This is a genomic window from Parafrankia sp. BMG5.11 (assembly GCF_004337455.1).
The window spans coordinates 1-55623 of the sequence record NZ_SJXI01000001.1 but is presented as its reverse complement, the minus strand read 5'-3'; the positions used below and the strand labels follow the sequence as shown (position 1 = coordinate 55623).

Annotated in this window: 56 protein-coding genes and 1 pseudogene; 34 read left to right on the top strand and 23 right to left on the bottom strand. The window is 67.7% G+C overall.

Going from position 1 to position 55623, the window contains the following annotated elements; all coding sequences use genetic code 11:
- Positions 1 to 16: 16 nt before the first annotated feature.
- From E0504_RS00280 to E0504_RS00270, 3 genes are all read left to right on the top strand, one after another.
- On the top strand, positions 17 to 460 hold the full coding sequence (locus E0504_RS00280; protein WP_131620800.1) for a CopD family protein: 444 nt from the start codon (positions 17 to 19) through the stop codon (positions 458 to 460).
- Between the two features lie 182 nt (positions 461 to 642).
- The gene (rho, locus tag E0504_RS00275; RefSeq protein WP_131620798.1) at positions 643 to 1908 is read left to right on the top strand and encodes a transcription termination factor Rho; all 1266 of its coding nucleotides are present in this window, start codon (positions 643 to 645) and stop codon (positions 1906 to 1908) included.
- A gap of 99 nt (positions 1909 to 2007) precedes the next feature.
- Positions 2008 to 2397: a BLUF domain-containing protein gene (locus E0504_RS00270; protein WP_131620796.1), complete on the top strand. Its 390-nt coding sequence runs from the start codon at positions 2008 to 2010 to the stop codon at positions 2395 to 2397.
- A gap of 55 nt (positions 2398 to 2452) precedes the next feature.
- On the opposite strand, the gene E0504_RS00265 is transcribed toward E0504_RS00270, so the two are convergent.
- Genes E0504_RS00265 through E0504_RS00255 form a run of 3 tightly spaced genes read right to left on the bottom strand, consistent with a single transcriptional unit; the run spans position 2453 to position 5175 of the window.
- Positions 2453 to 2854 carry a nuclear transport factor 2 family protein gene (locus E0504_RS00265; RefSeq protein ID WP_131620794.1) on the bottom strand — a complete coding sequence of 134 codons (402 nt, stop codon included), beginning with the start codon at positions 2852 to 2854 and terminating at the stop codon, positions 2453 to 2455.
- 12 nt (positions 2855 to 2866) lie between these two features.
- Complete coding sequence (locus tag E0504_RS00260) at positions 2867 to 4477, bottom strand: FMN-binding glutamate synthase family protein (RefSeq protein ID WP_131620792.1); 1611 nt, start codon at positions 4475 to 4477, stop codon at positions 2867 to 2869.
- On the bottom strand, positions 4474 to 5175 hold the full coding sequence (locus E0504_RS00255; RefSeq protein ID WP_131620790.1) for a dienelactone hydrolase family protein: 702 nt from the start codon (positions 5173 to 5175) through the stop codon (positions 4474 to 4476). The genes E0504_RS00260 and E0504_RS00255 overlap by 4 nt, the downstream gene beginning before the upstream one ends.
- 99 nt (positions 5176 to 5274) lie before the next feature.
- Between E0504_RS00255 and E0504_RS00250 the strand changes: the two genes are divergently transcribed.
- The 10 genes from E0504_RS00250 (at position 5275) to E0504_RS00205 (ending at position 15567) form a co-directional block, all read left to right on the top strand.
- Positions 5275 to 5544: a DUF6489 family protein gene (locus E0504_RS00250; protein ID WP_131620788.1), complete on the top strand. Its 270-nt coding sequence runs from the start codon at positions 5275 to 5277 to the stop codon at positions 5542 to 5544.
- A gap of 41 nt (positions 5545 to 5585) precedes the next feature.
- Complete coding sequence (gene mnmE, locus E0504_RS00245) at positions 5586 to 6848, top strand: tRNA uridine-5-carboxymethylaminomethyl(34) synthesis GTPase MnmE (RefSeq protein ID WP_131620786.1); 1263 nt, start codon at positions 5586 to 5588, stop codon at positions 6846 to 6848.
- Positions 6849 to 6905: 57 nt separating this feature from the next.
- Positions 6906 to 8744 carry a tRNA uridine-5-carboxymethylaminomethyl(34) synthesis enzyme MnmG gene (gene mnmG, locus E0504_RS00240; protein ID WP_131620784.1) on the top strand — a complete coding sequence of 613 codons (1839 nt, stop codon included), beginning with the start codon at positions 6906 to 6908 and terminating at the stop codon, positions 8742 to 8744.
- Complete coding sequence (rsmG, locus tag E0504_RS00235) at positions 8741 to 9370, top strand: 16S rRNA (guanine(527)-N(7))-methyltransferase RsmG (protein ID WP_131620782.1); 630 nt, start codon at positions 8741 to 8743, stop codon at positions 9368 to 9370. The genes mnmG and rsmG overlap by 4 nt, the downstream gene beginning before the upstream one ends.
- On the top strand, positions 9367 to 10143 hold the full coding sequence (locus E0504_RS00230; RefSeq protein WP_131620780.1) for a ParA family protein: 777 nt from the start codon (positions 9367 to 9369) through the stop codon (positions 10141 to 10143). The genes rsmG and E0504_RS00230 overlap by 4 nt, the downstream gene beginning before the upstream one ends.
- Positions 10140 to 11114, top strand: a complete 975-nt coding sequence (locus E0504_RS00225) for a ParB/RepB/Spo0J family partition protein (protein WP_243657374.1) — start codon at positions 10140 to 10142, stop codon at positions 11112 to 11114. The genes E0504_RS00230 and E0504_RS00225 overlap by 4 nt, the downstream gene beginning before the upstream one ends.
- Before the next feature lie 101 nt (positions 11115 to 11215).
- Positions 11216 to 11701 (top strand): spore coat U domain-containing protein, encoded by a 486-nt coding sequence (locus tag E0504_RS00220; protein WP_131620778.1) that lies wholly within the window; start codon positions 11216 to 11218, stop codon positions 11699 to 11701.
- A 174-nt stretch (positions 11702 to 11875) separates the two neighbouring features.
- The gene (locus E0504_RS00215; protein ID WP_165938356.1) at positions 11876 to 12352 is read left to right on the top strand and encodes a spore coat U domain-containing protein; all 477 of its coding nucleotides are present in this window, start codon (positions 11876 to 11878) and stop codon (positions 12350 to 12352) included.
- A 25-nt stretch (positions 12353 to 12377) separates the two neighbouring features.
- Complete coding sequence (locus tag E0504_RS00210; RefSeq protein ID WP_131620775.1) at positions 12378 to 13127, top strand: molecular chaperone; 750 nt, start codon at positions 12378 to 12380, stop codon at positions 13125 to 13127.
- Positions 13099 to 15567 (top strand): fimbrial biogenesis outer membrane usher protein, encoded by a 2469-nt coding sequence (locus tag E0504_RS00205; protein WP_131620773.1) that lies wholly within the window; start codon positions 13099 to 13101, stop codon positions 15565 to 15567. Before E0504_RS00210 ends, E0504_RS00205 begins: the two co-directional genes overlap by 29 nt.
- Here E0504_RS00205 and E0504_RS00200 read toward each other — a convergent pair.
- Positions 15554 to 16501: a hypothetical protein gene (locus tag E0504_RS00200; protein ID WP_131620771.1), complete on the bottom strand. Its 948-nt coding sequence runs from the start codon at positions 16499 to 16501 to the stop codon at positions 15554 to 15556. The two genes, E0504_RS00205 and E0504_RS00200, sit on opposite strands and share 14 nt — an antisense overlap.
- 108 nt (positions 16502 to 16609) lie before the next feature.
- Positions 16610 to 17092 (bottom strand): GAF domain-containing protein, encoded by a 483-nt coding sequence (locus E0504_RS00195; RefSeq protein WP_131620769.1) that lies wholly within the window; start codon positions 17090 to 17092, stop codon positions 16610 to 16612.
- Positions 17093 to 17154: 62 nt separating this feature from the next.
- Here E0504_RS00195 and E0504_RS00190 point away from each other — a divergent pair, with 62 nt between their 5' ends.
- Positions 17155 to 18615, top strand: a complete 1461-nt coding sequence (locus E0504_RS00190) for a sorbosone dehydrogenase family protein (protein ID WP_131621563.1) — start codon at positions 17155 to 17157, stop codon at positions 18613 to 18615.
- Between the two features lie 3 nt (positions 18616 to 18618).
- Here the strand turns inward: E0504_RS00190 and E0504_RS00185 are convergent, their stop codons facing one another.
- Together E0504_RS00185 and E0504_RS00180 are read right to left on the bottom strand one after the other, a co-directional pair.
- On the bottom strand, positions 18619 to 19434 hold the full coding sequence (locus E0504_RS00185; RefSeq protein WP_131620767.1) for a DUF815 domain-containing protein: 816 nt from the start codon (positions 19432 to 19434) through the stop codon (positions 18619 to 18621).
- Positions 19431 to 21059, bottom strand: a complete 1629-nt coding sequence (locus E0504_RS00180) for an acyl-CoA dehydrogenase (RefSeq protein ID WP_131620765.1) — start codon at positions 21057 to 21059, stop codon at positions 19431 to 19433. Before E0504_RS00180 ends, E0504_RS00185 begins: the two co-directional genes overlap by 4 nt.
- Before the next feature lie 152 nt (positions 21060 to 21211).
- Between E0504_RS00180 and E0504_RS00175 the strand changes: the two genes are divergently transcribed.
- Entirely contained in the window at positions 21212 to 22150 is a 939-nt protein-coding gene (locus E0504_RS00175) for an L-threonylcarbamoyladenylate synthase (RefSeq protein ID WP_131620763.1), read from the top strand.
- Here the strand turns inward: E0504_RS00175 and E0504_RS00170 are convergent.
- The 7 genes from E0504_RS00170 to E0504_RS00140 all read right to left on the bottom strand — a co-directional run bounded on the left by E0504_RS00170 (position 22147) and on the right by E0504_RS00140 (position 28320).
- Positions 22147 to 22488, bottom strand: coding sequence for a hypothetical protein (locus tag E0504_RS00170; protein ID WP_131620761.1), 342 nt, complete (start codon positions 22486 to 22488; stop codon positions 22147 to 22149). The two genes, E0504_RS00175 and E0504_RS00170, sit on opposite strands and share 4 nt — an antisense overlap.
- A 58-nt stretch (positions 22489 to 22546) precedes the next feature.
- Positions 22547 to 23359, bottom strand: a complete 813-nt coding sequence (locus E0504_RS00165; RefSeq protein ID WP_131620759.1) for a head GIN domain-containing protein — start codon at positions 23357 to 23359, stop codon at positions 22547 to 22549.
- A gap of 135 nt (positions 23360 to 23494) precedes the next feature.
- Positions 23495 to 24229 (bottom strand): head GIN domain-containing protein, encoded by a 735-nt coding sequence (locus E0504_RS00160; protein ID WP_131620758.1) that lies wholly within the window; start codon positions 24227 to 24229, stop codon positions 23495 to 23497.
- 148 nt (positions 24230 to 24377) lie between these two features.
- Complete coding sequence (locus tag E0504_RS00155) at positions 24378 to 24914, bottom strand: CarD family transcriptional regulator (RefSeq protein WP_131620756.1); 537 nt, start codon at positions 24912 to 24914, stop codon at positions 24378 to 24380.
- Between the two features lie 247 nt (positions 24915 to 25161).
- Positions 25162 to 25500, bottom strand: coding sequence for a ferredoxin FdxA (gene fdxA / locus E0504_RS00150; RefSeq protein WP_131620754.1), 339 nt, complete (start codon positions 25498 to 25500; stop codon positions 25162 to 25164).
- Positions 25497 to 25808, bottom strand: a complete 312-nt coding sequence (locus E0504_RS00145; protein WP_131620752.1) for an RNA-binding S4 domain-containing protein — start codon at positions 25806 to 25808, stop codon at positions 25497 to 25499. The genes fdxA and E0504_RS00145 overlap by 4 nt, the downstream gene beginning before the upstream one ends.
- Before the next feature lie 13 nt (positions 25809 to 25821).
- Positions 25822 to 28320, bottom strand: a complete 2499-nt coding sequence (locus tag E0504_RS00140) for a helicase-related protein (RefSeq protein ID WP_373693850.1) — start codon at positions 28318 to 28320, stop codon at positions 25822 to 25824.
- 142 nt (positions 28321 to 28462) lie between these two features.
- Here E0504_RS00140 and E0504_RS00135 point away from each other — a divergent pair, with 142 nt between their 5' ends.
- The 4 genes from E0504_RS00135 to E0504_RS00120 are packed head-to-tail and all read left to right on the top strand — an operon-like array spanning position 28463 to position 32220.
- Positions 28463 to 30076 carry a M23 family metallopeptidase gene (locus tag E0504_RS00135; RefSeq protein ID WP_207912030.1) on the top strand — a complete coding sequence of 538 codons (1614 nt, stop codon included), beginning with the start codon at positions 28463 to 28465 and terminating at the stop codon, positions 30074 to 30076.
- 43 nt (positions 30077 to 30119) lie between these two features.
- A complete protein-coding gene (gene hemB / locus E0504_RS00130) occupies positions 30120 to 31115 on the top strand; it encodes a porphobilinogen synthase (RefSeq protein WP_131620750.1) in 996 nt (331 codons plus the stop codon).
- The gene (locus tag E0504_RS00125) at positions 31112 to 31657 is read left to right on the top strand and encodes a GNAT family N-acetyltransferase (RefSeq protein ID WP_131620748.1); all 546 of its coding nucleotides are present in this window, start codon (positions 31112 to 31114) and stop codon (positions 31655 to 31657) included. The genes hemB and E0504_RS00125 overlap by 4 nt, the downstream gene beginning before the upstream one ends.
- Entirely contained in the window at positions 31657 to 32220 is a 564-nt protein-coding gene (locus E0504_RS00120; RefSeq protein WP_373693855.1) for a gamma carbonic anhydrase family protein, read from the top strand. Before E0504_RS00125 ends, E0504_RS00120 begins: the two co-directional genes overlap by 1 nt.
- 6 nt (positions 32221 to 32226) lie before the next feature.
- Here the strand turns inward: E0504_RS00120 and E0504_RS51855 are convergent.
- Together E0504_RS51855 and E0504_RS00110 are read right to left on the bottom strand one after the other, a co-directional pair.
- Positions 32227 to 32745, bottom strand: a pseudogene (locus E0504_RS51855) (DUF1993 family protein).
- Positions 32746 to 32765: 20 nt separating this feature from the next.
- Complete coding sequence (locus E0504_RS00110) at positions 32766 to 34358, bottom strand: cisplatin damage response ATP-dependent DNA ligase (protein WP_131620744.1); 1593 nt, start codon at positions 34356 to 34358, stop codon at positions 32766 to 32768.
- Between the two features lie 90 nt (positions 34359 to 34448).
- Between E0504_RS00110 and E0504_RS00105 the strand changes: the two genes are divergently transcribed.
- Entirely contained in the window at positions 34449 to 34745 is a 297-nt protein-coding gene (locus E0504_RS00105; protein WP_207912026.1) for a hypothetical protein, read from the top strand.
- A 31-nt stretch (positions 34746 to 34776) separates the two neighbouring features.
- Here the strand turns inward: E0504_RS00105 and E0504_RS00100 are convergent, their stop codons facing one another.
- The 5 genes from E0504_RS00100 to E0504_RS00080 all read right to left on the bottom strand — a co-directional run bounded on the left by E0504_RS00100 (position 34777) and on the right by E0504_RS00080 (position 41121).
- Positions 34777 to 35781, bottom strand: a complete 1005-nt coding sequence (locus E0504_RS00100; protein WP_131620740.1) for a ligase-associated DNA damage response exonuclease — start codon at positions 35779 to 35781, stop codon at positions 34777 to 34779.
- A 54-nt stretch (positions 35782 to 35835) separates the two neighbouring features.
- On the bottom strand, positions 35836 to 37329 hold the full coding sequence (locus tag E0504_RS00095) for an ABC transporter permease (protein WP_131620738.1): 1494 nt from the start codon (positions 37327 to 37329) through the stop codon (positions 35836 to 35838).
- Complete coding sequence (locus E0504_RS00090; RefSeq protein WP_131620736.1) at positions 37326 to 38261, bottom strand: ABC transporter ATP-binding protein; 936 nt, start codon at positions 38259 to 38261, stop codon at positions 37326 to 37328. Before E0504_RS00090 ends, E0504_RS00095 begins: the two co-directional genes overlap by 4 nt.
- Before the next feature lie 104 nt (positions 38262 to 38365).
- Positions 38366 to 40747 (bottom strand): ATP-dependent Clp protease ATP-binding subunit ClpA, encoded by a 2382-nt coding sequence (gene clpA, locus E0504_RS00085; RefSeq protein WP_131620734.1) that lies wholly within the window; start codon positions 40745 to 40747, stop codon positions 38366 to 38368.
- Positions 40748 to 40917: 170 nt separating this feature from the next.
- Positions 40918 to 41121, bottom strand: a complete 204-nt coding sequence (locus E0504_RS00080; RefSeq protein ID WP_131620732.1) for a DUF1192 family protein — start codon at positions 41119 to 41121, stop codon at positions 40918 to 40920.
- Positions 41122 to 41241: 120 nt separating this feature from the next.
- Between E0504_RS00080 and E0504_RS00075 the strand changes: the two genes are divergently transcribed.
- The 4 genes from E0504_RS00075 to E0504_RS00065 all read left to right on the top strand — a co-directional run bounded on the left by E0504_RS00075 (position 41242) and on the right by E0504_RS00065 (position 45031).
- Positions 41242 to 42252, top strand: coding sequence for an NAD(P)H-quinone oxidoreductase (locus tag E0504_RS00075; protein WP_131620730.1), 1011 nt, complete (start codon positions 41242 to 41244; stop codon positions 42250 to 42252).
- Positions 42253 to 42329: 77 nt separating this feature from the next.
- The gene (locus E0504_RS50140) at positions 42330 to 42482 is read left to right on the top strand and encodes a hypothetical protein (RefSeq protein WP_165938355.1); all 153 of its coding nucleotides are present in this window, start codon (positions 42330 to 42332) and stop codon (positions 42480 to 42482) included.
- 86 nt (positions 42483 to 42568) lie between these two features.
- Positions 42569 to 43273 (top strand): DUF1013 domain-containing protein, encoded by a 705-nt coding sequence (locus tag E0504_RS00070; protein WP_131620728.1) that lies wholly within the window; start codon positions 42569 to 42571, stop codon positions 43271 to 43273.
- A gap of 60 nt (positions 43274 to 43333) precedes the next feature.
- Positions 43334 to 45031 carry a long-chain fatty acid--CoA ligase gene (locus E0504_RS00065; protein WP_131620726.1) on the top strand — a complete coding sequence of 566 codons (1698 nt, stop codon included), beginning with the start codon at positions 43334 to 43336 and terminating at the stop codon, positions 45029 to 45031.
- Here the strand turns inward: E0504_RS00065 and E0504_RS00060 are convergent.
- Positions 45028 to 45459, bottom strand: a complete 432-nt coding sequence (locus tag E0504_RS00060) for a polymer-forming cytoskeletal protein (protein WP_131620724.1) — start codon at positions 45457 to 45459, stop codon at positions 45028 to 45030. The two genes, E0504_RS00065 and E0504_RS00060, sit on opposite strands and share 4 nt — an antisense overlap.
- Positions 45407 to 46561 carry a M23 family metallopeptidase gene (locus E0504_RS00055; RefSeq protein WP_131620722.1) on the bottom strand — a complete coding sequence of 385 codons (1155 nt, stop codon included), beginning with the start codon at positions 46559 to 46561 and terminating at the stop codon, positions 45407 to 45409. Before E0504_RS00055 ends, E0504_RS00060 begins: the two co-directional genes overlap by 53 nt.
- 255 nt (positions 46562 to 46816) lie before the next feature.
- Here E0504_RS00055 and E0504_RS00050 point away from each other — a divergent pair, with 255 nt between their 5' ends.
- From E0504_RS00050 to E0504_RS00005, 10 genes are all read left to right on the top strand, one after another.
- On the top strand, positions 46817 to 48088 hold the full coding sequence (locus tag E0504_RS00050) for a glutamate-5-semialdehyde dehydrogenase (protein WP_131620720.1): 1272 nt from the start codon (positions 46817 to 46819) through the stop codon (positions 48086 to 48088).
- Positions 48089 to 48114: 26 nt separating this feature from the next.
- Complete coding sequence (locus E0504_RS00045) at positions 48115 to 49170, top strand: aldo/keto reductase (RefSeq protein ID WP_131620718.1); 1056 nt, start codon at positions 48115 to 48117, stop codon at positions 49168 to 49170.
- A gap of 2 nt (positions 49171 to 49172) precedes the next feature.
- The gene (locus E0504_RS00040) at positions 49173 to 49805 is read left to right on the top strand and encodes a nicotinate-nucleotide adenylyltransferase (protein WP_131620716.1); all 633 of its coding nucleotides are present in this window, start codon (positions 49173 to 49175) and stop codon (positions 49803 to 49805) included.
- A 398-nt stretch (positions 49806 to 50203) separates the two neighbouring features.
- Positions 50204 to 50629 (top strand): ribosome silencing factor, encoded by a 426-nt coding sequence (gene rsfS / locus E0504_RS00035; RefSeq protein ID WP_243657373.1) that lies wholly within the window; start codon positions 50204 to 50206, stop codon positions 50627 to 50629.
- A 55-nt stretch (positions 50630 to 50684) separates the two neighbouring features.
- The gene (locus E0504_RS00030; RefSeq protein ID WP_131620714.1) at positions 50685 to 51116 is read left to right on the top strand and encodes a 23S rRNA (pseudouridine(1915)-N(3))-methyltransferase RlmH; all 432 of its coding nucleotides are present in this window, start codon (positions 50685 to 50687) and stop codon (positions 51114 to 51116) included.
- Between the two features lie 10 nt (positions 51117 to 51126).
- Positions 51127 to 52344, top strand: coding sequence for a murein hydrolase activator EnvC (locus E0504_RS00025; RefSeq protein ID WP_207912024.1), 1218 nt, complete (start codon positions 51127 to 51129; stop codon positions 52342 to 52344).
- 102 nt (positions 52345 to 52446) lie between these two features.
- Positions 52447 to 53811, top strand: coding sequence for a S41 family peptidase (locus E0504_RS00020; protein WP_131620710.1), 1365 nt, complete (start codon positions 52447 to 52449; stop codon positions 53809 to 53811).
- The gene (locus E0504_RS00015) at positions 53811 to 54281 is read left to right on the top strand and encodes a disulfide bond formation protein B (protein ID WP_131620708.1); all 471 of its coding nucleotides are present in this window, start codon (positions 53811 to 53813) and stop codon (positions 54279 to 54281) included. Before E0504_RS00020 ends, E0504_RS00015 begins: the two co-directional genes overlap by 1 nt.
- Positions 54278 to 54799, top strand: a complete 522-nt coding sequence (locus tag E0504_RS00010) for a demethoxyubiquinone hydroxylase family protein (protein WP_131620706.1) — start codon at positions 54278 to 54280, stop codon at positions 54797 to 54799. Before E0504_RS00015 ends, E0504_RS00010 begins: the two co-directional genes overlap by 4 nt.
- Before the next feature lie 86 nt (positions 54800 to 54885).
- Positions 54886 to 55458: a hypothetical protein gene (locus E0504_RS00005; RefSeq protein WP_131620704.1), complete on the top strand. Its 573-nt coding sequence runs from the start codon at positions 54886 to 54888 to the stop codon at positions 55456 to 55458.
- Positions 55459 to 55623: the final 165 nt, after the last annotated feature.

Below are 55623 nucleotides of genomic sequence, written 5' to 3'. Positions count from 1 at the left end.
TTCCTAGAAGCCTCCCATGCAAAGCGCGCTCGCGGTGACGTATCTCTGGCTGAAAGCCGGCCACGTGATCTTTGTCATCTTCTGGATGGCCGGCCTGTTCATGCTCCCGCGCTATCTGGTCTATCACCAAGAGGCTGAACCCGGCTCGGCCGAGGCGGCGGTGTGGGCCGATCGTGAGCGCAAGCTGCTTAAGATCATCCTGTTGCCATCGATCGTCGTGGTGTGGGTGCTCGGCATCCTGCTGGCCACCACGCAGAACCTGTGGGGCGAGGGCTGGCTGCACGCCAAAGTGCTGTTCGTGCTGCTGTTGTCGGGGTACCACGGCTACATGGCCGGCTACTCCCGGAAACTGGCGAAGGGGCATCGCCCGCTCTCTGGAAAGCAGCTGCGACTGCTCAACGAGGTGCCCGGAGTGGCCGCGGCGCTGATCGTCATCCTGGTGATCGTCCGCCCGTTCTGAGCCTGCCGACCTGAAAAGCAGGACGAGCTGAAGTGGCGCTCGATTGACGGCGTGCGGCGCGACGCTTATTTCACCTGCATCAACCGGCGCTTTCCAGCCTGGCGCGCAACGCCCAGGCCCGGTCTGCTTTCCCCAAGCCCATACGACCGGCCGGCCGCTTCCAAGTATCGGATACTACAGTTATGCATCTCAAAGAATTGAAGAAAAAAGCCCCGGCCGAGCTCGTCGAGATGGCCGAGGATCTTGGCGTCGAAGGCGCCAGCACCATGCGCCGGCAAGACCTCATGTTCTGCATCCTACGCGAGCTGGCGGAAGACGAGGAATACGTCGAGCCGATCATGGGCGTCGGCACCATCGAGGTGCTGCAGGACGGATTCGGCTTCCTGCGTAGTCCTGAAGCGAACTATCTGGCCGGCCCGGACGACATCTACGTATCGCCCAACCAGGTCCGCCGCTGGGGCCTGCGCACCGGCGACACCGTGGAAGGCGAAATCCGCGCCCCCAAGGACGGCGAGCGCTATTTCGCGCTGACCAGCCTCAAGAGCGTGAATTTCGAGGATCCCGACCAGGTCCGCCACCGGACCAACTTCGACAACTTGACGCCGCTGTATCCGGAATCGAAGCTGATCCTCGATGCCGTGGATCCCACGGTGAAGGACAAGTCCGCGCGGGTGATCGATATCATCAGCCCCCAGGGCAAGGGCCAGCGCGCCCTGATCGTCGCGCCGCCCCGCACGGGCAAGACCGTGCTGCTGCAGAACATTGCCAAGGCGATCACCGACAATCACCCTGAGGTGTTCCTGATCGTCCTCCTGGTCGACGAGCGGCCCGAGGAAGTCACCGACATGCAGCGTTCGGTGAAGGGTGAGGTCATCTCATCGACCTTCGATGAACCCGCGACCCGCCACGTGCAGGTCGCCGAAATGGTGATCGAAAAGGCCAAGCGTCTGGTCGAGCACAAGAAGGACGTGGTGATCCTGCTCGATTCGATCACCCGCCTCGGCCGCGCCTACAACACCGTGGTGCCCAGTTCGGGCAAGGTGCTGACCGGCGGTGTCGACGCCAACGCCCTGCAGCGGCCCAAGCGGTTCTTCGGCGCGGCGCGCAACATCGAGGAGGGCGGGTCGCTGTCCATCATCGCCACCGCGCTGATCGACACCGGCAGCCGGATGGACGAGGTCATTTTCGAAGAGTTCAAGGGCACCGGCAACTCGGAAATCGTCCTCGACCGCAAGGTTGCCGACAAGCGCATCTTCCCGGCGCTCGACGTGGGCAAGAGCGGCACCCGCAAGGAAGAGCTGCTGGTCGAGAAGGACAAGCTGTCGAAGATGTGGGTCCTGCGCCGCATCCTCATGCAGATGGGCACCATCGACGCGATGGAGTTCCTGCTCGACAAGATGAAGGATTCCAAAACCAACGAGGACTTCTTCGCGACGATGAACCAGTAAGCGGAATACTGCGAGCGGGCGGGGCCGGGCGGCGTCCGGCACCGTTTCGCTGAACGTCCGCAGCTTGCACGATACAGGGTTCAATCAGGCGAGGGTCGCATGCGCCGCATAGTTTATATTAGCACCGCCACGGGGATGCCCGCTGCGGAAGTCGATCGCATTGTCGCTGTCGCCGAGCAGGGCAATTTCGAACGGCAGATCACCGGCTTTCTGATCTACAACGGGCGCAACTTCCTGCAGCTGATCGAAGGCGAGCAGGCCGTTCTGATGAGCCTGATGGCGAAGTTGGCGCGGGACCCGCGACATTCGGGAATTCTCCGGCTGATCGACGAGCCGATCACCGAGCGCAGCTGCGCGGGCTGGTCGATGCACCGCATGCGGCTTGGCTCCGATCTGGCCGGCCGTCGCGCCGCCATCGCGGCGGAGTTGCCCGGAATGATGTCGCCCGGTTCGCGCCAGCTGGTGGAGAACTTTGCCGCGCTGAATTAGCTGTCGAGCCTTGGCCAGCCGCGGGGCAGGCCGGGCGGGCGCAGATGATCCTCGGTTAGCTTCCGGCGGTCGCCGCCAGCTGGGCACCCATCATTTCCCACACCTTGTTGATCGCCTTCAGCGGGCGGACCATCACCTTGAAGTCGGCGATCAGTCCCGCATCGTCAAAGGTGATCAGATCGATGCCGTTGATCTGGATGCCATCGAGCTCGGTCACGAATTCGAGCAGCGCCTGATTGCCGTCGCTGAATTCGCGCACGTACCGGAACGCCTCGGTATTGAGCACCACGCCCGCGGCGGCGAGATACCCGACCACTTTGGCGCGGCCTGATTGCGGAGTGTGCACCACCGGGGAGTGAAACACCGCATCTTCGCGGATGATCTCGGCGAGCGCTGCGGGATCGCTGCCGCCGTCGAGGACACGGTGCCAATTCTTTAGACCTGCTTCCGCGCTCATCGCATCTTCCCCTCAGTTTGCCCGCGCGAAACTGTTCGCCTGGGCCATGCGCCAGTAGCGGGCATACTGCGTGGCGTCCGGATCGTCGAGGAGTGCTCCTTCCTCGAGGAACCCGTAGATCTCGTCGACCGGCGCGGCGCGGGCGCTGTCGAGCCGCTCGTTGATATGGCACGAGGTGATCTGCCACGGATTGTCGAGCCCCATGGCGACCACCATCTCGCGCAGGCCGTGTAGCGTCTGCCGCTGGAACCGGGCGACCCGCTCGGCCTTTTCCGGCACCACCAGTCCGTACTGCCGCGTGGCGTCCTGCGTGGTGATCCCGGTGGGGCAAGTATCCTCATGACAGCGCATCGATTGCACGCACCCCAGCGCGAACATGAACGCGCGCGCCGCGTTGCACCAGTCCGCACCAAGGCCGAAATTCATCGCCATACCGGCGCCTGAGTGGACCTTGCCCGCGGCCGCGAGCTTGATCTCGCGCTTGAGATCGGCCCCTACCAGGGCGTTGCGCATTAGAACCAATCCTTCGCGCAACGGGCTGCCCACGCGATTGGAAAACTCGACCGGAGAGGCGCCGGTGCCGCCCTCCGCCCCATCGACGACGATGTAATCCACCCGGATGCCCGTCTCGTGCATCGCCTTCACCAGCGCGAACACCTCGTGTGGCTGCCCGACGCACAGCTTGAGGCCGACCGGCTTGCCGCCCGACAGTTCGCGCAGCTGTGCCGCCCATTCCAGCAGTTCGACCGGCGTCGAGAAGGTCGAATGCGCGGCCGGGGAGACGCAATCCTTGCCCTGCGGCACCCCGCGCGCCGCAGCGATTTCCGCGCTTACCTTGGATCCTGGCAGAACCCCGCCGTGCCCGGGCTTGGCACCCTGGCTCAGCTTGATTTCGACCATCTTCACCTGATCGATCTGCGCGGTATCGGCGAACTTGGCGGGATCGAAGTTGCCCCATCCGTCGCGGCAGCCGAAATAGCCGCTGCCGATTTCCCACACCAGGTCCCCGCCGTGCTCGCGGTGATAGCGCGACAGTCCGCCTTCGCCCGTGTCATGATAGAACCCGCCGGCTGCGGCCCCCTTGTTGAGCGCCAGAATGGCCTTGGCTGACAGCGAGCCGAAACTCATGGCCGAGATATTGAGCAGCGCGGCGGAATAGGGCCTGGTGCATTGCGGACTGCCGACGTCGACTCGCCATTCCAGAGCGGCTTGTTCGTTCGGTACCATCGAGTGCGCGAGCCACTCGTATTCATCGGAATAGACATCGAGTTCGGTGCCGAACGGATGTGAGTCGAGCTCGCCCTTGGCCCGCGCATAGACGAGCGATCGTTCATCGTGGTTGAACGGCCGCCCTTCCAGGTCGCCTTCGACGACATAGGCCTGCGCGAACGGCCGCAAATCCTCCATGATCCATCTGAATCGCGCCAGCAGCGGGTAGTTGCGCCGCAGGGTATGCTCGCGCTGGAGGAAGTCCCATGCCGCGACCGCCAGGAGCGGCAGGCTCACGACCAGGCCCCACCGCCACCACAAGGCGAATGCGACACTGAGCACCAGCACCCCCAGCGGCAGGCCGTAGCGGGTCGCCGTATGGGCCGACCAGCGCCACCGGGCGCGGTTGATCATGCGGCCAGATGCTCTGTAAAGAACGCCTCGGTGCGGCGGTCGGCGAGCTGGGCGCCCTGTTCGTCGCGGCGCTGGCCCATCTCTGCGGCAAATCCGTGATCGAGGCCGGGGTAATCGTGCAGGGTCACCCGGGGATGGGCATCCAATGCCTGATGGATCGCCTTTTGCGCGTCAGCCGTGACGAAGTGATCCGCGCCCGCGATGTGCAGCATCAGCGGGTTGGCGATCGCCTGCGCTTCGCCCAGATGCTGGTCGATCGACACGCCGTAATAGCCGACAGACGCATCGATGTCGGTGCGGGCGGCGGCGGTGTAGGCGACGAATCCACCGAGGCAGAAACCGATCAGGCCCACCTTCGAGCAGTTACCCTCTCGCTTGAGATGGTGGATCAGCGCCTCGATATCCCGCATACAGGAGTCGAGGTCGAACTGGCCCATATTTTTCAGTGCCTTGTCGAACTGGTCTGGCACATCGGGATCAAGCTCTTCCCCTTCTGCAAAGCGCCAGAAGATGTCGGGCGCGACTGCCAGATAACCCAGCTTTGCCCATGCATCGCACTTCGCGCGGATTCCGGGATTGATCCCGAAGATTTCGGGAATGACGATGATCGCAGCGGTTGCCCCGGCAGCGAGTTCGGCGCGGTAGACTGGAAAGGTCTGGTCGCCCTCAAGAGTCCCGATCCGTCGCAATTCGCCCATTTTTCATCTCCCTTGCAGCCCAGGTGCGCTTAACCTGCGGCGATGGACTTTGCCAAACCTGTGTGACAGGTGTTCGTCCCCAGAACGCAGGAGCCCGCGATGAAGGTCCACATCGAGATCGATTGCACCCCGGAAGAGGCGCGCAGCTTCATGGGCTTGCCCGATGTCGGCAAGGCGAACGAGGTGTACGTCGACCTCATGGCGAAGGCGATGAAGGGCGTCGGGAGCATCGACAAGCTGCAGGAGGTCGCGGGACAGATGGCACCGATGGGGCAAATCGGCATGAAGCTGTTCCAGAACTTCATCGAAGGCGCCGCAGCGGCGGGCAAGGGATCCGGCACCACGCCGAAGGGCAATCCGGACGCGTAACCGCAGGGCGAACCAGCGCACAAGAGGTTCAACCTCGTCCCATGGAGACCATTTTCGCCCTGTCGAGCGGCGCGCCGCCGGCCGGCATCGCGGTCGTGCGGGTCAGCGGCCCCGAAGCGGGCGCAGTCCTGACCGCGCTGGTCGGGCTGCTGCCGCAGCCGCGCCGAGCCACGGCGGCGGTGTTGCGCGATCAGGCAGCGGAGGAACTCGACCGGGCTTTGGTACTATGGCTGCCGGGGCCGGGGACCGCGACCGGCGAGGATGTAGCCGAACTGCACCTCCATGGCGGGCGGGCGGTGGTGGCATCGGTTGAGGTAGCGCTGCAATCGTTTCCCGGGGTGCGCAAGGCGGAGGCGGGGGAGTTCACCCGGCGGGCTTTCATCAACGGGCGGATCGACCTTGCGCAGGCGGAGGGACTGGCGGACCTGCTCGCCGCCGAAACTGAGTTGCAGCGACGCGCGGCGCTGGCCTCGGCCGGAGGTGCCCTCTCGCGCCAGGTCGACCGTTGGCGCGACCGGCTCTTGGGCTTATCGGCACAGGTCGAAGCTGTGCTGGATTTCGGAGACGAGGATGACGTGTCCGAGCTTCCCCCTTCATTCCAGGAAAGCGTCTCCGCCTTTGCCGCGGAGTTGCAGGAATGGTTGGCGCGCCCGCTGGTCGAGCCCCTCCGCGAAGGCTTCAGGGTTGTCCTGGCGGGTCCGCCAAACGCCGGGAAATCCACCCTTTTCAACGCCTTGATTGAAGACGAGGCGGCGATCACCGCCCCGACGCCAGGGACCACCCGCGATTTGCTCGAGCGGCCCGTGGCGATCGACGGCGTACCATTCACATTCGTCGACACTGCCGGATTGCGGGACGCATCGTCGGACCCGATCGAGCTTCAGGGCATCGACCGGGCCAGAAACGCGCTGCTGCGGGCTGACGTGATCTTGTGGCTGGGGCCGGAAGGGGAGGGGCCGCAGGACGCGTGGGAGATCGATGCCAAGGCTGATTTGGGCGTTCACAAGTCCAGTGCTCGTGCCCAAGTATCGGCGGCGACAGGTGACGGGATGCGCGAGCTTAAATGCGCTTTGGTAAGTCACGCGCGAGAACTGCTCCCCGCCGGTGGTTCGATTGCGCTCACGCGCCGGCAACATGCTCTGTTAGAAGACGCTCTCTCCGCCCTGACCTTCAGCGGCTCCGACCCTCTGATCATCGCTGAACTGCTCAGACTGGCGCGGACGGCGTTCGACCGGATCACCGGGCGCGCCTCCACCGAGCATATGCTCGATGCGCTGTTCGGACGCTTTTGCATCGGCAAGTGATGTTCCACGTGGAACAGCCGCTTTGACCCTGTGGATTCGTTGCCATATTGGCAGCGCATGAAAGATTTCGACGTTCTGGTGGTGGGCGGCGGTCACGCCGGGGTGGAGGCTGCGGCGGCTGCGGCCCGGATGGGTGCACGGGTCGGTCTGGTGACCTTTGATCTCGACACCATCGGCGCGATGAGCTGCAACCCGGCGATTGGCGGACTGGGCAAGGGGCACCTCGTGCGGGAGGTGGATGCGCTCGACGGCATCATCGCACGGGCCGCTGATGCGGCGGCGATTCACTATCGGATGCTCAACCGTTCCAAAGGGAGCGCCGTCTGGGGTCCACGGGTCCAGGCGGACCGGCAATTGTTCAAGGCTGCAGTCCAGGCCGCGTTGCGCGAACAGAGTGCGATCACGCAGATCGCTGGTGAAGCGCAGGCGCTTGAGATTAGTAATGGTCGCGTGACTGGGCTCATGCTGGCCGACGGCACCACACTATCTGCGCAGGCGGTGATCCTGTGCACCGGCACATTCCTTGGCGGAACGCTGTTTCGCGGCGAGGAGCGACTTGCAGGTGGCCGGATCGGAGAGCAATCCGCCAGGCGCTTGGCGGAGCAATTGCGGGATGCGGCGTTGCCGATGGCGCGGCTGAAGACCGGAACACCGCCGCGACTGGACGGGCGGACGATAGATTGGGCTCGGCTGGAGGTGCAGCCTTCGGACGCCGACGAGTGGACCATGTCGCCATTGACGGTGGGCCGCCGCAATCCGCACCTGGCCTGCGCCATTACCCGAACCAATAACGCAACCCACGACGTGATCCGGTCGAACCTTGCCCGGTCACCTCTGTTCAGCGGCGCCATCGGTGCGCAGGGGCCGCGCTATTGTCCGTCTATCGAGGACAAGGTCCATCGGTTTGGCGACCGCGACGGGCATCAGGTGTTCCTTGAACCCGAGGGTCTTCGCACCGCGATGGTCTATCCCAACGGCATCAGCACCTCGCTGCCCGCCGATGTTCAGCTTGCAATGTTGCAGACGATGCCGGGTTTGGAATCGGTCGAGATGGCGGTTTCGGGCTACGCTGTGGAATACGACCACGTCGATCCGCGCAGTCTCGATAGCGGTCTGCAGATGCGCGCGCTTCGCGGGTTGTATTGTGCGGGGCAGATCAACGGGACCACCGGGTATGAGGAAGCCGCGGCGCAAGGTCTGGTCGCAGGCGCTCACGCGGCGGCGTCTGTCATGGGGCGGGAGGCACCAGCGCTGGACCGGGCCAACTCCTACATTGCCGTGATGGTCGATGATCTGACCCTGCAGGGCGTGAGCGAACCTTACCGGATGCTGACGGCGCGCGCGGAGTATCGCCTGCGCCTGCGCGCGAGCAACGCGAGTACGCGGCTAACGCCGGTCGGGATCGCCGCGGGGCTTGTTGGCGAACAACGACAGGAGTGGTTTGACCGACGCGACGCCCAGCGCACTCTCTGGGATACCGCGCTCAATCGGCGGCTTACGGCGCGCGAGGTGGCAGGCGCTCGCCCGGATGCGCCGCCCCGTGCGCTGCGCGACTGGCTCACCTACGATGGGGTTGCGCAGGATTCTCTGGTCACGCATTTGCCAGAGGGATTTATAAGCGACGACGTTGGTCTCGAGTTGACTGAGGACGCAGCTTACGCGCCGTATCTGGCACGTCAGGAGGCGGAGTTGCGCGATCTCCGCGCTAGTGAAACATTGGCTATTCCGGAGGGCTTTCCGTTTCGTAATGTTCGCGGCCTATCCAACGAGATGATCGAGCGGTTACACGCCGCGCAACCTGGCACCTTGGCCGCCGCCGCCCGTGTGCCGGGAATCACCCCTGCTGCCTTGGCTGCACTGTTGGTTCACACACGCCGCGCACAGGCGCCAGCGTGATTTCTGGCGAGGACGCCGCGCGGGCGTACGTGGCAGATCGGTGCGATGTCCAAGCAATGGCCCGCCTCGATCGGATGAGCGACATGTTGCGTCTGGAGAACAGCCAACAGAACCTCGTGGCTCACCATACGCTGTCCATAATCTGGAGCCGCCACTTTGCCGACAGCGCCCAGCTCCTGGACCATGTTTCACGTGAAACACCGCTCTGGCTGGATTTGGGCACCGGGGCAGGATTTCCGGGGCTGGTGATATCTGCGATGCGTCCACATTGGCCGGTGACGCTTGTCGAGTCGCGCGCATTACGTGTTTCGTGGTTAGGTCATGTCGTGACGGAACTGAATCTCGCAAATTGTCGGATTATCGGTCGGCGATTAGAGGACGTTCCGGCGGAACCGTTCGACGTAATATCTGCCAGAGCTTTCGCGCCGCTCGCGAAGCTCCTTAAGCTGGCGCGTCGCTTTTCCACAGACGACACCCGTTGGTTATTGCCGAAGGGAAGGTCAGCAGCGCAAGAAGTGGCTAGTCTGCCGCGCGACCTCCAAACGGCGTTCCACGTGGAACAATCAGCGACTGATCCAGATTCGGGGATAGTAGTCGGTCAATTCAGTTCAGGACAAAGCTCGTGATCGTTATCGCCATTGCCAATCAGAAAGGCGGAGTCGGCAAGACTACCACGGCGATCAATATCGCCACGGCGATGGCTGCAACTGGTTGGAAAACTTTGCTAATTGACCTCGATCCGCAGGGCAATGCATCGACCGGCATGGGCATCGGTACGGAAGACCGGGTCAGCTCGACCTATGAGCTACTGGTTGATGGAGCGGACCTTTCGGATTGCATCCAGGGCACGTCGATTCCTGGCCTCGACATCGTACCGGCGACGGTCGACCTGTCGGGTGCGGAAATTGAGCTGGTCTCGGTCGAAAACCGCACGTCGCGTCTATCTCGCGCGTTGAGCGGACACACTGCCCACGACATCGCCTTTATCGACTGTCCCCCGTCGCTGGGTCTGTTGACCCTAAACGCACTGGGCGCGGCCGATACGCTGCTGGTGCCGCTGCAATGCGAGTTCTTCGCGCTCGAAGGATTGTCGCAGTTGTTGCAGACCGTGGAGCGGGTTCAGCAGCGCTTCAACGCCAACCTCGGCATCATCGGGGTGGTGCTAACTATGTTCGACCGCCGCAACCGCCTGACGGACCAGGTGGCCGATGACGTGCGGTCATGCCTGGGGCCGCTGGTGTTCGAATCGGTCATCCCGCGGAACGTACGCCTGTCGGAGGCGCCGAGCCATGGCTTGCCGGCGCTAGTCTATGATCACAACTGCACCGGCAGCCGCGCGTACATCGCCTTGGCGCGCGAACTGATCGGGCGCCTGCCCGCCGAAAGGAAGGCCGCGTGAACAACCCAGCCGATCCGATTCGATTCTCGATCCCCGAGCGGCCGAAGAACGACACCCGCAAGAAACTTGGGCGCGGTCTTGGCGCGTTGATGGGGGAAACCCGGCGGGAAGAACCGCTGGTGGTGCGAAATCCTGACGATCCCTCAGTGAACGAACCGGGCACGCCCCAGGGTCAGGGCCTCGCGAGTATCCCGGTCGGCGCGATCGAGCCTCTTCCCGGTCAGCCGCGCCAGCATTTCGATGAAGCGGCGCTGGAGGAACTCGCGCGCTCGATTGCCCAGCGCGGGGTGATCCAGCCCGTCATCGTGACGCCGCTGGGGCAGGGCCGGTATCGGCTGGTCGCGGGTGAGCGGCGCTGGCGCGCGGCGCAAAAGGCGCGGCTGCACGAGATACCCGCACTAGTGCGCGAACTCGACAACCGCGAAGTCATGGCGCTGGCGTTGGTCGAGAACCTGCAGCGGGAGGATTTGAATCCCGTCGAAGAGGGCCGGGCGTACCAACGCCTGGCCGACGACGAGGGGATGACGCAGGCGGACATAGCCAAGCTGGTCGACAAGTCGCGCAGTCATGTGGCGAACCTCCAGCGGCTGCTGCAGCTGCCCGAAAAAGTGCTCGAAGCTGTCGAGGGCGGCACCCTGTCGATGGGTCACGCGCGCGCCCTGATCGGGTTCGACGATGCCGAAGGACTGGCCCAGCGGGCGGTGAGTGAGGGACTGACCGTGCGCGACGTCGAGCGGATCGTTCGTCGCGCGGGGGAGGGCGACACCACCCGCCGGGTCGCCCGGGTGGCGCGCGATCCGGTGAAGGACGCCGACATCGCCGCGGTCCAGCGCCACCTGGAAGAGTTCCTCGGCCTTAACGTCCAGATCAAGACGGGCACCGATCCGCGGTCGGGCGAAGTGACCATCAAGTATCGCACGCTCGATCAACTTGATCTTATCTGTCAAAGACTTACTGGCGGAGACATCTAGCGCCAACGGGTGTCTTCGGTGGCGATTATTGTTTCCGGGCCGTTTACCTTCCCCTAATGCAAATCCGCTAGTCCCCGTTCCTGGATCGTTAGGGGACGAGTGTGCAGGGGCGGCTTCGCCATGCCATTGCAGGAGCAGGTGCCGCGGCCGTTCTGGCCAGCGGCACCCCCGCGCTCGCCGGGACCACCACCAACACTCTGCCCGTTCGCGTCCAGGTGACGGTGGGGTGCACGCTGCAGACCCGTCCGCTGATGTTCGATGCCACAACGATCTCGAACCAGAACATCGATTCGACGACGACCATCACGGTCCGCTGCACGCCGAACACCGATTTCACCGTCGAGATCGACAAGGGTCTGTATGCTAACGGCATCAACCGGCGCATGTTCAGCACCGAGGCTAACGGCTACGTCACGTACGACGTGTACCGCGACAATGTGTGGGGCACCGGGCAGACCAAGAACGTGACGGCCAACTCCGGGTCGGGCCTGCCGCTCGAGATCACGCTGTTCGGCAGAATCACCAAGCCGGGTACGATCAAGGCGGGCGACTATAAAGACACCCTGCTGGTGACCCTCAACTTCTGAGGCGAACACGCGCTCGCGCACCGATTGGTTAATTGTTTACTCCGAATTAACCATCGCGCCGTAGGTATTCTCCCACATCGGGTGAATAAACCGCTGAACACAGTTAGCGAATTGGTAGGCAATTCTACGTATTAGCCGCCTCGGCTTTGAATGCCGATCGTTAGGGGAATACACATGCGTAAGATTGCTTTCGGGATCGCCGCCGTCGCGGCCGTGGTTTCGGCACCGGCTCTGGCTGGTACTGCTACCGGCACCGTCCAGGTTTCGCTCAATGTCAGCTCTTCGTGCAGCGTCACGGCTCAGCCGCTCGACTTCGGCACGACCAATTCGTTCGCGACCGCGATCGATTCCAGCTCCGCCACCACCGTGAAGTGCACGCCGCTGGCGCCGTATTCGGTGTTCGTGAGCTATGGCGCGAACGCCAACGGCACCCAGCGCCAGCTCGCGTCGACCACCGACGCGACCAAGGTCGTCAAGTATGACGTCTATTCCGACGCCAGCCGCAGCACTGCCTGGACCCCGACCGTGGGCACCACCGGCGTGGGCGACGGCAACGAAAAGGCGACCACGCTGTATGGCCGCGTGCCGGTCCAGACCGCGGTTGCCGCTGGCGACTACAAGGACACCGTGACCGTCACGGTCAGCTACTAAGCAAACTTCGAACGAGAGACATCGCATGATCCGCCGCACTACATCCTTGCGCGCCCTGGCCGCACTGACGGTCGGCGGATCGTTTCTCTTCGGTATTGCACTGACGAGCCCCGCGCCGGCCGCCGATCCCGGCGAATACGGCGCGGGCCTCGCCATCAGCCCGCTGCGCATCGAAATCGACGATGCCGCACGCGGCGCCACGGTCATGCTGACTAACACCTCGTCACGCCCGTTGCCGGTACAATCGCGCCTGTTCGCCTGGTCGCAGGCCGGCGGCGAGGACGTGTACGAACCCAGCAGCGAACTGACCATTTCTCCGTCCATTGCCTCCATCCCGCCGGGTGAAACGCAGATCGTGCGCGTATTGCGCAGCGGTGCCGCGTCGCCGGGCGAGAAACGTTACCGGTTGGTCGTCGACCAGCTGCCCGATCCTTCGGCCGCCCGCGCGGGCGCTGCCGAGGCACGCATCCGCTTCACTGTCCCGATGTTCCTTGATCGGACCAAGAGCACCCCTGCCGAGTTGACCTGGCAGATTGGCGCGAATGGCATCGAACTGGCGAACACCGGCGGGGCGACTGCGCGAATCATGCAGCTGGACGTCAAGACAGCGAGCGGCACCGCGGTGCCGGTCGAGCGCAATTCACTGCGTTACATCCTTGGCGGATCGAGCATTGCCTGGCCGGTGGAGAATGCCTGCTCGCTCGGACCGGTGACCGTCACCGTCTCGATCGACGGCCGGACGGTCGATGCCCAGCCTCGCTCGACGTGCGGTTAACCCCACATATGCGTTAGTCGCGGCGCTCGCCGCGTTCGGCGGTTCTCCGCTGGCGGCGCAAAGCGATCCGTTCGAACTTCCCGCCGGGGTGACCGCGCAGAGCGTGCGCCCGGACGATGGCCCCCGCCTGTCCGAAATTGCGGTCGATGGCCGGACCCGGGGGCGCATGGTCACGGTCGCGGGCAGCGGCCGCGAACTGACCATCGATGCCGATGAAGCGCGCGCGGCCGGCTTGCCGGTGCCCGAGGGCGCGAGCGGCCCGATCAAGTTGTCAGCGCTTCGCCTTTATGAATGGAACTTCGACAGCTTGCGCCAGCGCCTGGCGATCAAGCTGTTCCGCGAAGGCGAAGGCGCCAACCTCAAGGACTTCGCGGCCACCGCGCAAGGGGCCAGCGAAAGCCGGCCGCTGCTGGCGCTGCGGGTCGATTACGATCTGACCGCTACGATCGCGCAGCGCCGTTCAAGCGCGGGCGGGCTGGTGTCCGCGACGCTGGTCTATGGCAACTTCGCGCTGAACAGCAGCGCGCGCGCGACCTCTGAGCCACAGATCGGCTCGCCCGCGGTGCTGCGGCTCGACACCGCCGCCCGGCTGGCCGTGCCGGAGCGGGGCATGGCCGCCACGCTCGGCGATTTCGTCAGCGCGGGAAGCCAGGGCCAGCGCGCGGTGCGGATGGCAGGTGTTCAACTAGCATCCGACTTCGACCTGCGGCCCGATCTGGTGACGGTCCCATTGCCCGGCTTTGCCGGCAGCGTGGCGGTGCCCACCACCATCGATGTCCTGACCAACGATCAGCGATACCAGCTCGGCGAAATCGAGCCGGGCGAATTCACCGTGCGCAACGTGCCCAGCCAGCCCGGTCGGGGTGAAGCGTCGGTCATCCTGCTCGATGCGCTGGGCCGGGAAGTGGTGCAGACCGCCCGCTTCTATGTCTCTAGCGCGCTGCTGGCGCCGGGTACCACCGGCTATGCGGTCAACGCCGGGTCCGTCCGACGACGATACGGTTTTGCCAGCAACGATTACGGACAATTCGCAGCCACCGCCTATTTCAGGCGGGGGCTTTCGCCGTTTCTGACGGTCGAGGCGAGCGGCGAGTGGACGCATGGCGTCAGCAACGGCGGCGTCCGGGGCGACTATGTGCTCGCAAAAGTCGCGCTGGCGACGATCGAGGCGCGGATCAGCCGCGATTCAGGCGCCGGCACCGGCACCCTGGTCCACGCAGCGCTGGAATCGATTGGGCGGAAGTTGGGCGGATCCATCCGCGCGACTTTGCCGAGTGCCAATTACCGCGATGTTGCGACCAGGCTGGGCGACGATCCGCCACCGCGCGAATACGCCGCGCAGTTCTTTTACCGATTCACCCCCGATACCGATGTCCAGCTGTCGTATGCGCGGCAGGAATACCGCAGCTTGCGCCCTGAACGGGTGCAGGACCGGATCAGCGAGGTGCTCAACGCCAACTTCCGCACCCGGTTGTCGTCTCGCGCGACTTTTTTTGCAGGCGGCGGCATTCGGCGGGGGAACAGCGGCACGGCGCTGTCCGCCGCGCTGGGCCTTTCGCTCAGCCTTGGCGGGCGGACCAACGCCGGCGCGTATGCCAGCTACGATGACGGACGCCTCGCCGGCGGCGCGACTTACGCGCGCGACGCACAGCAGGATGGTGAGATCGGCTATCGCGGGGCGGTCAACCTGACCGAGACCAGCCAGCGCCTGTCTGCCGGGGCCACTTGGCGCAACCGACGGATCCTGCTCGATGGGCAGATTGAGGAAGTGGACGGAGTGTTCGCCGGCCGCGCGAACGCGCGCGGTACTTTGCTGGTCGCGGGCGGCACGGTATTCGCGCGCAATCAGACCGGTGGCAGCTATGCGCTTGTTCGCACCGGGAAGGTGGGCGGCATCCCGATCACCCGCGAGAACGTGGAGGTTGGCGTGACCAGCGACAACGGACTGCTGTTGGTGCAGGACATTCCCGCGCAGGCCACCATCAAGATCGACGTGAAGGCGGACAAGCTGCCCGCCGACGCGTTGGTGCGGGAAACCACGCACTTCATCCGCGTCCCGCGCCGGGCCGTGTCGCTGGTGGAGATCGAGACGCTGCGCTTCCGCCCGGTGCTGCGCAAGCTGGTGAATGCGGCGGGCGTGCCGCTGGAGGCAGGGTTGCCGGTGCGGGCGTTGCCGTCCGGTGAAACGACGATTGTGGGCTTCGACGGGATGGCCGAGATCAACGCAGGCGCGGATGACGCGCGGCTGATGGTGGACCACCCGGGCCGCACCTGCGCGGTCGAACTCACCGGGGTGCCGCTCGAAGATCGTAGCGATGCGCCGCTCACCTGCCGCGCGTTCGTGATCGCGGCGAGCGATGCGGAATCCGTAGAGCCCGCCAGCCGGACGAAGTCTCGCCAGCGGCGGCGCGGCGCGGCGGTGGCGTTCAGTTCCCCTTGATCAGCTTGACCCGCTTGTCGCCGGCGGGCGCGGCGTGGTGCCGGCGGGGCGGGATCGAGCGGGTGCGGACCGGCTCGTCTATCCACTCCTCGGTCACAATCTCGCGCACGACCCGGCGCTGCGGCACTGCGACCAGCACCGGCACCAGCGCATAGCCCGCGGGCCCGTAACCGTATCCAGGGTGGGCGTAGCCGGCATAACCCGGGTAGCCGCCCGGATACGCCTGGCTCATGTGCCGGTCGAGATACCAGGCGCATTCGTCGTCCGCCCGGCGATCGCCGGCCGCGCCGATTGCGGAGCCGACCGCCAGCCCGGCCAGCGCGCCCACTCCGCCGCCCAGCAGCGTTCCGGCAAGGCGCTCCGCGCCCCAGGCCCGGTTGCCGATGACCCCGCCGGTGATCGCGCCCAGCAGGCCGCCGATCACGCCGCCCCGCTCCTGCCGTGAAACCCCGCGGATGCGGTCGCGGCAGTCGTCCAGCCAGCGGTCGCGATCGAAGCCGACCGGCGCTGCATGTGCGTAACCGGGCAGCGGATAGGGTTGCGGCGCGTAATCGGGCGCAACCGGATAGGCCACGCTGGGTGCATGATAAGCCGAAGGCGCATAAGCGGTCGGAGCGTAGGGGGTCGGCGGGGCCACGGGGGCCGCGGCGATGATCGGCGGCGGGACCGCTGCGGGGGCCGCTGGGACCGGAGGCACGGGGACCGGCGGCAGGGGCGGGACGGGGATCTCCGCCGCATCGGAGTCCACCGGGAGCGGGGGAAGTGCGGGAAGATCCTGCACCATCGGATCGCTGCGGAACACGACCTCACCCTGCGGCGCAGGCCTGGCGTATTCGTAAGGCCCGTCGGGCTGAGCCAGCGCGGGACCTGCGGCCACCAGCACGCCGGCGGCGGCGGATAGGGCGAGCAAGCGGCGGGTGGCTGGCATGCGCATCGAGTATTCCCCTGCTCGCGCACCGGACTCGGCGCGCGTTGCCGGAAAATTAGCATCGCCGGACGCCTCCGCCCAACCCGGCGCGGCACGTGTCCCGAAACGGGCCGATTAGATGCGCGTAGCCAGCATTGCCGCGAGCGCCTCCACGCCGGCGGCGTCCTCGCTGTCGAAACGGGCGAGGAGCGGGCTGTCGAGGTCGATCACCGCGATGACCACCCGGTCACGCGCCACCGGGACGACGAGTTCGGACCGGCTCGCCGCATCGCAGGCGATATGGCCGGGAAACGCGTGGACGTCAGGCACGAGCTGGGTCGCGCCGCTCGCCGCGGCGGCGCCGCACACTCCCTGGCCCAGGGGGATGCGGATGCACGCCGGACGGCCGGCGAACGGGCCAAGCACCAGTTCACCATCGACGACGCGGTAGAACCCCGCCCAGTTGAGGTCGGGCAGGTATTCCCACATCAGGGCAGCGACGTTCGCCATGTTGGCGATGCCATCGCGCTCGGCTTCGGTCAGCGCGGCGGCGGCGGCGATCAACTGGCGGTATAGTTCGGCCTTGGGCAAGGCGGCGTCGGGGCGAAAATCGTACATCGCGCGCGCTGTAACGCCGCGCGCCGTTGCCGCAAGCCGCGGCGCGCCCTATCGTGGCGCGCATGACCTCTCGCCGGAAAATCCTCATCGGTGCGCTCGTCGTGATCCTGGCGATCATCGGCCTCGCAGCCTACCTCTTCACCCCCGACCGCGCGCAGGTGCCGCTGGCCGCTTTGACCGGTGCCAAGCCGGAGTTGACCGAACCGCGCGCCGAAAGCTTCCCCACCGTCGGCATCGCCGAGCCGGTTGGCTGGCGGGCGAACGAGGTTCCGGTGGCGGCGCAAGGGCTGGCGGTGACGCGCTTTGCCGACGGGCTCGATCATCCGCGCACGATGCTGGTGCTGCCCAATGGCGATGTGCTGGTGGCGCTGACCAACCGCCCGCCGAGCGAAGGGTCGGGCGGCCTTCAGGGCATGGTCGAGAAGTTCCTGTTCCGCAAAGCCGGCGCGGGAGAACCGAGTGCCGACCAGATCGCGCTGCTGCGCGACACCGATGGCGACGGAAGGGCCGAGCAGCGCGCGATCCTGAGTAACGCGGCGCTCGCCTCTCCCTCGGGCATGGCGTGGGCCGATGGCACGCTGTACGTCGCCAATCACAACGCGGTGCTGGCGTTTCCGTATGACCTGGGCGCGACCAACCTCGATGCCAAGCCGGTCAAGCTGATGGACCTGCCCCCGGCGGGCAATCACTGGATGCGTAATCTGGTGATCTCGCCCGACGGCAAGGACCTCTACATCGCCGTCGGGTCCGCCTCGAACATCGCGGAAAAGGGTATCGAGCGCGAGGAAGGCCGCGCCGCGATCTGGAACTACAATCTGGAAACGAAGCGCCAGCGGGTCTTTGCACGGGGCCTACGCAATCCCAACGGGCTCGATTTCAGTCCCTGGAGCGGAGAGCTGTGGACCACGGTCAACGAGCGCGACATGCTCGGATCGGACCTCGTGCCGGATTATCTCACCAACGTGCCGATCGGCGCCGACTACGGCTGGCCGTGGGCCTGGTGGCGGCACAACTTCGATGAACGGGTCACCGCGTTCCAGCCCGCCGGCTTCAACCCCGATTACGTCCGTATTCCCGAATACGCGCTGGGCCCGCACGTTGCGGCACTGGGCCTCGCGTTCACCGGCAGCGGCAGCACGCTGGGCGATCGGTTCGATTCAGGTGCGGTGATCGCGCGCCACGGCTCGTGGAACCGGTCTCCCAAGTCTGGCTACGACGTGATCTACGTACCGTTCGATGCGCGCGGCAATCCCGTCGGAAAGCCCGTGCCGGTGCTTACCGGATTCCTGTCCAAGGACGGCAAGACGACGCGCGGCCGGCCGACCTGGGTCGCCTTTGCGCAGGATGGGGCGCTGCTGGTGACCGACGACACCGCCGGGATCGTCTGGCGAGTGACCGCCCCGGGCGCCGCGCCCGCCCCGGCGATCGAACGGGTCAGCGGGGAGCGTCTGCCGCCCCAACGCGAGCTGCGCGGTCAGGAGGCGAGCTTCGGCGCGGACTTCGCCCGCGAGACGCCGGAATAGCGGTTAGGTTGGCCGCCCCGCGCGGCCGGCAAGCTCGGTGACGAACTGCCACGCGGTGCGGCCCGAACGCGCTCCGCGGCGCTTGGCCCATTCGAGCGCGTCGGCCTCGTCCCATGCGAGCGCAAGCGGCGCGGCGTGGGCGGCGATCATCGCGAGATATTCGTCCTGACTGGCGTTGTGGAACCCGATCGCCAGCCCGAACCGGTCTGCCAGCGCCTGCAGGTCATCGAGCGCGTCGCGCGGATTGAGTGGATCGTCCGGCTCGCCAGCGTGGCGCGGCACGATCGCGCGGCGGTTGCTGGTGACCGCCAGGCGGACGTTGGCCGGCCTCGCCTCCACCCCGCCCTCCAGCCAGCTGCGCAGATGGCGCGGGCCGCCGGTATCGCCTTCCGCGAAGCCGAGATCGTCAAGGTAGACCAGGAAGTTGCGCCGCTCCGATGCGAGCTGCGAAAACAGGGCCGGCAGGCTGGCTAGCGCATCGGCAGCGACCTGCACCAGCGCGAGCGATCCGCCGGTCTGCTGCGCGGTCACCGCGGCGGCGCGAACCAGGGCGCTCTTGCCCATGCCGCGCGCGCCCCACAGCAGCATGTCATGCGCCGCGTGACCCTGCGCCAACCGGGCGACATTGGCCGTCACCAGATGCTTTTGCCGATCGATGCCGAGCAGCTGTGCCAGTGCGGGCGCCTCGATCCGGTCCACCCCTCGCGCCGTGCGTCCGTCCCACACGTACGCCGGGTGCGCGTGCCAGTCGGGCGGCGTGAGCGGAGCCGGTGCCAGCCGCTCCAGCGCGGCGGCGATCCGCTCCAGCGGATCGGTCACGCGATGAGCGCCTCGGTCGGCAGCGCATAGAGCACCTCCGCCCCGCCGCGCGCAGACGAGGCGAGACCGAGCGCTTCGGGCACGATCTGCTCAAGGAAATAGCGCGCGGTCACCGGCTTGCTCGCGCTGAGCGACGGCGCGGCGCCGCCGGCCACGGCGCGCGCCTGCCGCCCCAACTGCCACCCGGCGACCGCGACGGCGCTCATCGTGGTAAACGCCACGCTGCCCGCGAGCCGGTCGTCGATCGAGGCGGTCTCGCGCATCCAGCGGGCGAGGTCGCGGCATTCAGCGGCGAGGCGTGCCAGCCGCGGATGTTCGTCGGTGGCGATCTCGGCGAACAATGCATCGAGCACTTCGCCGTTCTCCAGGCCCAGCTTGCGGGTGACGAGATCGGCGGCCTGGATGCCGTTGGTGCCTTCATAGATCGGCGCGATGCGCGCGTCGCGGTAATGCTGTGCGGCGCCGGTTTCCTCGACGAAGCCCATTCCGCCGTGGACCTGGACCCCCAGGCTGGCGACCTCCACCCCCACATCGGTGCCCCATGCCTTGAGCATCGGCACCAGGCATTCCGCCCGCGCGGCGGCGGCCGCGTTCCCCAGCGTTCCGCGATCGACTTGCCCGGCGGTGTAGTAGAGCAGCGCGCGCACGCCTTCGGTTAGCGCCTTCATCCGCAGCAGCATCCGGCGCACGTCGGGATGTTCGATGATCGCCACCGCGTTGCGATCGGCCGCGCCCGCCCGCACGGACTGCACGCGGTCGCGGGCATAGGCGACCGCTGCCTGCAAAGCGCGCTCACCGATCTGCACGCCCTGGTTGCCGACGTTGATCCGTGCGTTGTTCATCATGGTGAACATCGCCATCAGTCCGCGGTGCGGCTGGCCGACCAGTTCGCCGATGCAGTCGCCGCTGTCGCCATAGCTCATCACGCAGGTGGGCGAGGCGTGGATGCCCAGCTTATGTTCCAGGCTCACCGCGCGCAGGTCGTTGCGCGGGCCCAGCGATCCGTCAGGGTTCACCAGGTACTTGGGCACCACGAACAGCGAGATGCCGCGGCTGCCCTCGGGTGCATCGGGCAGGCGGGCGAGCACCAGGTGAATGACGTTCTCCGCCAGCTCGTGGTCGCCCCAGGTGATGAAGATCTTGGTCCCGGCAATACGGTACTTGCCGGCGTGCTCCCCGTCCTCGACCGGGGTGGCGACCGTGCGCAGGGCGCCAAGGTCGCTGCCCGCCTGCGGTTCGGTCAGGTTCATCGTCCCCGACCATTCGCCGCTGATCATCTTGGGCAGGTAGAGCGCCTTCTGCGCGTCCGACCCATGCTGTTCCAGCGCGTCGATCGCCCCGGTGGTGAGCATCGGCAGCAGGTTGAACGCGAAGTTCGCGCTGCCAAGATTTTCCAGCACGTTGCAGCCCAGCGCAAACGGCAGCCCCTGCCCGCCGAATTCGGCGGGGGCGGCGATCGCATTCCAGCCCTGCTCGACGTAATGGTGGTAGGCATCCGCGAACCCTTCGGGCAAGCGGACCACGCCGTTCTCCAGGCGGGCGCCTTCCAGATCGCCCAGCCGGTTCAGTGGCGCCCATTCACCGGCGGCAAACGCGCCGATGCCTTCGACGATCGCCTCCACCATGTCAGGTTCGGCGGCCGCGAACCGGTCCGACCGGGCGAGCTCCTCGATCCCGGCGCACACCTTGAGCGCGAGCAACTGGTCGGCGGTGGCGGGGCGATACACGGGGCGGTTCTCCTTGGGCGAATGGTCGACTGCGCTTATAGCGCGGCGCGATGGGCGACAAGCACACCGAGCGGCTGCAGGCGGACGACGCGGGAATCGCGCGGGCAGCTGAGCTGCTCGCAGCGGGCGGCCTCGTCGCGCTGCCGACCGAGACGGTGTATGGCCTGGCTGCGCGAGCCGACAGCACGGAGGCGGTGGCGGCGATCTATCGCGCCAAGCAGCGGCCCGATTTCAATCCGTTGATCGTGCATGTGCCGGATCTGGCGGCGGCCGAGGCGCTGGCGGAGTTCGATCCCCGTGCGCGGATGCTGGCCGCGCGGTTCTGGCCCGGTCCGCTCACGCTCGTGCTGCCGCTGCGGGCCGAAGCTGCAGTCACTGCAGCGGTCACCGCCGGCCTTCCCACGATCGCACTGCGGTGTCCGGCGCATCCGATCATGCAAGCGGTGCTGCAGCGCAGTGGGGTGCCGGTTGCCGCGCCATCCGCCAATCGTAGCGGGGCGGTCAGCCCCACCACTGCGGATCACGTCCGGGCGACGTTGGACAGGCGGATCGACGCAGTGCTCGATGGCGGACCATGCGGGCGGGGGCTGGAATCAACCATCGTCGCGGTGCGGGCGGTGGGCTGGCAACTGCTGCGCGCGGGTCCGGTCACCGAACGCGAACTGATCGCACTGCTGGGCGCGCCGCTCGAGGTGACCACCGCGCGGGTGGAGGCGCCGGGGCAGCTCGCGCAGCATTATTCTCCCGGCAAGCCGGTGCGGTTGAACGCGACCGCCGCCGATCCCGGCGAGTTCCTGATCGGGTTCGGGACGGTGACGGGGGACTGCAGCCTGTCGGCCACCGGCGACCCGGCCGAAGCGGCGGCGCGGCTCTACGCCTGCCTTCACCTCGCGGCTGCGTCGGGTGAGCCGCGCGTGGCGGTCGCACCGGTGCCGGAAAGCGGCATCGGCGCGGCGATCAACGATCGGTTGCGGCGCGCCGCGGCCTAGCGGCGGCGCGGATCTTCGGGTTCGGCGGGCACCGACGGCATCAGCAGCTGGATTTCCGCATAAGTGCCTTGCGCATTACTGCAAGCCGCGCGCTTGCCGTCGTGACACTCCTTGAGCTGCCTTTCGTAAGTGCGCTGCAGTTTGCCGAGGCGCTCCTCACGCTGGCGGATTTCGCGCCCGCGCTTCTGATCGGCCTCCGCCTGGCTGGTGGTGGCGAGATCGACGGCCTTCGATGCCACGCGCACCGGGGCGGTGGCGACATCGAAGGCGGTCTTGGCAAGACAACCGGACAGCGCGAGCGGCGCAACCGCCAGCAGGGCAAGAAGAGGACCGCGCATCGAAAATTCCCTTTCGTTGCGCGGTCCTTTAGCGGTCGCGGCGTTGCAGCGCGATGAATTAAGCGGCGGGCGCATCCGGCTGGCTGGCGCCGCCTGCCTCGGTCGCCTGGGCGGCCGGGGAAGGCGCGGCGTCCGCAGCGCCCTCAGCCTGGCAGTGCAGCTTGCCCGATCCCATTGACTGGATGGTGCACTTGGCCCGCCCCGTCACCGTCACGTTGCCCGATCCCATGACCGTGGCATCGACCGTCCCGTCGGAGGCGAAGCTGGCATCGCCCGACCCTGCAATCGTCACCTCGGCCTTGTCGACCTTGAGCCCGGCCATCCGGGCAGTGCCGGATCCCGCGACGGTCAAGTCAAGCGACCGGGCGCGGCCCGTGGCGTCAAGGGTGCCCGATCCGGCGATGGTCACCTCCAGCTTATCGGCGTCCACCCCGGTCACCCGCGCGGTTCCGCTGCCCGCGATCACCAGTTCGGTGGCGCCGGTGACGCTGTCGGCTTCGACCGTGCCCGAACCCGCGAGGGTCAGCTTGGACAACTGCGGAAGGGTGACGCGCACGATCGCCTTGCCCGGGCCTTTCCAGCCGTTCTCGCGCATGATCCCGAGCGCTTCGTCGTCGAGGGTGAACCGCATGGCGCCGGACACCTCGGCGTCGCCCTCTACATCGATGGACAGTTTGTCGCCCTTGGTGACGATCACAGTATCAGGGCCAGCGAGCACCAGTTCAGTCGGCGCGTTGCCGGTCAGGTCCAATTCTGACAGCGGAACGCCCTCGTTCCCGTTGACCGAGATCTTGCCGTTGCAACCGGCCAAGCCGGCGACGAGAGCCAGCGCCAGAACCGGCGCGGCGGTCTTCAGTATCTTGTGCAGCATGACCAATTGATCCTTGCGATATGATCCAGTCCGTGTTGCCGATGTAATACAGCAAGCAAATCTGTGCAATCGGTGTCGGGCCTGGGCCGGGGTCAGCGGCGGTGCGTCCGTCGATCCCGCAGGGATGTTGGTCGATCAGCCTCCGCAGCGCAGCTTGCCGGAGCCGATCCGGCTCTGGCGGCAGGTGGCGTGGCCGGCCACGGCGACATCGCCGCTGCCGCTGATCTGCGCCGCGACCGTTCCATCCGAATGGACCGTCACCCCGCCTGAGCCGGCGACGGTCGAGCTCACGCGGTCGGCCTGGAGGGCGCTGCCATGGACGCGCCCGCTGCCGGCCACGGTCAGGTTGGCGCGCTCGGCGCGGCCCGCGATTCGCAGATTGCCCGAGCCGGCGACGGTGCCGGTCAGCGCCTTTGTCGTGACCGCGCCGACCGTCAGGTCACCCGAGCCCGCCACCGTCGCGGAAACGGCGCTCCCGCTCAGGCGGTCGACGTTCAGCGTCCCTGACCCGGCGAGCGTAGCAGCGCGGATCGCTGGTGCGGTGACGTGAATGGTCGCAGCCGGAAGCTTGCTATCGTCGCCCGAACGGCGGCCCACCAGCAGGCTGTCCTGCCTGACGACGAACCGCAGCCGGTCAAGCGTGCGCGGATCACCCTCGGCCCGCACCTGCCACTGGGTACCGGTGGAGAAGCGGACGTGATCGGGACCAAGCGCGCTCAGCCCGGCATATTCCCCGGTTTCGACCCATTCGCGTGCGAGCGGGCGCCCGTCGTCCACCGGATTGTGCTGACGATCGGCGGCAGCAGGACCGGCGACGTTGAGTGCGGCGACGCTGAGCGCGGCGACGGAAAATGCGATGAACGGGCGCATGACAGGCTCCTTGGTAAGCCACGCGATCCTATCGTGCGACGTTAGCGCGGTCCAAGAAGTTCGTCGACAAATGTAATCGGTTCGGAGATAGGCGCAAAAAAGGCCGCTGCCCGGAGGGGAGCGGCCTTTTTGCGGAGCGGCCGAGTGATCAGGCCTCTTCGGCGGTCTCGTAGTACTTGGGCGCGTGTTCGCGCAGCACGTCGAGGATCTTGTTGAGCGCGGCGGGCTCGTCGGTCTTCTCCATCGCGGCGAGCTCGCGCGCGAGCCGGCTGGAGGCGGCTTCGAAGATCTGGCGTTCCGAATAGCTCTGTTCGGGCTGGTCTTCGGGGCGGAACAGGTCGCGGGTCACCTCGGCGATCGAGACCAGGTCGCCAGAATTGATCTTGGCTTCGTATTCCTGCGCCCGGCGGCTCCACATCGTGCGCTTGACCTTGGGCTTGCCCTTCAGGGTTTCCATCGCTTCCTTCAGCGTCTTGTCGCTCGACAGTTTGCGCATGCCGATCGATTCGATCTTGTTCATTGGCACGCGAAGGGTCATCCGCTCTTTTTCAAAGCGGAGGACATAGAGGTCGAGCTTCATGCCGGCGATTTCCTCGCTCTGCAGCTCGACCACCCGGCCCACGCCGTGCTTGGGATAGACCACATAGTCGCCGACGTCGAAAGCGGTGGGGGCCTGACTAGCCATCAAGTATCCTTTCGTGCGGGCAGGCCGGCGGCGAAACGTCCAAGGCACTCCACCGACCGCGCACTCACGCGGTCGTCCGAAGCCCTGTCATTTCGAGAGTGCGGCGTGCCTTCCTGACTGTAAGCATCACCGCCGGGAATCCGGCCCCGGCGTGCTTGACGGATTATATAGCACGGCCGCACGAAAATTTCCACCCCGGGCATCATCCGGGGCGCGGTGCCGGGCGGAACCGGTCAAACCGGGGCGATCAATCGCCCTCGCCGGGTTCCGGAGAGAAGAACTTCTCGTACTTGCCCTCTTCCCCCTTGTGCTCGTCGGCGTCGGCCGGCGGATCTTTCTTCTGGGTGATGTTGGGCCATTCGGCGGACAGCTTGGTGTTGAGCTCCAGCCACTGCTCGAGGTTGTCCTCGGTATCGGGCAGGATCGCTTCGGCTGGGCATTCGGGCTCGCACACGCCGCAGTCGATGCATTCGCTGGGGTTGATGACGAGCATGTTCTCGCCTTCATAGAAGCAGTCGACCGGGCAGACCTCGACGCAGTCGGTATACTTGCACTTGATGCATGCGTCGGTGACGACGTAGGTCATTGCGGCGGGCCCCTTCCAGGCGTTGTCGGTTCTGCGGGTGCTATGGCGGGAATCGCGTTCGGGTCAAGCGCGCGGTAGCAGGCTTGCGCTTCGGCGGGCGGACCGCGGCGTGCCGGCAGGGCGAGCAGTTCGATCACCCGCACCCCGCCGGGCAGCGGCAGCGTCAGCGTATCGCCTTGCACCACATCCTGGCTGGCGCGCAGGACGCGCGCGCCGTTGCGCCTGACATGGCCTTGCAGAACGAGCGCCTGGGCAAGACCGCGGGTCTTGGTGACGCGCAACTGCCACAGCAGCTTGTCGATCCTCATTCGCGGCCCGCGCTCAAGGCCGCACGAGATCCGCCAGCGCGGCAAACGCATTGCCCTGACGCGCGGCGGCGGCGGGGGAGGGCGCGGGAGGAGCGGGCCGCGCCGGACGCCAGGTCCATCTATCGGGCGCCGGCGGGCCGAACGCACCTTGCGCCAGGGCACGCGAACGCTGCACCTTGAACCCTGCGGCGCCGAGCAAGCGCGCCCAGCTGTGCGGCTTGAGCCCGGTCGAGGTGGCGAGCGCCGGATCGAGCGTGAAGTGGCGCGAGCGCCCCGCCTTCACCCGCGCATCATGCGCGGCGCGCACCAGCTTTTCGGCGACATCGACCCGCACCGCTTGTTCCCCTGCCGGGCGGTAGCCGGCCGGCAGCTGCCGGCTCGCGGCCAGCACCGGCGGCATGTCGCTGGCCACAGGTCGGCGGTCGATCCCCGCCGCGTGAAGCGCTCGCCGTGCCGCGGGTTTGAGCAGGGCAGGCGCGAACACGTCGAGCGCGCCGAAGGTGACGCCAAGGCGGCGCAGCAACGGGCGCGCATCGCGCGGCAGATGCTCGGTCCCGGCCCGATCGCGCGGGATCGCTCCGTGACCGCCGACCAGCGCCAGCAGCAGTGCGCGCGCCTCGCTGCCGACATCGGGATCGCGGGTGGCCGCCTCCAGCCCGGTCAGCGGGGCGAGCGGCGACAGTCGCGCGGCCAACCAGCGCTCGACCGCCGTCAGCAGCGCCTGCCGGTCTGTGTCGGGCACGATGGCTAGATCGCGCGACGGCACGACCCGTGGCCGGGTGGCGGAAGGGCCGGAAGCGAGGTGCGCCAGCGGCCTTCCCCGCCAGCGGATTTCGCCCTGTGCCAGTTCCAGTGCGGACGGATCGGCCGCGAGACCGCGCGCGCGCTCCCCCAGCAATCGGGGAAGCGCTTTCTCGGCGGCGGCCAGCAGCATCCGCCGGTCAGCGTGGTTCGCCTGATGATCGACCACGAAACGAAACGCCTCCAGATGGCCGATCGGCTCGTCCTCCACCGTCACGACGTCACCTTCGCCCAGGGCGACGGGCAACAGGCTGGCGTCGGTGCCGATGCTTTTCATCAGGATCGTGGTCCTCCGGTTGACGAACCGCTCGGTCAGCCGCGCGTGGAGCGCATCGGACAGCCGGGCCTCGACCGCGCGGGCGCGGGCCGCCATCTCGTCGCGCGCCAGCACCCAATCGGGGCGCTGTGCGATATAAGCCCAGCTGCGGATGGCGGCGACCCGCCCCTGCAAGGTGTCGATATCGCCCTGTGGCCGGTCGAGTTCGGCGATCCGCGCCGCGACATAGTCCGCGCCCAGATGGCCCTGCCGCAGGTCCTGCCACAGCCGCGCGACGAAGCGCGCATGGGTGTCCGGCCCGCTCTGGCGAAAGTCGGGCAGGCTGGCCGCCTCCCACAGGCGGCGCACCATCCCGTGCCCACGCACGTCAGCGATCGCCCGATCTTCCGCCAGTCGCTTGAGCACGGCAAGATCGACCGCCTCGGGCGCCCGCGCCAACCCGGGTTCGGGCGGCGGCGATTCCAGATCGGCGATCAGGGTGGCGACGGTGTCGAACCGCGGCTCCGCCTCGCGCCAGTAGAGCGAAGTCAGCGGCGCGAAGCGGTGCTCCTCGATCGCATAGACTTCCTCGTCGGTGAACTCGGGCCCGCCTTCGCGCGTGCCGGAGCCCGACAGTGTGCCGAAGCTGCCATCCTGCTGGTGCCGCCCCGCGCGCCCGGCGATCTGCGCCATCTCCGCCGGGGTCAGCCGCCGCTGGCGCACGCCGTCGAACTTGCTGAGACCGGCAAAGGCCACGTGCGTGACATCGAGGTTCAAGCCCATGCCGATCGCGTCGGTGGCGACGATGTAATCGACCTCGCCCGATTGGAACAACGCGACCTGCCGGTTGCGCGTTTCGGGGCTGAGCCCGCCCATCACCACCGCCGCGCCGCCGCGAAAGCGCCGCAGCATCTCGGCCATCGCGTAGACCTGCTCGGTCGAGAACGCGACGATCGCGCTGCGCGGCGGCAGGCGCGACAGCTTGCGCGCGCCGGCGTAAGTCAGCGTGGAGAACCGTGGGCGCGTGACGATCTCGGCCTTGGGAATCAGCGCCTTGATCATCGGTTCGAGCGTGGAGGAGCCGAGCAGCATCGTCTCCTCGCGGCCCCGCGCGTGGAGCAACCGGTCGGTGAACACGTGGCCCCGCTCGCGGTCGGCCGACAGTTGCGCTTCGTCTAGCGCCACGAACGCGTGCCCGCCGCCGAGCCGCGGCATCGCTTCCGCCGTGCAGCAGAAATACCGCGCGTCCCTGGGCTCGATCCGCTCTTCGCCGGTGATCAGCGCGACCGATTTCTCGCCCTTGATCCGAACCACCCGGTCGTACACCTCGCGCGCCAGCAGGCGCAGCGGAAAGCCGATCGCGCCCGATGAATGGCCGCACATCCGCTCGATGGCGAGGTGGGTCTTGCCGGTATTGGTGGGCCCGAGGACCGCCTTGATCGTCACGCCCGGCAATGTGGCACCGCAGTCCGCCTGCCGCAACCGCGCTTGGCGACCCGCCGAGCCGGCCGGATTAGGCGGCTGTTAACTTCGTTCGGGCAGGAAACCGGCCGGGACGCGGCGAGCGCTGGCTTCGCCGCGATGATGGAGGGCGCGGGTGTTTCAATCGCGCGAGATCGATGCGCCGGGGCACGGCCCCGCCGACGGTGCGCCGGGCTGGCGCGCCGCGGCGCTGACTCACGCGCAGATCGAGCCTGCCCCCGTTCCCGGTCTTCTCAAGCGCGTGCATCTGCTGGGCCAGCGATGGGACGCGTGGCGCTGGCAGGCCGAAGAGCGCCTCGCCCGCGTCGACCTCGCGCCCGACCTGGCGGAAGCGATCGGCAGCCGCCGGTGGTTCCGCGGGCTTGGCACCTTCATCGGCCTCAGCGCGGTCAGTCTCGCGTTCTGGCCCGGCTTCGCGCCGCTGGAAGCCGCGCCCGCCACCCGGGTCGACGATGCGGTGCGCGATGAATTCCGCAGCCAGATGATCATGCCGCTGGCGCTGGGCGCCGATAGCGGGCGTCACATGGGCGCGACCCGTGCGGTGGTGCCGCTGCGCGCGGCGCCCGAGCGACCGACCGTGGAGTTCGTCGCCACCCTCGTGCGCGGGGACAGCTTCGGCCGGATGCTGCAGCGTGCGGGGATCGGGGCGGGTGATGCTGCCCGGGTCGAGAGCTTGATCGCGCAGACCGTTCGCTTGGGCGACATCGCTCCGGGCACGCAGGTCGACGTGACCCTGGGCCGCCCGCCGGGCGAGGGCCAGCCGCGTCCGCTGGATGCGCTATCCTTCCGCGCGCGGTTCGACCTGGCGCTCTCGATCGAGCGGAGCGGCGGTGGGCTGGCGCTGGAGCGCAAGCCGATCCGGGTGGACGCCACTCCTCTGCGCATCCGCGGGGTTGCGGGGACGAGCCTCTACAGGTCGATGCGGGCCGCCGGCGCTCCGGCGAGCGCGGTGCAGCAGTACTTGCGTGAACTCGGCAGCCAGGTGGACCTCGACAACGGGGTCTTGCCAACCGACACCTTCGACCTGATCGTGTCCTACCGCCGCGCCGCGACGGGCGAGCGGCAGGCGGGCCAGCTGCTCTATGCCGGGATCGAACGCGCCGGGAAGCCGCGCACCCAGTTGATGCGGTGGGGCCCCGGCGGCCAGTTCTACGAGGCATCGGGCGTGGGTGAGCAGACCAGCGGACTGCTGCAGCCGGTGCCGGGGCGGATCACCTCCAATTTCGGCATGCGGCGGCACCCGATCCTGGGCTACCTGCGCCGCCATGCGGGGATGGATTTCAAGGGCGGCTATGGCCAGCCGATCGTCGCGGTCACCGATGGCTACGTGCTGTCGGCGGGGCGCGCGGGCGGGTGCGGCAACGCGGTGAAGCTGCAACACGCCGCCGGACTTGCCACCCGCTATTGCCACATGAGCCGGATGGCGGTTTCGGGCGGGCAGCAGGTCCGGCGCGGTCAAGTCATCGGCTATGTCGGCAGCACCGGCCTGTCGACCGGGCCGCACCTGCATTACGAAATGTACCGCAACGGGCAGGCCATCAATCCGGCGAGCGTCGCCTACGTCACCCGCGCGCTGCTTTCGGGAGAAAGCCTTGCCCGCTTCCGCGCGGTGCTGGCGCAGCTCAAGACCGTCCCGACCGGCGCAGCGCTGGCGGACATCGGCGCGGGGCGGGAGGAAACCGCTTCCGCCGAACCGGCGCGCGAGATCGACCGGCTGGAGCCGAAGTAGCGCCGATTGCGCGAAGTGGCCGATTGCGGCAACAGCATTGGCCATGACTGGCGCTTATCCCAATCTCCGCCTCCGCCGCACCCGGGCCAGCGGGTGGAGCCGCGCGCTCCACCGCGAGACCGTGCTCACGCCGGCGGACCTGATCTGGCCACTGTTTGTCACCGATGGATCGGGTGTCGAGGAGCCGATCGGCTCGCTGCCCGGCGTATCGCGCTGGTCGGTCGATGGCATCGCTGCCCGGGCGAAAGAAGCGGTCGCGCTGGGCATTCCGTGCGTGGCGCTGTTTCCCAATACGCAGGGCCACCTGCGCAGCGATAACGGCGCGGAAGCGCTCAACCCCGACAACCTGATGTGCCGCGCGATCAAGGCGATCAAGGATGCGTGCAGCAGCGACATCGGGGTGCTGACCGACGTGGCGCTCGATCCCTATACCAGCCACGGCCAGGACGGGCTGCTCGACGCGAGCGGCTATGTCGTCAACGATGACACCGTGGCGGTGCTGGTCGATCAGGCGATCAACCAGGCCGAAGCCGGCGCCGACGTGATCGCCCCGTCCGACATGATGGACGGCCGGGTGCGCGCGATCCGCATGGCGCTGGAAATGGGCGGGCACCACAATGTCCAGATCATGGCCTACGCCGCCAAGTACGCGAGCGCGTTCTACGGCCCGTTCCGCGATGCGGTCGGTTCGGGCGGCCTGCTCAAGGGCGACAAGAAAAGCTACCAGATGGATCCCGCCAATGCCGAGGAAGCCTTGCGCGAAGTGGCGCTGGACTTGGCCGAGGGTGCCGACAGCGTGATGGTCAAGCCGGGCTTGCCCTACCTCGACATCGTGCGGCGCGTGAAGGAGCGGTTCGCGGTGCCCGTGTTCGCCTATCAGGTGAGCGGGGAATACGCGATGATCGAGGCGGCCGCGGCGGCGGGTGCAGGGGACCGCGACGCGCTGGTGCTGGAAACGCTGATGGCGTTCAAGCGCGCCGGGTGTTCAGGCGTGCTGACATACCATGCCGCCCATGCGGCGCGGCTGCTCGGCGCATGATCGAGACCGACCGCCTGGTCCTGCGCGAGTGGCGCGAGGCGGACTGGCCGCGGTTCTGGGCCGGGACCAATACGCCTGCGGTGATGCGCTGGCTCGGCGGGGTGCTCGACGAAGATGGCATGGCCGCCACCCGCGCGCGGGTGGAGAACTGCCAGGCCGCCAACGGGTTCTGCTTCTGGGTGGTGGAGCGGAAATCCCATGACGACGTACTCGGATTCTGCGGTCTGAAGCGCGCCGATGCGCCGGGCTCGTCGGTGACCGGGGCGGTGGAAATCGGCTGGCGGCTGCGCGAGGACGCGTGGGGTCAGGGTTACGCGCGCGAAGCCGCCTCCGCCGCGCTCGGCGCGGCGTTCACCCGCTTTGGCGCGGACGAGGTGGTCGCGCTCACCGTTCCAGGCAACGCGGCGAGTTGGGGCTTGATGAAGCGGCTGGGGATGCAGCGGCGCGCGGAACTCGACTACGTCGATCCTCGCTTCGGCGAAGAGCTCAACCCCTCGATCGTCTATTCGCTTCGCCGCGACCAATGGGAGACTGCCACGTGATCGACCGCCCCGGTGTCCGCCTCATCTCGATCCACGGCAAGACCCCCCGGATCGACGACAGCGCCTTCATCGCGCCCGGAGTGACGATCATCGGCGACGTGACAATCGGGCCCGATTCCAGCGTGTGGTACAACTGCGTGCTGCGCGCCGACGTCAGCCGCATCGTGATCGGCGCGCGGACCAACATCCAGGATGGCAGCGTACTGCACTGCGATCCCGAACGCCCCGGCGATCCCGATGGTTCGCCGCTGATCATCGGCGATGACGTGCTGGTGGGGCACATGGTGATGCTGCACGGCTGCCGGATCGAGGATCGCGGCTTTGTCGGGCTGGGGGCAATCGCGATGAACAAGGCGGTGATCGCATCCGACGCGATGCTCGCGGCGGGCGCGATGCTGACCGAAGGCAAGGTGATGGCCCCGCGCGAGTTGTGGGGCGGGCGACCCGCGCGCAAGATGCGCGATCTCGACGACATGGCGATCGCCGGCATGCGCATGGGCGTCGCGCACTATGTCGAGAACGGCCGCGCCCACGCCGCGGCGATTCTGGCGGATGTTGCGTAGCGCGACTTAGCTGGCGCTGGCGGGGGGCTGGCGCAGGTACCTGAACATGTAGCCGACGTAGTCCGCCTTACCCAGCGGCACCCCGGCGGTGCGCAGGATCGCATAGGCGGTCATCAGGTGAAAATAGAACTGGGGCAGGGCCCAGTCGCGCACGTAGCCGGTGGTATCGAGATCGAATGTCATGCCGTTGGCGAGGCTCAGCTCGACCGCCGCATCGTCCCCGCCGAAAGGGGTCTTTCGCCAGCCCTAAATCAGCACGCGGGTCGCGGCGATCCGCTCGCGCGCGGCGGTCAGAGTCTCGTCGTCGATGTCGCTGGAAGAATAGGCCACGCCCGCGGCGCCGGCCATCGTCTCGCCCGGCAGATTGCAGCAGAACCGGAGCTGGCGCGACAACGGAAACATGTCGTCGGTCAGCCGGCGCTCCAACAGCGCATCGCCCCCGTGGTCGGCCGCTTTGCCCAGCCACCCGTCGAGCGAGCCGAGCATGTTGTCGTACGTGGTGAGAAGCGTTTCGGCGGTGTGCATCGCGGTCGCGTAGTCGCGGGTCAGTCCTTGATCAACGCCTTCAGCGCATCCAGCCGGTCGGCTTCGTGCGGCGGCTTGTCCCACCGCACCCGGTGGACCCGCGGGAAGCGCATCGCGAGGCCTGACTTGTGGCGCTTGCTCTCGTGCACCGAATCGAACGCCAGTTCGAACACCAGGCTGCGGTCGGTCTCGCGGACGGGGCCGAAGCGGTTCACCGTGTGAGTGCGCACGTGGCGGTCGATTTTCTTCAGCTCCTCGTCGGTGAAGCCGGAATAGGCCTTCCCCACCGGCAGCAGCTCGGCGCCCGCATCGGGGTCGCCGTCCCAGCAGCCGAAGGTATAGTCCGAATAGAAGCTCGATCGCTTCCCGCTACCGCGCTGGGCGTACATCAGCACCGCGTCGATCAGCAGCGGGTCACGCTTCCACTTGTACCACAAGCCCACCTTGCGTCCGGCGATGTAGGGCGAATCGCGGCGCTTGAGCATCAGCCCTTCGATCGCCTCGTCACGCGTGCCGGCGCGGATCTGGCCGAGCTGTTCGAAGTCGGTGGCCTCGATCACTTGGCTGAGATCGAAGTGCGAGACCGGCAGGCGCGGCATCAGCGCCTCTAGCGCCTCGCGCCGTTCGGCCCACGGACGCTCTCGCAATTCCTGTCCTTCCAGGATCAGCACGTCGTACAGCCGCACGAACGCTGGGTATTCGCTGAGCATTTTCTTGGCGACGACCTTGCGCCCAAGCCGCTGCTGCAACGCGTTGAAGCTGGCCGCGCCCCCTTCTTCGCCGCCCTGGTGGCTCCCGCGCACCAGCAGTTCGCCGTCGAGCACCGCGTCCATCGGCAGGATGTCGAGCAGTTCGGGGAAGGTGCCCGAAATGTCGTCCCCGCCGCGCGAATAGAGCCGCGTTTCGCCCCCCATCCGGACGAGTTGGACCCGGATGCCGTCCCACTTCCACTCCGCGGCATAGTCGGCCAGATCGACCACGGTTTCCTCGAGCGGGTGCGCCAGCATGAATGGCCGAAAGGTCGGCATGTTCGCGGTGTCGGGCGCGGCATGGCCGTGTGCGCCCCAGTTGAACAACGGCTCGTACGGCGGGGTGAGGCCGTGCCAGTGCTCCTCGACCTCCTCCACCGTCACATCGAAGGCCTGAGCGAAGGCGACCTTGGCGAGCCGGCTGGAGATGCCGATCCGCATTGCACCGGTGGCTAGCTTTAGAAGCGCATAGCGGCCCGACGGATCAAGCCGATCGAGCAGCGCGGGCAGTTCGCTCAGCACCGACTTGCGGGTCATGGCCGTCAGCAGCTCTACCGCCTCGGTGACGGTCGGCGGGGAAGAGGGTACCTCGGGCGCGGGCCACAGCAGGCTGGCGGTCTCCGCGGTATCGCCGACAAAGTCGCGGCTCAGAGTCCACAGCACCGGATCGACCCGCTCCATCAGCAGGTTGCGGATCGTGCTAGACTTGACCGCGGGAAAATCGAGCCCGTCAGTCAGCGCGGCCAGCGCCCAGCCGCGGTCGGGGTCGGGCGCGGCGCGCAGGTACTCGGCGATCAGCCGCAGTTTCTCGTTGCGGCTGCGAGTGTAGACCAGCGCATCGATGAGGGCGGCGAGTTCTTCCATCTAGGCAGCCGCGCCCGGGCGCGGTAATGTCGGCGCAAATCCCGGCGACCGTCGCGCGGGGCCGATTCCAGAGGATTTCCTGATATGCGCATGCTTCTTGCCGCCGCCGCCCTGGTGCTTGCTCCCGCCGCCGCGCAGGCGGACGATGCCGCCCCGACTGCCGAAGCAGCCACCGCGCGGCTCAACCTCGACACCCCGGTCGAGACGATCGTGGCCGATCCGGCGGGCAAGGCGGCGCTCGATGCCAATCTGCCGGGCCTGACCACGCACCAGCATTACGAGCATCTCAAGGGCATGAGCCTGCGGATGATCGCGTCGATGGCGCCCGACCAGCTGACGGCGGAAATGCTGGCGAAGGCCGAAACGAGCCTCGCCGCGATCAAGTGATCCCGCCGGGATCGACGCGGGGGCTGCGGCCTCAGTCATCCTCGTCCTCGTAGCCGACCAGCGCCAGCGCCCGCGCGCGGCGCTGGTGGAGCTGGTGCCAGCGCAGCAGCGCTTCCTCGCGCCCATGGGTGATCCAGGTCTCCTGCGGGTTCACCTCCTGCACGGTGCGGGTAAGCTCGCCCCAGTCGGCGTGGTCGGAGATGACCAGCGGCAGCTCCACGTTCCGCTGACGCGCGCGCTGGCGCACCCGCATCCAGCCCGATGCCATCGCGGTGATCGGATCAGGTAGCCGCCGGCTCCACCGATCATTGAGCGCGCCCGGCGGGCACATGACCACGTGGCCGCGCATCTCGTCCTTGGTCGCCTCGCTGACCAGCTTGAGCTCGCCCAGATCGACGCCGAATTCTTCGTAGAGGCGGCACATGTTGACCAGGGCTCCGTGGAGATAGATCGGCGCGTGATGCCCGGCGGCACGCAGTTCGGCGATTACCCGCTGCGCCTTGCCCAAAGCGTACGCGCCAACCAGCACGCAGCGGTCGGGATGCGCTGCCAGGCGGCCCAGCAGCTTGGCCATCTCCTCGCCGATCGGCGGGTGGCAAAACAGGGGCAGGCCGAAGGTCGCCTCGGTGATGAAGATATCGCACGGAGTGACTTCGAACGGTGGGCAGGTGGGGTCCGGCCGCCGCTTGTAATCGCCGGTCACCACTACTCGCTCGCCGGCATGCTCGAGCAGGATTTGCGCGCTGCCGAGGACGTGTCCGGCCGGCACGTAGGTCGCGTCGACTCCGCCGGGCAGGCGGATGGTTTCGCCATAAGCGACCGGGGTGGCGCCATCGCGCGTGGCATAGCGCAGGTCCATGATCGCCAGTGTCTCAGGGGTCGCGACGGTCTGTCCATGCCCGCCGCGCGCATGATCGGCGTGGCCGTGCGTGACCAGCGCGCGATCGACCGCGCGCGAGGGGTCGATCCACGCATCCGCCGGCACGACATGAATGCCCCACGGTTCGGGCCTGATCCAGGAAAACGGCGGGGGCACGCCCGATTCAAGCGCGGGGGCGCCAACCCGTTCCCGCGCTTCGTATCGGACGGTCTATTCCGTCGTGGGCCGCAGCCGCTCCATCAGCATTTTGAGGCCCGGCTTCTGTCCTTGCGCGAGCAGGCTGGCGCGGAACAGGCGGCCGAGGAAGATCACCTCCAGCGCGATGAACGCGGTCAGCACCACGCCCGCGCCGATCAGCTCGGCGGTGGGAATGCCCATGCCCAGCCGCGCGAGCACCGCGAACGGGGTCCAGATCGGCACCCAGGTCAGGACCTGCACCATTGGCCCTGAATTGCCGGCGATGATCGCCTGCATCAGGAATGTGACCGGCAGCAGGATCGCGAGCAGCACCGGCATCAGGAAACCTTGCGCTTCGCTCATCGTGTCGGCCATCGCGCCGATCGCGACGAACACGATCGAGATCGCGATGTAGCCCGCGATGAAGAAGAAGATCAGCGTGGCGATCGCGCCGGGAGACGTAACCGGGGCGAGCGCGGGGCGGATCAGGTCGGCGATGGCGCCATGGGTGGCGAACGCCACCACCGCGCCGGTGCCCAGCCACACGGCGAGCATCGACAGCCCGATCGCCAGCGCGCCCAGCAGCTTGCCGTACATCAGCTCTTCCGGCGTGATGCACGCGAGGATCGATTCGAGCAGCTTCTTCGACCGTTCCTCGATCGAACCCTGCAGCATCCAGCTGCCCGACAGCATCAGCCCCATCATCAGGATATAGGCGAGCGCCAGCGGCACGATCGAGCGCACCAGCATCGCCTCCTTGCCCCCGCCCCCGGGCGGCGGCGTCGTGACGGCGATCGCCGGCGCTGCGGCCTGCACCGCCGCGGCGGCTTGCGCAGACATCCCGCCATCGGCCAGCAACCGCTGACGCAGATCGGCGGTGAGGGTGTCCTGCAGCGAGGTGACGAAATCGGTATCGGGCCGCTCGTTGGCCCATAACCGGACGGTCGGGTCCGCGGGGTACTGCGATCCCACCAGCACGACCAGGTCGGCGTGGTCGGTAGTGCTGTCGTCAGCCTCCAGCGCGCGGTCCACCGCGGCCTGGAGCTGCGGCCCCTGCGCCGCCACCAGCGAGGCAGGCGGAGCGACGAAGGCATAACGCGGCGGATCGGCCTCGAATGCCGGAGTGTCCTCGGCCTTTACCCGATCGATGCTGGCGATCGCGGCATCCACGCCGCCGGCAGCGCGGAACGCGGCGACGTCGACGGGCGTGTACCACCGGTCGTGCGCCGCCCACGGCGCCTGCGGGTCGGCCTTCTCCAGCCCGTGGCGGCGAACGTAACGCGACAGCGCGGCGAGCACTTCGCGATCATGCTCGACCGCGAACCGCTGCTCCAGCGCGGTGCGCGCGGTGCCGCCGGCGCGGTCGATCATCATCACCTTCATCGGATCGCGGTCTTCCAGCCGCTCGCCCAGGATCGGCCCCAGCGCCAGCGCCGCGGGGATCAGCAGCAGGGTGAGCCAGAAGCTCTTGAGCTGGACGACTTGGTGGAACTCGCGCCCGGCGACGAGCAGGATGTTGCGGATCATTGCGCGCGCTCCCCGGCGGTTTCGTCGGTCCCGCCGACCAGATGGACGAACACGTCGTGCAAGGTCGCGCGGCGTTCCTCGAACCGCCGCAGCGGCAGGCCGCTGGCAGTGCAGCGCTGCAGCACGTCGGCGGCGTCGACCCCGGGATCGAGGTGCAGCGAGTATTCGCTCCAGCCGTTGCCGAGATCGGCCCCCGCGCGCGCTTCCGCCACCCCTTCGATCCCGCTGATGCCGCCGGGCGCAACCGCGTCGATCCGGGCCGGCAAGGTGCCGCGCGCTTCGTCGATCGTGCCTTCAAACCGCTTGCGCCCCTTGCGCAGCAGCAGGATGCGGTCGCACAATCGCTCGGCGTGCTGCATCACGTGGGTGGAAAAGATCACCGCCGCGCCGCCCTTGGCCGCGTTGACGATCTCGTCCTCCAGCAGCTGCTGGTTGACCGGGTCGAGGCCCGAGAACGGCTCGTCCAGGATCAGCAATTGCGGGCGGTTGACGATCGCGGTGGCGAGCTGGACCTTCTGCGCCATGCCTTTCGACATCTCGGAGATCTTCGCTTTCGCCCGGTCGCCCAGGTCGAACCGCTGGAGCAGCTCCAGCCCATGCGCCTTGGCCTCGGCCGCCGGCATCTGCTTCATTCGCCCGAAATAGGTGATCGCGTCGATCGCGCTCATGTTGCCATAGAGCCCGCGCTCTTCGGGGAGGAAGCCGATGGCGGCGGTATTGCGCCGGTCGGGCGCGCCGCCCAGTACTTCGATCCGTCCGCTGGTCGGCCGGATGATGTCGAGCACCATGCGCAAGGTGGTGGTCTTGCCGGCGCCGTTGCCGCCGAGGAAGCCGTAAATCTCCCCCGGTTCGACCGCGAAGCTGAGGTCATCGACCGCCAGCACGTCGGCGAAACGCTTGGTCAGCGCCTCGACCTTCAGAACACTCGTCATCGTCCGACCCCCCACCTGTCAGGTGCAGGGGGTAAAGGATCAGGCGCGACATGCCAATCGCGCCCGACCGCCGGCCGACCTCAGCCGACCGGCGTCATGCGGGATCAGTTGTTCTCGCCGGCCTCTTCGCTGTCGCTGGTCTCGTCAGCGGGCTTGTCCTTGGCGGTGGGATTGCCCTTGCCGGGTTTCGCCTTTGCGGGCTTGGCCTTGGGCGGGGCGGGCGTGAGTTCGAACGCCGGCTGGTTGTCCTTCAGGCTCACGTGCACCTCGCCGCCATCCGACAGCTTGCCGAACAGCAGTTCTTCGGCGAGCGGCTGCTTGATCTTCTCCTGGATCAGGCGCGCCATCGGGCGAGCACCGTAGAGCTTGTCGTACCCCTTGTCGGCCAGCCATGCGCGCGCATCGCTGTCGAACTGGATGTGGACGTTCTGGTCGGCCAGCTGCAGCTCCAGCTGGAGGATGAACTTGTCCACGACCCGCGCCACCGTCTCGCGGCCGAGATAAGTGAACGGCACGATCGCATCGAGGCGGTTGCGGAATTCGGGCGAGAACATCTTCTTCACCGCGTCTTCCTGCGCGTCTTCCTTGCTGACATCGCCGAACCCGATGCCCTGACGCGCCATGTCGGACGCGCCGGCATTGGTGGTCATGATCAGCACCACGTTGCGGAAATCGACCGTCTTGCCGTGGTGATCGGTCAGGCGGCCGTTATCCATCACCTGCAACAGGATGTTGAACAGGTCGGGGTGCGCCTTCTCGATCTCGTCCAGCAGCAGGATGCTGTGCGGCTGCTGGTCGACCGCGTCGGTCAGCAGGCCACCCTGATCGTAGCCGACATAGCCCGGAGGCGCGCCGATCAGGCGGCTGACGCTGTGGCGCTCCATGTATTCCGACATGTCGAACCGCTGCAGCGGGATGCCCATGATACTGGCAAGCTGGCGCGCGACCTCGGTTTTGCCGACGCCGGTGGGACCTGAGAACAGGAACGAGCCGATCGGCTTGTCCGGATCGCGCAGGCCCGCGCGGGACAGCTTCATCGCGGTCGACAGCTTCTTCACCGCGGCGTCCTGGCCATAGACGACCTGCTTCAGGTCGCGCTCCAGATGCTCCAACGCCTTCTTGTCGTCGCTCGACACGCTCTTGGGCGGGATGCGCGCCATCGTCGCGATGACCTGCTCGATCTCGCGCGCGGTGATCTTCTTCTTCCGCTTCGACGGCGGCACCAGCATCTGCATCGCGCCCACTTCGTCGATCACGTCGATCGCCTTGTCGGGCAGCTTGCGGTCGTTGATGTACCGCGCCGACAGCTCGACCGCGGTCTTGATCGCGTCGGGGGTGTAGACGACCTTGTGGTGCTCCTCGAACGCGCTGCGCAGGCCTTTCAGGATCTTGACCGTGTCTTCCACCGTCGGCTCGTTCACGTCGATCTTTTGGAACCGGCGCAACAGCGCGCGATCCTTTTCGAAGTGGTTGCGGAACTCCTTGTAAGTGGTCGAACCGATGCAGCGGATCGTCCCGCCGCTCAGCGCCGGCTTCAACAGGTTGGACGCGTCCATCGCCCCGCCGCTGGTGGCGCCGGCGCCGATCACCGTGTGGATCTCGTCGATGAACAGCACCGCGTGCGGCATCTTTTCCAGTTCATTGACGACCTGCTTCAGCCGCTCCTCGAAATCGCCGCGATAGCGGGTGCCAGCGAGCAGCGCGCCCATGTCGAGGCTGTAGATGACCGCTTCGGCCAGCACCTCGGGCACCTGACCCTCGACGATCTTGCGCGCCAGCCCTTCGGCGATGGCGGTCTTGCCGACGCCGGGATCGCCCACATAGAGCGGGTTGTTCTTCGACCGGCGGCAGAGGATCTGCACCGTGCGGTCGACCTCCGGCCCGCGACCGATCAGCGGATCGACCTTCCCGTTCTTGGCCTTTTCGTTGAGATTGACGGTGAACTGGTCGAGCGCGGAGCCTTCCTTGCCCTTCGCCTCGGCCTTGTCCGCCGCCGGGCTTTCGCCCGCGCCCGACCCCTGCGGCGGCTTTCCGTCGGCCTGCTTGCCCCCCTTCCCGATGCCGTGGCTGATGAAGCTAACCGCGTCGAGCCGGCTCATGTCCTGCTGCTGGAGGAAATAGACCGCGTAGCTGTCGCGTTCGGAAAACAGCGCGACCAGCACGTTGGCGCCGGTGACGGTATCCTTGCCCGACGACTGGACGTGAAGGATCGCGCGCTGAATGACCCGCTGGAACCCGGCGGTGGGCTGGGGATCGCCATCGTCGGCGGTTTCCAGCTTCTGATATTCCTCGTCGAGATAGCGGCGCACCACGTCGCTCAGTTCGGCGACATCGACCCCGCACGCGGCCATCACCTGCGCGGCGTCCTCGTCGTCGATCAGCGCGAGCAACAGGTGCTCGAGCGTCGCGTATTCGTGATGCCGCTCCGCCGCGCCGGCCAGGGCGGCGTGGAGGGTCTTTTCGAGGTTCTGGGCGAAACTGGGCATTCGGGTTCTTTCGCTTGGGACTCGCTAGCCAGGCTGGGCGAGGAAGTATGAGCGGTGATGGTTAACGGCGCTTTTACGCCTTGGACGGTGGTTCGCGCCGCACGGTGCGCCGGGGAAGCGCCTGTCCGCGATATAGGAACGGCCCCGCGCGGTTTCGAGGTCCGGCTGGATCACGTTTTCGGCGATCCGAACAAGGCGTCGGCGGCGCTGCGGTGAGCGGCCGCCCTGTCGCGGTGTGCGCGGATCCGCGCGATTTCCGCCTCCAGCAGCTCGATCCGCTCGGCCAGCTCGTCAAGCGAGGAAGGCGCCAGGTCCTCCTTCGCGAGGAGGCTCGCCGCATCGCCTTTCGGCCGGGGACGGTCGTCTGCGTCCATCACCCGCGCAGCATCGCGCCGCGGCGCGCTTGCTGTCAATGGGCGGCAAGGCTACGCGCACAGCCGCTGCAAGGTGATGTCGCTTTCACGCAACAGCTTTCGCGCAACAGGGGGGCAAGCATGGCCGCAGGGATGCCGCAGACGATGACCGCGATGGGCTTCGACGCGCCCGGCGGGCCGGACGTGTTCCGTGCCGAGGAGCTCCCCGTGCCGCAGCCGGGGCCCGACCAGGTGCTGATCCGGGTCGCCTTTGCCGGGGTCAACCGGCCCGATGTGATCCAGCGGCAAGGCTTCTACCCCCCACCGCCCGGCGCCTCGCCCATACCGGGGCTGGAGATCGCCGGGGAGATCGCCGCCATCGGGCCGAACGTGGGCCGCGAATGGCTGGGCCAGAAAGTGTGCGCGCTGGTCTCGGGCGGGGGTTATGCCGAATACTGCGTGGCGAATTTCGCCCACTGCCTGCCCGTGCCCGAGAAGGTGTCGCTGGCCGAGGCCGCCGCGCTGCCGGAAACGCTGTTCACCGTGTGGCACAACGTGTTCGAACGCGGCTATGCCTGCGAGGGCGAGACTTTGCTGGTCCACGGCGGCACCAGCGGGATCGGCACGATGGCGATCCAGCTCGCCAAGGCGTTCGGGCTGACGGTGATCACCACCGCCGGATCGAGCGGGAAGTGCGATGCGGCGCTGGCGCTCGGCGCCGACCGCGCGATCAATTACCGCGAGGAGGATTTCGTCGCCGAGGTGAAGACCTTCACCGGCGGCAAGGGGGTCAACGTGGTGCTCGACATGGTGTCGGGCGACTACGTGCCGCGCAACCTCGCCTGCCTGGCGGAGGAGGGCCGGCACGTCACGATCGCGGTGCTCGGCGGCTTGCAAGCGACGATCAACATGGCGCAGGTGATGAGCAAGCGCCTGACGCTGACCGGCTCCACCCTGCGCGCCCGGCCCGACGCGTTCAAGGCGCTGCTGGCCGACGAGATCGCCCGCACCGCCTGGCCGCTGGTGGCGGACGGCACCATCCGCCCGGTGATGGACCAGACCTTCCCGCTGACCGAAGCTGCCGCGGCCCATGCGCGAATGGAGGGCGGCGATCACATCGGCAAGATCGTGCTGGAGGTGGCGGGCGGCTGACGCGCAACTGCCATCTTGTCGCACAACTGTCCGATCCGGGCGGTATCGCGGCGGGGGAGATGAGCAGGAGACGTGCGATGCTGCAGGATTGGGCAAAAGGACCGGTCGGCAATACCCCCGCGACCATCGTCGGCGGCGCGAAGCGGGAAACGCTGGCGGAGGTGATGGTGCGCGCCTTGCGGCCCGCCCGCGCGGAGCGGCCGGGCAGGGAGATGACGCGCGCCGCCTAAAGCTTGCGGAGAGCAGCGGCATCGCCTAGATCGGTCCCCACATGGCCGCCCCGCGAGGGGCGGCCCTTTTATTTCAGGACCCGCACATGGCCGACCAACCCACTCCGCTGATGCCCCATGCCACCGCCACCTGGCTGGTCGACAACACCGCGCTCTCGTTCGAACAGATCGCCCAGTTCTGCGGGCTGCACATCCTCGAAGTTCAGGCGATGGCGGACGATCTCGCCGGTTCGAAGTACACCGGCCGCGACCCGGTCCATGCGGGCGAGCTGACCAACGAAGAGATCGAAAAGGGGCAGGCCGACACCGACTACCGCCTCAAGATGCACAAGGCGCCGATCGCCGTCAGCCGCACCAAGGGACCGCGGTATACTCCGGTGTCCAAGCGGCAGGACAAGCCCGACGGCATCGCCTGGATCATCAAGAACCACCCCGAGGTGTCGGATGCGCAGATCTCCAAGCTGATCGGCACCACCCGCAATACGATCACCGCGATTCGCGAGCGGTCGCACTGGAACATCTCGAACATCCAGCCGAAGGATCCGGTGACGCTGGGCCTGTGTTCGCAGCGCGAACTCGACGCGACGGTCGCCAAGGCGGCCAAGAAGGCCGGACTCGAGGAAGACGCGACCACCCGCGACGCGCGCTTTGGCAGCGACCGCGATGCGCTGATCGAGGAACTGCGCGCCGAACGCGACACCAACACCAAGTTGGCTGCCGAAGCCGCGCAGGAAGCCGAAGCCGCCGCCTGGCTCGAAGCCAAGCGCGCCACGGAGGCGGGCGCCGAGTAACCGCCGGGCTCCCCGGGGCCCTGCTTGCCAATCGGGCGCGCTTGCCCCATCCACGCTGACATGGATGTCAGCAACGGCGCGCCCGATCATTCCCCGGCCGACCATCCTGCGCCCGGGCAGTATCGTCACCCATGCGCGTGGGACACGCCGCTCTCCGAACTGACCGTCCCGCAGCTGCTGGAACGCAGCGCGGCGGCGGCACCGGATACGCCGGCGATCGACTTCGTGGGCCGGGTCTATTCCTATGCGCAGGTCTTGGACGAGGCGCGGCGCTTCGCCGCCGGCCTGACCGCGCGCGGCATCGGCAAGGGCGACCGCGTGGGGCTGTTCCTGCCCAACGTGCCGATCTACCTGTCGGCGTATTATGGCGCGATGCTGGCGGGCGCGGTGGTGGTCAATTTCTCGCCGCTCTACAGCGCGGACGAGCTAGCGCATCAGGTGGCCGATTCAGGCACGCGGCTGCTGGTGACCGTCGATGTCGCAAGCCTGCTGCCCACCGCGCTCAAGGTGCTGGACGGGTCTGCGCTGGAAACGCTCGTGGTCGGCTCGCTCGGAGCGATGCTGCCGTGGCCCAAACGGATCGCGCTTAAGCTGCTCGGCCGCAAGAGTCTGGCGACCGTTCCAGACCGTGCCGACGTGCTGCTTTGGGCAGCGATGCTCCGCCCGGCGACCGGCAATCTGCCCCCTGTCGCGCCCACCGACCTTGCCTTGCTGCAATACACCGGCGGCACCACCGGGCGGCCCAAGGGCGCGATGCTGACGCACGCCAACCTCGCAGCTAACGCGCAGCAGGTGATCGCGATCGATCCGTTCGAGGAGCGCGACACGATCCTGGGCGTGCTGCCGCTGTTCCACGTGTTCGCCAACACCTGCGTGCTCAATCGCACGATCCTGAATGGCGGATGCATCGCGATGCTGCCGCGCTTCGTCCCGGGGCAGGCGCTCAAGACGCTCGGCCGCACCAGCGCCAATGCGTTTCCGGGGGTGCCGACGATGTACCAGGCGCTGCTGGACGATCCGGCGATCGGCAGGACCGACTTCTCCTCCCTCCGTGTGTGCATCTCGGGCGGGGCGCCCTTGCCGGCGCCGGTACACGAGAAATGGGAGGCGGCGACCGGATCCCGGCTGGTCGAAGGCTATGGCCTGACCGAAAGCTCGGGCGTGGTGTCCACCAACCCGTATGAAGGCGAGCGCCGGGCCGGCACCATCGGCCAGGTGCTGCCGCACACCCGCGTGCGGCTGCTCGACAAGGAAGACCCCACCCGCAGCGCCCCCGCCGGCGAGCCGGGTGAACTCGTCGTCGCCGGACCGCAGATCATGCAAGGGTACTGGAACAGGCCGGAAGCCGCTGCCGCCGCCTTTGCGGAAATCGACGGTGTCCGCTGGCTGCGCACCGGAGATGTCGCGGTGATCGACGCGGACGGCTTCATCACGATCGTCGACCGGATCAAGGACATGATCGCGGTCGGCGGGTTCAAGGTCTTCCCAAGCCAGGTCGAGGCGGTTTTGCTGCAGCATCCGGCCGTCAAGGAAGCGCTCGTGCTCGGCCTGCCCGATGCGTACCTGGGCGAGATGCCGCGCGCCTACGTGACGCTGGCCGATGACGCGGTTGCTGAGCCGGAGGAGCTGGCCACATGGCTCAATGCCCGCGTCGGCAAGCACGAGCGGGTCAGCAGCGTGGTGATCCGCGACGAACTGCCCAAGACGATGATCGGCAAGCTCGATCGCAAGGCGCTCAGGGCCGAGGTATCGGCCTAGCTCGCCAGCGTCAGCGTCGGCGCGCTACCATCGTCGGCCTTTACGGCCTTGGCTGGCACCCGGTGAGCGAATCGGCCTTCCACTTCGGCGCCCTGCTCGATGGTCAGCGCGTCGTAATGCACGTCGCCGTTGATCCGGGCCGATCGCAGCACGACCAGTTCGCGCGCGGTGATCGAACCGCTGACGGTGCCGGCCAGCCGCGCCGTCTCGGCGGTGATGCCGCCTTCGATGTGGCTGCCTTCACCCTGCACCAGCGACGCGCACTGGATGTCGCCTTCGATCCGGCCATCGACGTGAAGGTCCACACTGGCGGTCACATCGCCCTTGATCACCACATCGCTGCCGATGATCGAGAAGGTCGATCCGCTGGCCGGTCTAGCCACGGGCTGGCTCGTCGGATTGTACTCGTCGGGCTTCTTTGAGAACATGGGGCGCTGCCTCCAGGAAGGGGCGCGGGTTCACCGCGCGGTCGTTGACACGCACTTCGAAATGCAGGTGGGGACCGGTCGAGCGGCCGGTCGAACCGATCGCGCCGATCACGTCGCCGGGAGAAACATCCTGCCCCACGCGCGAGCGAAAGGCGGACATGTGGGCATAACGCGTGACCATGCCGTTACCGTGGGCGATCTCGACCACGTTACCATAGCCCTGTTTCTGGCCGACGAAGCTGACCCGGCCCTTGGCCGCGGCATAGATCGGCGCGCCCAGCGGGCCGCGGAAATCGAGGCCGGAGTGCATCGCCGCCTCGCCGGTGAACGGATCGCGCCGCATGCCATAGCTGGAGGTGAGCATCTCGACATTGGCGGGCCGGTACTGCGGGATTCCCGCCAGGCTGCGGTCGAGCGCCTCCATGCGGGCAAGGCTGGCGCCCAGCCGCTGGAACCGCGGATCGATCGACCCGTCGCTGCTGGTCGACAGCCGCTGCAGCGGACCACCCATCGCGGAGCGTCCGGCGGCGCGAACCATGGCATTGGGGTCAAGCCCCAGTTGCCGGATCGCGCGCGAGGTGCGTTCCGCGCGGCGGTCGGCGTAACGGGTCAGGCGCTCCACGAAGGCGAGCTGGCGCGCTTCGATCCGAGCGAGGGCGCCCGCTTCGGGAATGAGCGCGCTCACCTTGGCGACGGTCTTGTCCGCCTCGCCGGCGGAATCGGTCACCGTTTCGCCGTCGCGCGCATCAGCGGGCAGCGAATCGACCATCTCCTCGATGAAAGCCTGGCGTTTTTCCAGATCGCTGGCGACGGCGCCGATGTCCTGGCGGTACGCACCGACGCGCTCCTCCGCCTGGGCGACGGTGGCCTCGCGCTCCAGCAGCGACAGCCGGTCGGCGGCGGCATGGTATTGCAGCCAGCCCATCACGGCCAGCGACAGGCCCCAGGCCAGCAGTGCAGCCAGCACAATACTGGCGGCGATCATCTGCCCGCGGGCAGTGATCTTGATAAAGCGAACCTGTCCCTGCGACCGCATGATGAACTCGCGGTCGGGAAACCAGGCGCGCAGGCGGGTCAAAGCGCCGCCGGCGACAAAATTCATGTGAGGTACGACCCCTATGTCCCGTTCTTATCCCGACGGGGCCGCTACCCAAGGATTCATCCAGCGTCGAATCGAGACTGCCGGAGTCGGGGCGGAACGGGTGAGTCGTGCGACCAACGGACTCATTCGCCGAAATTTATCCCTCCGTGAGCGGGAACCAAACTCACTATCCATTGTTGCGCCGCCCCTTTTTGCCGACGAGCAACAGCCAATTTGCCGCCTGACAGCACGCCGCCCGCCTGCTAGCTGCGCGCCATGGCTGACGCCGCTCCTTCGCTGTCGTGCGATGCCCTGGTGGCAGCGCTGGCGCATGGCGGACGCGTGGCGCAATCAGCGCTTGCCGGGCTCGACGACAGCGCGCGTGCCGCTGCGCTGGCGGCGGCGGCGGCCGCGCTGCGGCAGGATGAGGCCGAGATCCTCGCCGCCAATGCCGAGGACTGCGCCGCCGGCGAGGCTGCCGGACTGACCGCGGCTCTGCTGGACCGGCTGCGGCTCGATCCTGGGCGGCTCACGGCGATCGCGGACGCGGTCGAGACGGTCGCCGCGCTGCCGTCACCGTTGGGGGAGGTGATCTCGCGCGACACCCGGCCCAATGGGCTGGTGCTGGAACGGGTGCGCATTCCGATCGGGCTGATCGGGATCGTCTACGAAAGCCGCCCCAACGTGACCGTGGACGCCGCCGCGCTGTGCGTGCGCGCGGGCAACGCGGTGCTGCTGCGCGGGGGCAGCGAGGCGGCGCGCTCCAACCGCGCCCTGCACGCCGCGTTCGTGCGCGGGCTGGCGAGCGCTGGGGTGCCGGCTGAGGCAGTGCAGCTGGTGCCGACACAGGACCGCGCGGCGGTGGGCGCGATGCTGGCGGCCGCCGGGCTGATCGACATGATCGTGCCGCGCGGCGGCAAGAGCCTGGTGGCGCGGGTCCAGGCCGATGCGCGGGTGCCGGTGCTCGCGCATCTCGACGGGCTGTGCCACACCTATGTCCACGCCGCCGCCGATCCGGCGAAGGCGCGCAGCATCGCGCTTGACGCCAAGCTGCGCCGCACCGGCATCTGCGGGGCGATGGAGACGCTGCTGGTCGATGCCGCTTACCCCGATACGCCCGCGCTGCTCGGCGCCCTGATCGACGCGGGCTGCGCACTGCGCGGAGACGCCCGGGCCCAGGCCATCGACCCGCGCATCGCGCCGGCCGCGCCCGAAGACTGGGACACCGAATACCTCGACGCTGTGCTGTCGGTGGCGGTGGTCGACGGCCCCGATGACGCCATGGCGCACATCGCGGCGCACGGATCGCATCATACCGATGCCATTGTCACCGAAGACGCGGCCATGGCGGAACGTTTCCTGACCCAGGTCGATTCGGCGATCGTGATGCACAACGCCTCGTCGCAGTTCGCCGATGGGGGCGAATTCGGTCTGGGCGCGGAGATCGGCATCGCCACGGGGCGGCTCCACGCCCGCGGCCCGGTCGCGCTGGAAGGGCTGACGACCTACAAATGGCTGGTCCGCGGCGACGGACAGATACGCGGCTGACCGGCCGAGCAAACAGGAGAGCACCGATGCGCTACAACCGACTTGGATCCACCGGCCTGATCGTGTCGGAACTGTGCCTCGGCGCGATGACCTTCGGCACCGACCCGGGCATGTTCGCTGCGATCGCCGGGCTCGATCAGGACGCCTCCACCGCGCTGGTCAAGCAGTCGCTCGATGCCGGGATCAACTTCATCGACACCGCCAACGTCTATACCCGCGGGCAGTCGGAACGGTTCGTCGGCGGGGCGCTCAAGGATCTGGGCGTCAAGCGGTCCGACGTGGTGATCGCGACCAAGGCGATGGGTTCGATGGGCGAAGGACCCAACGACGCAGGCACCAGCCGCTATCACCTGCTGCACCAGATCGACGCCAGCCTGGAGCGGCTGGGGACCGACCACGTCGACCTTTACCAGATTCACGGGTGGGATTCGCAAACCCCGATGGAGGAGGCGCTGCGGGCGCTGGATGACATCGTGCGCACCGGCCGTGCGCGCTATATCGGCGTGTCGAACTGGGCCGCGTGGCAGATCATGAAGGCGCTGGGGATCAGCGAGCGGCTGGGGCTGGAGCGGTTCGCCTCGCTGCAGGCGTACTATACCATCGCCGGCCGCGACCTGGAGCGGGAGATCGTGCCGATGCTGCAGTCCGAAGGCGTCGGCCTGATGGTCTGGTCGCCGCTCGCCGGCGGGCTGCTGTCGGGCAAGTATACCCGGGGAGATGACGACAAGAGCGAAGGGGAGGGCCGCCGGGCAGTATTCGACTTCCCGGTCGTCGATACCGACCGCGCTTGGGACGTGATCGACGCCTTGCGCGCGATGGCGGACGCCAAGGGCAAGACGGTGGCGCAGCTGGCGCTCAGCTGGCTGCTCTATCAGCCGGCGGTCTCCACTGTGATCGTCGGCGCCAAGCGGGCCGACCAGCTGGCCGACAACATCGGCGCGTGCGACGTCGAGTTCACCGCCGACGAGCTGAAGCAGCTCGAAAAGCTCAGCCGCCTGCCGCGCGAGTACCCCGGCTGGATGCTCGCCCGCCAGGGCAGCTACCGCGACGAAAAGGTGTCGCCGCGCCGCCAGCCCACCTGAGGATGCGCCAGGGCAGGGCCGCGACCGGCCTTCTCGGGGGCAGCTTCAACCCCGCGCACCGGGCGCATCGGCGGATCAGCCTCGCCGCCATCGACGCGCTGGCGCTGGACGAGGTGTGGTGGTTGGTGTCGCCCGGAAATCCGCTCAAGCCCGCCGCCGGGATGGCCCCCCTCAAGGCGCGGGTCGCCTCGGCGCGGGCGGCGGCGCGGCGCGCGCCGATCCGGGTGACCGCGATCGAGCGTCAGCTCGGCACGCGCTTTACGGTCGACACCTTGCGCGCGCTGACCCGCCGCTATCCGCGCCGGCGGTTCGTGTGGATCATGGGAGCGGACAACCTCGCGCAGTTCCACCGGTGGAGACACTGGCGCGAGATCGCGCGCACCATGCCGATCGTGGTATTCGCGCGTCCCGGCTACGGCGCGGCTGCGTTCGAGGGGCCGGCGATGGCGTGGCTGCGGCGTGACCGGGTGCCGGCTCACCGGCTGGCCGCAGCGCCGGCGCCGGCGCTCGCGTGGATCGCGTTCGATCCCGACACGATTTCCGCCAGCGCGATCCGCCAGGCCGACCCGGCGTGGGCGGACCGCTATGCGTCGGCCCGGCCGCGCGACGGCGTCACCGGCCGGCTTATCGGTTAAGCAGCGGCCGCCACCAGGCTTCGTTGGTGAGATACCAGGTAAGCGTCTGCGCCAGCCCTTCATGTCCGAGATAAAGGCCCGCCTCGCCGGGCGGCCTTGCGCAACCGCGCTGACGCTGCCCGACAGCGCGATTGCAGCGCGCGCCGGCACAGGCTATGCTCCCTGCGCCGCGACGAGCCTCGCCGCGGCCCGGTAGGTCGCCGGTTTTCGACCTGGGCGAATGGAGCGCACCGGCCCTGGCATATCGGCAACTCGAACCCGCTGTCAGGGCTTTGCAAGCCGCCTTGCGCGATCGCTGCGCACGTACCATTTCGGCCGCCAGGGAAACTTCCGCGCGATGATGCGCGTTGGTTCCTTCATGCACTTCGCCCTTCATCACGGGAGCACGATCACCGCCTATGCATCAGGCGCAACCGCTGTCGGCAGCTGCCGGCGCAAGTCCGGGCCGCATGGCTCAAGCTGACACCTCCTCATCGGGCGGGGCAGGCGACCGCCTGCTCGAACTCGTGCTGAGCCAGCTCGACGACGATCAGGCGCAGGATCTCGTGGCGATTCCGCTCGCCGGCAAGTCGAGCATTGCCGATCACATGATCATCGCCTCGGGCCGGTCGACACGTCAGGTCGCGGCGATGGCGCAGAAGCTCGCTGAAAAGATCAAGCAGGGCGGCTTCGGCAACGCCCGGGTCGAAGGCCTGCCGGCCGCCGACTGGGTATTGATCGACGCGGGCGACGTGATCGTTCACCTGTTCCGTCCCGAAGTGCGCAGCTTCTACAACCTCGAACGCATGTGGGGCTTCGGCGACGAGAAGACCGGCGCCGCCTGATCCCGCAGCGAGCGGCTTGCGGCCGGGCGGTCGCAGGCCGTAATCGGCAACTTCCATGCTGTTGCACATCATCGCTCGGGGAAAGATCGGCCGCTCGCCCGAAGCGGAGTTGGTCGCGCGGTACGAGAAGCGCATCGCGTGGCCGTTCAAGCATAGCGAACTGCCCGAAACCGGCGGCAAGTCGCCCGATCCGCTGACCCCCACCCGCACCGTGCTGCTCGACGAGCGCGGCAAGCATCTGACGTCGGATGATTTCGCCGCCATCCTGGGCCGCTGGCGCGACGAAGGGGTCCGCGAAGCCCGGTTCGTGCTGGGCGCGGCGGACGGGCACTCGCACCAGGAACGCCAGCGCGCCGACCTGCTGCTGGCATTCGGGGCGATGACCTGGCCGCACCTGCTCGCCCGCGCGATGCTGGCCGAACAGCTGTACCGCGCCACCACCATCCTCGCCGGCCATCCCTATCATCGCAGCGGCGACACGCGCTAAGAGCGGGGCCGTGACACCGCGCCGTGCCTTGCCTGTCCTGCTCGCCATCGCCGCGCTGGCGGGCGGGGCCTATTCGGTCGGCGCGCAGCAGGGTGCGTATTACGGGAGTGTCGCGGATACTCGCGCCGCACTGGTGCGGGCGCAAGCCCAGGCGCGCGCGGCCGCGGGGCGGGCGAGCCGGCTGGAAGTGGAGGCAGCGGGCGTGCGCGCCTCCGCCGACAAGACCGCGCGCGAGGCCGCCGCGCTGGCCGCGCGGATCCAGGAAGCCGAAGCCGGCATCGCCGCCGCCGATGCGCGCATGGCGTTGGCCCGGAATGAACGCGCCGCGCTCGACCAGCGGCTGGCCGAGCGGCGCGAACCGCTGATCCGGCTGACCGCGGGCTTGCAGAAACTCGCCCGCCGGCCGCTGGCGGTCGCGGTGCTGCGGCCCGGGTCCTTGCGCGAAACGGTGTACATGCGGGCGATGCTGGAAAGCACCCTGCCCGAAGTGCGCCGCCGCACCGCCGCCCTGCGCGCCGAACTGGCCCGCGGCCAACAGATCGAACGGGAGGCGCAGTCTGCGCTGGCCGCGATGCAGGCGTCGGGCCGCACCCTGGCCCAACGGCGACAGGCGCTGGCGACGCTCGAATCGCGCCAGCGACTCGCGCTGCGCGCCGCCAGCGGGGCCGCCGCGCGCGAGGCCGAGCGCGCGCTGGCTCTGGCCGAGGAAGCGCGCGACCTTGACGGACTGGTCGGCACCCTGGGCAAGGCCGGCGAATTGCGGCGCCAGCTCGCGGCATTGCCGGGGCCGCTGCTGCGCCCGCCGCGGCCCGGTGCGAGCACGGTGATCGAGCCTGCGCCCGTCTCCAGCCCGGCCACGCGCCCGGCGTCGTCCTTCCAGCTGCCGGTGGCCGGACGCACGGTGGCAGGGTTCGGCGAATCCGGTGCCAGCGGCGCCGGGGTGAACGGGCTGTCGCTGGCTCCCGCGCCAGGCGCGCAAGTGGTCGCGCCGGGGGCCGGCCGCGTCGCCTTTGCGGGGCCGTTCCGCGGCTTCGACCGGATCGTGATCATCGAGCATCCCGGCGGGTTCACCAGCCTGGTAACCGGCCTTGCCCGCAGAGACGTGACGGTGGGCGAGGACGTGCTCGCCGGCGCCCCGCTGGGTGTGGCCGCGCCGGTGCGTCCGGTGATCGGGTTCGAACTGCGCCGCGGCAGCCAGCCGGTCAATCCGCTGGAATTCGTCCGCTGAACCGTCAACGCTTGTCGTCGGGCGCCGCGCCCTCATCTGGTATTCACCCGGCCTAGGCGATAGAACGCTTATCCGATCACACGTTCAGGAAACACCCGCGCCATGAAGGTTGCCGCTCTCGTCCGCTCCGCCGCTCTGGTCAGCGCCGTCGCGCTGCTGCCGGCGACCACCGCTGGCCTCGCCCAGGTCGATGGCCGTACCGGGCCGGAGTTTGCCAAGCTGTTCGCAGTCTACCAGCGGGTCAAGGCGAGCTATGTCGAGCCGGTCGATGACGACAAGCTGATTCGCGGCGCGATCGACGGCATGCTGGCCAGCCTCGACCCGCACTCCGCCTATCTCGATGGCGGCGATCTTCAGCGGCTGGAGACGATGATCGACGGCAACTATTCGGGCCTCGGCCTGTCGGTCGTGCTCGATGACGGCGCGGTGAAGGTCGTCTCGCCGTTCAAGGGCAGCCCGGCGGACAAGATGGGCATCAAGGCGGGCGATTATATCACCCACCTCGACGGCACGCTGGTGGTCGGCGGCGAACTGGACGATGCGGTGGCCAAGATGCGCGGGCCGGCAGGCACCTCGATCCGGCTGACGATCTTCCGCCCGGGCAGCGACGATCCGTTCGATGTCACGGTCACCCGCGGCACGATCGACCTGGAACCGGTCACCAGCAAGCTGGAAGCGGGCAACATCGGCTACATCTCGGTCAACGAATTCAGCCGCGATGTCGGTTCGGATGTGTTCGCCCAGTGGCAGAAGCTGAAGCGCGATGCGGGCGGAAGCCTGGCTGGCCTGGTGCTCGACCTGCGGCAGAACCCGGGCGGCTCGCTCGACGAAGCGGTCGCCCTGTCCGACCTGTTCCTCGACAAGGGGCAGATCGTTTCCCAGCGCGGCCGCGCGCGGGGCGAATCGCTGGTCTATGATGCCGAGAGCGTGTTCAAGGGCGACATGGCCGCCGGGGTTCCGGTGGTGGTGCTGATCGATGCCGGCTCCGCCTCCGCCAGCGAGATCGTCGCCGGCGCGCTGCAGGATCACGGCCGGGCGGTGGTGATGGGCGAACGCAGCTTCGGCAAGGGCAGCGTGCAGACGCTGCTGCCGCTGGGGCAGACCGCCGCGTTGAAGCTGACCACCGCGCGCTATTTCACGCCCAAGGGCCACTCGGTGCAGGAGGGCGGGATCGATCCCGACATCGCGGTGCCGCAGCTCAGCGATCCCGACCGCGCCAAGCGCGAGAAGTTCCGCCTGCGCGAATCCGACCTGCGCGGCCACCTGGTCAACGAAGCCGCCCTGAAGGACAAGGATCTGGAAAAGGACCGCAAGGACGATCCGCGCTTCCAGGCCACCGCCGAAGAGCTGAAGGCCAAGGGGATCGAGGACTTCCAGCTCAGCTACGCGCTCGACACGCTGCGCCGCACTTCGCCCGCGGCCCTCGCCCGGAACGCCGCATCCCAGACCGGCGCGAAGAAGCGCTGATGGTGCTGACACCGCGAGAAAAGCTCGCTCAACGGCTGGCGCTCGGCGTGCCCGCGCTGCTGCTGGGCGGCGCGTACGTGTCCGAATACGGCTTCGGCCTGCATCCGTGCGAAATGTGCTGGTGGCAACGCTATCCGCACTTTGCCGCCATCGCGCTCGCCCTGCTGTCGACCGTCGCTGCCCCCCGGCGGGTGTGGATCGCGCTCGCTGCGGTGGCGCTTCTGGTGACGGGCGCGATCGGCGCGTTTCACGCGGGCGTCGAATACGGCTGGTGGGAAGGGCTGACGACCTGCAGCACGCCGAGCCTGGGTGGCGGCGATCCGCTGGAAGCGATCATGAATGCGCCGCTAGTCCGCTGCGATGAAGTGCAATGGAGCCTCGCCGGAATTTCGCTAGCCGGGTGGAATTTCCTGATCTCAACCGTTGCCGGAATAGCGATCCTGCTGTTGCTGCGCCGGAAGGACTCATGACCGAAACCTCCATCGACCGGATGATCCGGGTCGACCAGGCCGGCGAATACGGCGCCACCCGCATCTATGCCGGGCAGCTGGCGGTAATGGGCAACCGCGCGCCTCACGCGGGCGAGATCGCCGCGATGGCGCGGGCCGAAGCGGTCCACAAGGCGCGCTTCGATGCGATGATGATCGAGCGCGGGGTGCGGCCGACGGCGCTCCAGCCGTTCTGGTCGATCGCCGGGTTCGCGCTCGGCGCCGCGACCGCGCTGATCGGCCCCAAGGCGGCGATGGCCTGCACCGCGGCGGTCGAGGAGGAAATCGACAAGCACTATTCCGACCAGCTCGACGAACTGGAACGCGCCGGCGACGATCCGGAACTCACCGCCATGGTGGCCGAATTCCGCGACGACGAGCGGGAGCATCACGCCGCCGCGATCGCGGCCGGGGCGGAGAGCGCGCCGGGGTATCCATTGCTGTCGGGCGCGATCCGGCTGGGTTGCCGGGTGGCGATCCGGCTGGCGGAACGGATTTGAGGAACCGCGCCGCGGCTCCGGTCGCTTCAGTACCTGTTCAGTGCAGGTTGAACCATTTGTGCGCCAAGCAAACCAGGACAAGCACCATGATCCGCAAGCTCGCTCTTCCCCTCCTCGCCTTTGCGGCGTTGTCCGCCCCGGCCGCCGCGCAAGACACCGCAGGCGACAAGGTCCGCATGGTGATCGTATACGGCGACGATGAAGTGTCCCCGCCGCAGGGTGACGAGATCGTGGTCATCGCCCGCCTGCCTGAAGCCGACCGCTACCGCATTCCTGAAACGCTGCGTTTCTCCGATGATCCGGCCAACATGGCCTGGGCACGGCGGGTGGAACGGCTCGACATGGTCGGCGCATTCGGGACCATGTCGTGCTCGCCGGTTGGGCTGGGCGGCTTCACCGGCTGCACCCAGCAGCTGATCAACGCCGCCGCCGCCGACCGCCGCGATGGCAGCGAAGCGCGCTTTTCCGAACTCATCGCCGCCGCTCGGGCGGAGCGCCTGTCGACCATCGATGCCGATGCCGCGGCCGAACAGGCGCGGGTGGAAAGCCTGGAGAAGCAGTACATGGAAAAGCTGGAGCGCGAGCGCGACGGCGCCCTTCCGGGTGAGGATGCTTCTGCCAACGCATCTATTCCGCCAGCGCAACCACAAAAGGACTAGAATCTCTTCGGTTGATTCCTAGTTGGCGCGCGGCGCGGTTGGATTAGCCGCGCCCGATGCTCGAATACGCGAACCCGGCCGAGCGGACGTCTTCCGGGCGGTAGATATTGCGCAGGTCCACCAGCACAGGCGCCTTGGCGATTTGCTTGATCCGCGCGAAGTCGA

Excerpts from the sequence above, each read along its gene's own strand:
- E0504_RS00270 (WP_131620796.1), top strand. The coding sequence starts at position 2,008 with ATGCGCCGCATAGTTTATATTAGCACCGCCACGGGGATGCCCGCTGCG.
- E0504_RS00155 (WP_131620756.1), bottom strand. The coding sequence starts at position 24,914 with ATGGCTAGTCAGGCCCCCACCGCTTTCGACGTCGGCGACTATGTGGTC.
- rho (WP_131620798.1), top strand. The coding sequence starts at position 643 with ATGCATCTCAAAGAATTGAAGAAAAAAGCCCCGGCCGAGCTCGTCGAG.
- E0504_RS00160 (WP_131620758.1), bottom strand. The coding sequence starts at position 24,229 with ATGCGCCCGTTCATCGCATTTTCCGTCGCCGCGCTCAGCGTCGCCGCA.
- E0504_RS00210 (WP_131620775.1), top strand. The coding sequence starts at position 12,378 with ATGATCCGCCGCACTACATCCTTGCGCGCCCTGGCCGCACTGACGGTC.
- E0504_RS00110 (WP_131620744.1), bottom strand. The coding sequence starts at position 34,358 with ATGGAAGAACTCGCCGCCCTCATCGATGCGCTGGTCTACACTCGCAGC.
- E0504_RS00030 (WP_131620714.1), top strand. The coding sequence starts at position 50,685 with ATGCTGTTGCACATCATCGCTCGGGGAAAGATCGGCCGCTCGCCCGAA.
- E0504_RS00175 (WP_131620763.1), top strand. The coding sequence starts at position 21,212 with ATGGGCGACAAGCACACCGAGCGGCTGCAGGCGGACGACGCGGGAATC.
- fdxA (WP_131620754.1), bottom strand. The coding sequence starts at position 25,500 with ATGACCTACGTCGTCACCGACGCATGCATCAAGTGCAAGTATACCGAC.
- E0504_RS00090 (WP_131620736.1), bottom strand. The coding sequence starts at position 38,261 with ATGACGAGTGTTCTGAAGGTCGAGGCGCTGACCAAGCGTTTCGCCGAC.
- E0504_RS00180 (WP_131620765.1), bottom strand. The coding sequence starts at position 21,059 with ATGGTGGAGGCGATCGTCGAAGGCATCGGCGCGTTTGCCGCCGGTGAA.
- E0504_RS00050 (WP_131620720.1), top strand. The coding sequence starts at position 46,817 with ATGGCTGACGCCGCTCCTTCGCTGTCGTGCGATGCCCTGGTGGCAGCG.
- E0504_RS00250 (WP_131620788.1), top strand. The coding sequence starts at position 5,275 with ATGAAGGTCCACATCGAGATCGATTGCACCCCGGAAGAGGCGCGCAGC.
- E0504_RS00200 (WP_131620771.1), bottom strand. The coding sequence starts at position 16,501 with ATGCGCATGCCAGCCACCCGCCGCTTGCTCGCCCTATCCGCCGCCGCC.
- E0504_RS00280 (WP_131620800.1), top strand. The coding sequence starts at position 17 with ATGCAAAGCGCGCTCGCGGTGACGTATCTCTGGCTGAAAGCCGGCCAC.
- E0504_RS00105 (WP_207912026.1), top strand. The coding sequence starts at position 34,449 with ATGCTTCTTGCCGCCGCCGCCCTGGTGCTTGCTCCCGCCGCCGCGCAG.
- E0504_RS00015 (WP_131620708.1), top strand. The coding sequence starts at position 53,811 with ATGGTGCTGACACCGCGAGAAAAGCTCGCTCAACGGCTGGCGCTCGGC.
- E0504_RS00195 (WP_131620769.1), bottom strand. The coding sequence starts at position 17,092 with ATGTACGATTTTCGCCCCGACGCCGCCTTGCCCAAGGCCGAACTATAC.
- E0504_RS00060 (WP_131620724.1), bottom strand. The coding sequence starts at position 45,459 with ATGTTCTCAAAGAAGCCCGACGAGTACAATCCGACGAGCCAGCCCGTG.
- clpA (WP_131620734.1), bottom strand. The coding sequence starts at position 40,747 with ATGCCCAGTTTCGCCCAGAACCTCGAAAAGACCCTCCACGCCGCCCTG.
- E0504_RS50140 (WP_165938355.1), top strand. The coding sequence starts at position 42,330 with ATGCTGCAGGATTGGGCAAAAGGACCGGTCGGCAATACCCCCGCGACC.
- E0504_RS00055 (WP_131620722.1), bottom strand. The coding sequence starts at position 46,561 with ATGAATTTTGTCGCCGGCGGCGCTTTGACCCGCCTGCGCGCCTGGTTT.
- E0504_RS00260 (WP_131620792.1), bottom strand. The coding sequence starts at position 4,477 with ATGATCAACCGCGCCCGGTGGCGCTGGTCGGCCCATACGGCGACCCGC.
- E0504_RS00080 (WP_131620732.1), bottom strand. The coding sequence starts at position 41,121 with ATGGACGCAGACGACCGTCCCCGGCCGAAAGGCGATGCGGCGAGCCTC.
- E0504_RS00075 (WP_131620730.1), top strand. The coding sequence starts at position 41,242 with ATGGCCGCAGGGATGCCGCAGACGATGACCGCGATGGGCTTCGACGCG.
- E0504_RS00045 (WP_131620718.1), top strand. The coding sequence starts at position 48,115 with ATGCGCTACAACCGACTTGGATCCACCGGCCTGATCGTGTCGGAACTG.
- mnmE (WP_131620786.1), top strand. The coding sequence starts at position 5,586 with ATGGAGACCATTTTCGCCCTGTCGAGCGGCGCGCCGCCGGCCGGCATC.
- E0504_RS00070 (WP_131620728.1), top strand. The coding sequence starts at position 42,569 with ATGGCCGACCAACCCACTCCGCTGATGCCCCATGCCACCGCCACCTGG.
- E0504_RS00145 (WP_131620752.1), bottom strand. The coding sequence starts at position 25,808 with ATGAGGATCGACAAGCTGCTGTGGCAGTTGCGCGTCACCAAGACCCGC.
- hemB (WP_131620750.1), top strand. The coding sequence starts at position 30,120 with ATGACTGGCGCTTATCCCAATCTCCGCCTCCGCCGCACCCGGGCCAGC.
- E0504_RS00020 (WP_131620710.1), top strand. The coding sequence starts at position 52,447 with ATGAAGGTTGCCGCTCTCGTCCGCTCCGCCGCTCTGGTCAGCGCCGTC.
- E0504_RS00265 (WP_131620794.1), bottom strand. The coding sequence starts at position 2,854 with ATGAGCGCGGAAGCAGGTCTAAAGAATTGGCACCGTGTCCTCGACGGC.
- E0504_RS00005 (WP_131620704.1), top strand. The coding sequence starts at position 54,886 with ATGATCCGCAAGCTCGCTCTTCCCCTCCTCGCCTTTGCGGCGTTGTCC.
- E0504_RS00170 (WP_131620761.1), bottom strand. The coding sequence starts at position 22,488 with ATGCGCGGTCCTCTTCTTGCCCTGCTGGCGGTTGCGCCGCTCGCGCTG.
- mnmG (WP_131620784.1), top strand. The coding sequence starts at position 6,906 with ATGAAAGATTTCGACGTTCTGGTGGTGGGCGGCGGTCACGCCGGGGTG.
- E0504_RS00165 (WP_131620759.1), bottom strand. The coding sequence starts at position 23,359 with ATGCTGCACAAGATACTGAAGACCGCCGCGCCGGTTCTGGCGCTGGCT.
- E0504_RS00190 (WP_131621563.1), top strand. The coding sequence starts at position 17,155 with ATGACCTCTCGCCGGAAAATCCTCATCGGTGCGCTCGTCGTGATCCTG.
- E0504_RS00255 (WP_131620790.1), bottom strand. The coding sequence starts at position 5,175 with ATGGGCGAATTGCGACGGATCGGGACTCTTGAGGGCGACCAGACCTTT.
- rsfS (WP_243657373.1), top strand. The coding sequence starts at position 50,204 with ATGCATCAGGCGCAACCGCTGTCGGCAGCTGCCGGCGCAAGTCCGGGC.
- E0504_RS00125 (WP_131620748.1), top strand. The coding sequence starts at position 31,112 with ATGATCGAGACCGACCGCCTGGTCCTGCGCGAGTGGCGCGAGGCGGAC.
- E0504_RS00095 (WP_131620738.1), bottom strand. The coding sequence starts at position 37,329 with ATGATCCGCAACATCCTGCTCGTCGCCGGGCGCGAGTTCCACCAAGTC.
- E0504_RS00205 (WP_131620773.1), top strand. The coding sequence starts at position 13,099 with ATGCCCAGCCTCGCTCGACGTGCGGTTAACCCCACATATGCGTTAGTC.
- E0504_RS00040 (WP_131620716.1), top strand. The coding sequence starts at position 49,173 with ATGCGCCAGGGCAGGGCCGCGACCGGCCTTCTCGGGGGCAGCTTCAAC.
- E0504_RS00215 (WP_165938356.1), top strand. The coding sequence starts at position 11,876 with ATGCGTAAGATTGCTTTCGGGATCGCCGCCGTCGCGGCCGTGGTTTCG.
- E0504_RS00065 (WP_131620726.1), top strand. The coding sequence starts at position 43,334 with ATGGATGTCAGCAACGGCGCGCCCGATCATTCCCCGGCCGACCATCCT.
- E0504_RS00010 (WP_131620706.1), top strand. The coding sequence starts at position 54,278 with ATGACCGAAACCTCCATCGACCGGATGATCCGGGTCGACCAGGCCGGC.